Below are 56,367 nucleotides of genomic sequence, written 5' to 3'. Positions count from 1 at the left end.
AGTTTTTAAAAACATGGTGTTATATATAAAAACTGAACGTTCATGACAAACGTTATCAGCGGTAGGCGCTATGTCAGTGCGGCTCGGAGAGAAAGCTGATAGTTAAGCTGAGCTTATCAGAAGGAAATGCCCGGCGTCGCGATGCTCGGCCGGGCGGGGGATTAACTGTTGAGGGACAAATCGTTAAGCAAATGCTGCATCAGCAGCGGAATTGGCCTGCCCGATGCCATGCTTTTGCCGCCTTCACGCCACAGCGCCGTCCCGCTGACGTCAAGATGTGCCCACGGAATATCCGCAGGACAGAAATGATGCAGCAGCCAGGCGGCAGAAGCGCTGATCGCCGCGTTGTTGGTCGGCGTGTTGCACAGATCGGCAATCGCGCTCTCGGTTTGCTTTTTCAACCGCGCATCGAGCGGCAGCGACCACACTTCATCACCGCTCTGTTCACCGGCCAGGGTTAACGCTGAGCGCAGTGCCTTATCCTGGGTCATCAGCCCGCTCAGCTCATAGCCCAGCGCTTTGACTACTGCGCCGGTAAGGGTGGCTAAGTCGATGATATAACGCGTTTGTGCATGGCGCTGGCTGGTCCAGGCAATGGCGTCCGAGAGCACCAGACGGCCTTCGGCATCGGTGTTGTTGATCTCCACCGTCATGCCGTTGCAGGCGTGCGCCACGCTACCCGGCTGCATGGCGTCCGGGCCGATAGCGTTTTCCGCCAGCGCCAGCACGCCCATAACCCGCACCGGTAACGCCAGCTCGGCGATGCTTAGCATCAAGCCCAGGACGTTGGCTGCGCCGCACATGTCGTATTTCATCGTATACATGCCCGCGCCGTCTTTCAGCCACAGACCGCCGGTGTCGAAGGTGATGCCTTTGCCGACGTAGCTGCGTACCGGGCCATGACTCGCTCCCTCATAGTGAATCGCCAGCAGGCGCGGCGGACGACTGGCCCCTTTGCCTACCGCGTGCAGTAGACCCAGACCTTGCTCGATAATCGCTTGCTCATCCAAAACCTCACAGCGCAGCGCAGGGAAGGCCGCGCACAGGCGCTGCGCTTCTTCCACCACAAACTGCGGTGTGCATTGCTCGGAGGGAATATCCGCCAGGCGGCGGGCGGCAACCATCCCGTTGGCGATGGCCTGCTGTTGCTTAAACAGCGGCTCAAGGCGCGCCAGTTCGTTATCTGAGCAGTAGGCATGAATATGGGTCAGACGCGTATCGTTTTGCGCCGTGGTTTTCAGCCCGAGATCCGTCAGCCGGTGCTGCTGGTTAAACAGGAAGCGCAGGGTTTTCGCCAGTACCGTGTCGTGAATTTGCGTACAATCCAGCAGTACCTCGCGGCACATCGGTGAAGCAAACAGCGGGCGCAGAAAAGTGAGCAGTGAATCGGTCAGATTGTCCTGCCAGGCGCTTTGCGGCACCAGCGTGATACGGGCGAACGGCCCGCAACCGAAACAGGTATCCGCCAGTTTTCCCTGAGCGGCGCGCGCCGTCATCTCGGCAATCAGCGGGTTATTACGTAGCGCATCCTGCTGGAGCAAGGGGCTATCGGGTCTGGTGATAAGATGACACTGTTCCTGTTCGCTGGGCAGCGCCGTGACTAAGCGGTAGTGAATCATCGTTTACTCCTCAATGGGCGCGCGAATGCGATCGGCATAGGCCTGCATCCAGGCGTCGCCCACCGGCTGATAATGGGTTTTCTCTTTGACGCGTTCGGCGCGGAACACCGTGAGCGGCTGGGTAGCGGTCGCGACCACGAAAGAGAAGGTTTTGATGTTGGTCGCGGCACCGAACTCGCCTTTGCGGTTCATACAGACCACGGAGAGATCCCCCGCGCGGCCAAAGCGCGACATCAGCTTATCTTCCAGTTCGTAAACCACGGAATCAGCCGCCTGCTGCGGCGTCATTCCCTGTTCCATACGGCGGACGATTTCATAGCTGGTGCAGCCTTTCATGAGATCTTCGCCCACGCCGGTGGCGGTAGCCGCGCCAATCTGACTGTCGCAGTAGAAGCCAGAGCCGATAATTGGCGAGTCGCCAATCCGCCCGCGTTTTTTCATAAACAGGCCGCTGGTCGAGGTGGCGACGCTCATTGACCCTTTTTTATCGAGAGCAATCACGCCGACGGTGTCGTGACCATCGTAGGGGCTTAACCCTTTATCCAGCGTTTCGCGACAGCGCTTGCGGTAGTGTTGCATCGCGCGTTCGGTGAGCATCTTTTTCTCGGCGAAACCCTGGCTCAGCGCCCATTCTCGCGCCCCCTGGCCGACCAGCAGCGAGTTATAGCGCTGGCGGCCCAGGGCTTGGGCGACTTTAACCGGGTTGGCGATGTCGACCAGATTGCCTACGGCACCAAAGGCCAGGGTGTCGCCATCCATCCAGGCCGCGTCCAGCTCAACCTCGCCGTTCTCGGTGGGCAGGCCGCCATAGCCCACCGATTTATAGAACGGAAAATCCTCTACCGCGACCACGGCATCCACGACGGACGTTGTTGCTGCGCTTCCAGCCGCCAGCGCAGAAGCTGACTCGCCTACGCCTTCCAGCGCCATGCGCCAGGTTGCAATAATTCCCCACATCCTTTGCTACTCCTGTTTTGCTAGCGTGCCGGATTCCTCAACGGCACTGATTTCCGCATTGCGGTACTGCTTGTCGACGATGCGCATAAACGGCAGGTACAGCATCGCGCCAATCAGCAGGTTAATAATTTGCATCACGCTGCCGGAAATATGCCCGGTGACGATAAATCCGCTGATGACCGGCGGCAGCGTCCACGGGATAAACACCCCGGTAGTGACCGCAACCGCACCGATTTTCATCGCCAGATACTGGATGGTCACCAGCACCAGCGGTACCAGGTTGAACGGAATCAGCATGATTGGGTTCATGATCACCGGCAGGCCAAACAGCACCGGTTCATTGATATTAAAGATGGAAGCCCCCGCGCCCAGACGCGCCACTTCGCGCATGTTTTTACTGCGGGCGAAAATCAGCATTGCGATGACCAGCGACAGCGTGGCTCCGGCGCCACCCATCCAGATCATGTCGAAGAACTGTTCGGTAATAATATGCGGCGGCGTGACGCCTGCCTGAATGGCGGCGATGTTGTCGGTCTGGTTTTCCATCCACAGCGGACGGATGATGCCGTTGACCATGGAGCCGGAGTTAATCCCCACCGACCACAGAATCGTGATGCTGAATACCGTCATCAGCGCGCCAAAGTAGGAGGTGCCGAAATGACGAACCGGGGTGGCGACGACGTCGTAAATAAATTGGTGAATGGTGTTGTAGTGGGTGTTTTCAAAGCCGATGCGGATAGCCAGCACCAGAATCATCACCACCAGCGCGGGGATCAGCGCGGCAAATGATTCCTGTACCGCGGGCGGTACCCCTTCGGGCATTTTGATCACCAGTTTTTTGCGCTTCAGCCAGCAGAACAGCTCTGTCCATAGCAGCGAGCCAATCATGGCGACGAACAGCCCTTTGGTGCCAATCCATTCTACCGGCATCACGGTAATGCCGCCGTTCTCGGCGACCTTAATAAACGGTGTCAGGATCAGGAAGCACACCAGCGCGAGGATGCCGCTGGAGATTTTGTCATCGCCGTAGTGCTCCGCCAGACGGTAGGCAACGAGGAAGCTAATAAACAGCGACATGGTGGAGAAGACCGCGTTAAACGGAATCTCGATAATGGCGCTCCAGCTGGCGCCAAAAGTGCTGGACATAAACTGCTGATAGCTCTGATTCGGGAACGACGAGATAACCAGCAGGATAGAGCCGACGATAATGAACGGCATAAAGGAAACATATGCGCCGCGGATGGCGCCGAGATGACGTTGCTGTGCGGTTTTCGCCGCAATCGGCATCAATTTCTCTTCTAAAAATCCCAGAACATTGTTCATTGTGAACTCCGTATAAGATTAACGGACATTGTGTGTGTTATGTAATAGAAAACGACGAGGGGATTATCGGAGAAAGGTGGAGGCAGAAAGGTGAATCGGGTCACAATGCATCGACTTAACCCATATAAATCTCATGTGATTGGTTACTTATTTTTTAAGGAATGCCATGGAAATTAAGCTGCACGCTAATGCGACGACGACGCCTCGTATCCGCAAATATCTCCAGGAATCGAATAAAAGTGACCGTGAACTGGCAGTTGAGCTAGGTATTTCCGTGACGACGGTTCGCCGTTGGCGTAATCGCGAGCAGACGGCAGATCGAAGTACGACGCCAAAGGTTGTGCACAAAGCGATGAGACAAGAGCAGATTGTATTGATTAACGCCCTGCGTGAAATTCTTAGCGCGCCGTTGGACGATCTGCTGTTTATCGTGGTGGAAGGTTTAGGCATTCCGCTATCACGGGCGACGCTTAGTCGTTATCTGGCGCCATCTTATTCGAAAACGGCTGAACAGGCGCTACAGGGTAAGAAGGCGCTCAAGGCGGGAATGCGGCCGCAGACGCTAACGCTGCACTACCGCGCGTTGTCGCTGCATATGGATGATGATGGCGATCATCACCTGCTGTGGGCGCAGGAGCCGGTGAGCGGTTGGTGCACGGCGCGGATCTATTCGGGGATGTCGTCGCCACTGGTGATTCACTGGCTGGATGAGGTGCTGGCGCAGTTCCCGGGTGATATCCAATCTGTTGAGATTAAAAGTGACGAGTGGCTGAATGATGCATATATCGCCACGCTGCGCCAGCATCTGGCTGAGCGAGGAATAAACGCCAGCGTCATGCCCTCGGGCGAAAAACGGCAGGCGGTCACGGTAACCTCACCACTGGCAGAGATTATTCCAGCGGCAAGCATCTACACGCCGGATGAGCTGGCGTGCAGGCTGTGTGGGTTATTTAACGGCGGGAAACAACAGAAAAAGCTGGGGAATATGACGCCGCAGGCTTTTCTGGAAGCGCTGCGGCCTTAAGGCGAATTAGCCCACAATCTCCAGCACCTGCTCCGGCGGGCGGCCAATGCGCGCCTGGCCGTTTTTGACGACGATAGGGCGCTCAATCAGCTTCGGGTTCTCAACCATCGCCTGGATAAGCTGCTCTTCGCTAAGCTGGCTATCGGCGAGGTTCAGCGTTTTATAGAGATCTTCTTTCTGCCGCATCAGCTCGCGGGCGCTGCTGAGGCCAAGCATCTTAATCAGCTTAGCCAGGGTTGCGGCGTCTGGCGGCGTGTCGAGGTAAAGCACGACGTTAGGATCAATGCCGTTATCTTTCAGCAGGCTCAAGGTCTCGCGGCTCTTTGAGCAGCGCGGGTTGTGGTAAATCGTGACCGAATCCGTCATTGTCTCTCCTGTTACATTTTCTGATAAGGGCGGAAGCGTTCCTGCAGCTCTCGCAGCTGGTCGATGCGCGCATCGTAGCGCGCCTGCTGCAGGCTGCGTAATTTCACCTGCGCGCTGGCGGCGCTCAACAGGGAAATTGCCTGGTCGAGCCGACCGACCAGCGCCATATTTTCGGCGCGTGCGGCCAGCTCCTGGTCGCGGTTGCCGAGCTTCGCTTCCGCCTGGGCCAGCAGATCCCAGCCGTTGGTATCATCTTTGTTATTAAAGGTGTAGCGGTTAAGAATGGTGGCCGCTTCGCCAGCTTGCCCGCCTTCTAACAGGGCGTTAGCCAGGTTAAGCTGGAGGACCGGGTTAGTGCGCAGTTCGCGGGCATTTTTTAGCCGGCTAATTGCCTCGTTGGTTTTGTTCTGGCCAAGGTCGATATCGGTGGCCAGATCCAGGAACCAGGCGTTTTGGCCGTCGGCGCTCAGCAGCGGCTGGAGCAGCTTGCTGGCTTCGGCGTAATTTTTGGCTTCCATGGCCAGCAGCGCGCGGCCGTACTGGGCGGCGTGCTGTTCGCGCACGTTGCCTTTCGACCAGCTGTCGAGCAGGTCGCTGCCGAGCTGGTTTTGCCCGTTGTTGTACATGCCAAGCGTACGCGCTTTAGCAAAGTAGAAGTCGGCGGAAGACTGCACCACCACCGGACGCATCTGGTTGGCGCGGTTACGCGCATCGGACAGACGGCTCTCGGGTAAGGGGTGGGTTAACAGCATTTCCGGCGGACGTGAGGAGTAGCGTGACTGATCGAGCAGCTTCTCCATAAATGCAGGCATGGCCTGCGGGTCGAAGCCGGCGCGCTGAAGTACCTGAATACCGATGCGGTCAGCTTCTTCTTCGTTCTGGCGGGTAAAGCTGATCATGCCCTGTTGGGTGCCGGCTAAGGTACCGCTCAGCGCCGCCATCCCGGCCTGCGGGCTGGCCATCGCCAACAGAATAGAACCGAGTGCGCCGACCCACGTCAGCGGAGCATTGCGTTTTTGATCTTCCATCGCGCGCGCCAGGTGGCGTTGGGTGACGTGGGAGATTTCGTGCGCCATGACCGACGCCAGTTGGCTTTCGTTATCTGAGTAGCGGAACAGCGCCGAGTGCAGCACCACATTGCCGCCGAAGAAGGCGAAGGCGTTAATGTCGTCGTTATTGATCAGATAAAAATGGAACGGGGTGCGCACGGAAAAAGCGTGCGAGACCAGCCGCATACCCAGTGAGTTAATGTACTGCACCAGCAGCGGATCGTTAATCAGCGGCGCGCTTCCGCGCAGTTGTCGAACATAGTAATCCCCCATCTGCATCTCCTGACCAATGGAGAGCGTGCTTCCTGCGGATGTACCCATATCCGGCAGATTATCCGTTGTGTCCGCGAAGGCGGGGGCAATCTGGCCGAAAGCGAGCGTCGCAATAAGGGATGCCAACAGCGTTTTTTTCAACTGCCTGAACATAACCTCTGTCCTGTAATGTGGGATGTGCCTGTTTTGACCAACAGCATAATGTTACGTTCCATTATGGGCTACTTTGGCAGTGTATCTATCTGATCACGGGTTGAAAACGATAATCACCAGATTGCAGGGATAAAAATAAAAAGCGGAGTCTTTTTTGTGACACTTAGATACAATTCATGTTCTGTATGAACGCGATAGGCTTCAGGGAATAGATTTATGCTCGAGATGTTGATGCAATGGTACCGCCGCCGGTTCAGCGACCCGGAGGCCATCGCGCTGCTGGTCATCCTGGTGGCCGGGTTTTGCATTCTGTTTTTCTTCAGTGGCCTGCTGGCGCCGCTGCTGGTTGCACTAGTGCTGGCTTACCTGCTGGAATGGCCGACGGTTCGTCTGGAGCGCCTGGGCTGGTCGCGCACCTGGGCGACCAGCGTGGTGCTGGTGCTGTTTGTCGGCATCCTGCTGCTGATGTCCTTCGTGGTGATGCCGATTGCCTGGCAGCAGGGGATATACCTCATTCGCGATATGCCAGGCATGCTCAACAAACTCTCTGATTTTGCCGCCACCCTGCCGCGTCGCTATCCGGCATTGATGGATGCCGGGATTATCGACGCCATGGCCGAAAACATGCGCACCCGCATGCTGACCATGGGCGACTCGGTGGTGAAATACTCGGTTGCCTCACTGGTGGGGCTGCTGACGCTGGCGGTCTATCTGGTGCTGGTGCCGCTGATGGTCTTCTTCCTGGTCAAAGACAAAGAGCAGATGCTCAACGCTGTGCGTCGCGTGCTGCCGCGCAACCGCGGGCTGGCGGGGCAGGTGTGGAAAGAGATGAACCAGCAGATCACCAACTACATTCGCGGCAAGGTGCTGGAGATGATCGTCGTCGGCGTCGCCACGTGGCTCGGGTTCCTGATGTTTGGCCTTAATTACTCGCTGCTGCTGGCGGTGCTGGTAGGCGTGTCGGTACTGATTCCGTATATCGGCGCATTTGTGGTGACCATTCCGGTGGTCTGCGTGGCGCTGTTCCAGTTTGGCCTCGGCACCGAGTTCTGGAGCCTGTTTGCGGTCTACCTGATTATTCAGGGGCTGGACGGTAATCTGCTGGTGCCGGTGCTGTTCTCTGAGGCGGTGAACCTGCATCCGCTGGTGATCATTCTCTCGGTGGTGATTTTTGGCGGCCTGTGGGGATTCTGGGGTGTGTTTTTCGCCATTCCGCTGGCCACGTTGATTAAAGCGGTCGTGCACGCCTGGCCGGATGGGCTGGTGGCGGATGACGACGCCGACGGTCTGAGTAACAACAAAGCCGACGAGCAGCGCTGATACGGTTACGCATGATGCCGCTGCAGGCGAACCAGCGCCAGCAGCAGCAACCCGCCGCCGATCAGATTACCCAACACCAGCGGGAAGAGATTCCCGGCCAGTAAATAGCCTGCGCTGAGCGCGTTATCGCTGCCGCTCAGCAACCCGAAACGGGCGGGAGCAGAAGACTGAACGGCGATGGCCAGCGGTAGCAGAAACAGGCTAACCATACCGTGTGCCGCGCCGCTGGCGGAAAACAGGCTCAGCGGCAGCAGCATCGCGAGAATTTTATCCGTCAACGAATGGAAAGCGTGGCTGATTGCCACGGCAAAGCATAAGAGTAAATTGCCGACCATCCCGAGCCCAAGGTTGGTGATAAACGTGTCGCCCGGATGATGCGCCGATATTTGCAGTACCCGCAACCCCCAGCGGCCGTCGCCGCCCGTGCACAGACCGGAAAACCACATGAGCGCGGCCAAAAAGAGTACGCCTCCCGTATTTCCGGCGCAGACAATCAGGCCGCTGCAGAGCGCTTCGCGTGGGCTAATATAGCCACCCGCGGCTGCGGCGGTCGTGGCGAGCATGGATGGAAACAGTTCAGCGCCGCCCAGTACGACCGGAATCAAACTCAGCGTGAAGCACAGGCCGCTGGCCAGTACGCTGACCAGCGTGTTGGGCTGCTGGCTGAGGGAAACGTAGAACGCGGCGGCGATGGCGATAAAAATACCGGCGCTGGCGGCCAGCACAAAGCGCTGCGCTGGGCTCTGTTCCACCCGTGCCATTCCGGCGCGGCTGGCGACGGTCAGTAGCGAGTGCGGGAGGTCATGACGGCGACTTTTCATGGTGGGCTTCCTGCCTGTCTATAAGACATCGCGTGGTGAGATACCTAAACGCTGCATGCGCGAGAGCAGCGTGGTGCGCTTCATCCCCAGCCTGTTCGCCGCTCCTCGCGGCCCGGCGACAATGCCGTTGCTTTCCCGTAGCGCCTGCACAATAACGCGTCGCTCTTCGTCGTCGTTTTCCGGCGGCCCGGGATGCAGCATTTGCTGTACCGGGTTGACCGCGGGCGGTTCGACGTTCTTAAACGTTGGCAACAGACGCGTTGATTGCTGAGTCAGGTGCAGGTTCAGGGTGGTGTCGCGCGTCAGTAAGACGGCGCGCTCAATCACGTTCTCCAGCTCCCGCACGTTGCCGGGCCAGTCATAGGAGACCAGCTGTTCGAGCGTCTGTGGCGAAATATTGTCGATGGTGCGGTTCATGCGCAGGGCGAGCTTGCGGGTAAAATATTTTGCCAGCAGCGGAATATCTTCCGGGCGCTCGCGCAGCGGCGGAAGCTCAAGAGGAAAGACGTTCAGACGATAGAAGAGGTCGTCGCGGAACTCGCGGTTATCGACCATCTGGCGGAGGTCGCGGTTGGTGGCGGCAATCACTCTGACGTTAACGTTGATGGTGCGGCTGCCGCCCAACCGCTCAATCTCTCGTTCCTGCAGCACCCGCAGTAGCTTAGGCTGTAGCTCCAGCGGCAAATCGCCGATTTCATCCAGAAACAGCGTCCCGCCGTCGGCGATTTCAAACCGCCCCTTGTGGGTGTTGATGGCGCCGGTAAACGCCCCTTTATCGTAGCCGAAAAGCTCGCTCTCCAGCAGGCTGGCGGGAATTGCCGCGCAGTTGATTTTGATCAGCGGTTTATCGTGACGGTTGCTGAGCTGATGTACCGCTCTGGCGATAATCTCTTTTCCCGTCCCGGTTTCGCCGCAAATCAGCACCGTACTGTCGCTTTGCGCGACGATATCGACCTGCTGCAACAGGTCGTGCATCGCCTGGCTCTGGTAAATAATATCGCCTACGCCCATGCTCGACAGCAGCTGCGCGCTCAGCTGGCTGTTCTCTTGCTTGAGGCTCTCTTTCAGCGCGGTCATGCTGCTCCAGGCATCGGCGTTATCGACTGCGATAGCGATGCGATCGGCAATCTGCTGTAGCAACGCGCCATTTTCGCGTTCAAACGGCGTCGTCGAGGCATGGGCGAGCAGCAGCACGCCCGGCGTGTGGTTGCCGAAGGTGAGTGGCAGCACCAGAATGTTGCTCAGGCCGCGGTGAGCCGCTTCGTAAAGTAACGGGTCGTTTTGCCAGCACTTGCTGTCATCCTGCTGATACAGCTGCGGTTGGTTCTGCGTCATTGCCTGAGTGAGGACCGGGCTCATCTCCTGCAAAATATAGTGCTGGCTTCTCGGCCCCTCTTCGCAGAACTCGGTATAGTGAACGCTGTGCTTTCCGGGCCTGCCGTTGTCACGCAGAATGATCCCGATGGCGCTGATGCCAAAATAGTGGTGAATCTCTCGCGCCACATCGCTCACCAGCTCCTCCATCTCCAGATGTGAGAGCACCGAGTTGGTGATATCGACCAGAATCTGGTGGTGGTCGCGCTCCTGGGCCAGCGTTTGCAGGCTGGCGCGCAGTATCTCCTGCTGCAGAAAATTTTCCAGCACCGGCCTTGCCAGCCGCGCCAGCCATGAAAAGAGTTGTGTATCCTGCGGCGTATACCGGCCGCCGTCGCTGCGAATAAAGCGCAGCTCCGCCATCAGCGCGTTGCTGAGTAAAATCATATGAATCGAGCTGTCGCTACACTCTCCCTGCCAGCCGTGGCTGCTGCAGGCCACGCTGCCATCATCAAAGCAGCGGTAATAAAAGCCGCTATCAATAAAATGCAGCTCGATAAGCTGAACCCGATTGAACGGCGGGGGCAAAGGAATAAACGCCCGCAGCAGCGAGGCTTTGTCGCTCTGCTGGCGGAGATGTTGTAGTACCGTATTCACTGATTCTTTTAATGACATACCCGGAAGCGGGGCGATATTAGCCTCGTCGAACTGAGTCATCCGCAATCCTTTTTACTGGTAGCGTGTGGCGCAAGGGGCGCGTCGCGGCTAAAAAATGAGCTTATAATAACCATGCTAACTATATTGTTATCTGTTTCACGTCTATGGCCTCGTGTCAGGCAATATGTCTGGCCAGCAGATAAATAGCGGGCTCATGGGCAATGTCGTCGAGCAGTGAAAGCATGTCTTTGCTGAATGCCTGCTGCGCGGACGAGGTATCGTCAGCCAGCGGGGCCAGCGCGTGCCGCAGCAGCGAGAGGTGGCTGGCGTCGATAATGATTTCACCGAACGTCAATACGCCCAGCATTTTGCGCTGTGCCTGTTCGTCTGCCAGCTGCTGCGCCCATTTGCGGTATTCGACCAGCGGGCAGCGTAGTGCCACCCGCAGGCAGTCAATGATGCCGACGTGATGGCCGATCGCCAGCGAGTAGTACATCACCTGACAATGCTGCTCCGGTAGCGTGGTGCTGCTGTCGATAAACTTTTGCCGTAGCGTCCAGAAGACGATTTCGCCATTTTCTTCAACCACGCTGGGCCTCCAGAATGCGTAAAAGCTGATGGACGATATCATTTAAGCGCGGATCGTCAGCCTGCTGCAGCCAGATGTCGACCAGCTCGCCGGAGGGATCTTCGCGTAGCGTATTAAACAGTCCGTTGCAGATTTCCGTTCCCTGACGATAGCCCGCCAGCCGCCGGGCTTCACGTTCGATGGCAATGCGCAGGGCGCTGGCTATCGACGGCTGGCGTAGCTGCGCGGGTTCAGCCGCGTTAACGCACTCCTCGGCGTGGATCTTCTGCTGCAACAGCCCCAGCGCGACGGCGAAACCGTGGATAGTGGCCGCCGGCGTTGGCGGGCAGCCGGGGATCCAGACATCTATGGGTACGATGGTGTCGCTGCCGCCCCACACGCAGTAGAGATCGTGAAAGATACCGCCGCTGATCCCGCACGCGCCGTAGGAAATACAGATTTTGCGATCGGGCGCAGCATGATAGGCGCGTAATGCCGGCATCCGCATCGCACGGGTCACGGCGCCGGTGAACAGCAGGATATCCGCATGACGCGGAGAGGCGACGACCTTAATCCCGAAGCGTTCAGCGTCGAACAGCGGTGTAATGGCGGAAAAAATCTCAATTTCACAGCCGTTGCAGCCGCCGCAGTCCACCCGGTAAACGTAGGCGGAGCGACGGATATCCTTGAGCAGCAGGCGCTTCATCGCCTGCGTCTGCTCGTCAATAATCAGGGGCTGGCTGGTATGATGCGGGTGTACAACCGGTGGCGTATTCATCGTTGCTCCTTATTCGAAAAGGAGAGTGTGAGCCCATCGCAGCCGGCGAGGGCCGCACGTTGCTTGCACTGGGGGCAAACCGCCGCCTGCTGACGCAGCAGCGACAGGTTGGCGGCATCTTTTTGCTGCTGTACCAGCAGCGCAACCGCCAGCGCGATGGATTTTTCCACCGTGAAAGGCCGTTGGCATACGCGACAGCGCTGTAGCGTAAAGCGTGCGCGGGTGTAGAGATCGTCTTTACGCAGCACCGTGAGTTCGAAGTTTTCCGACAGTCGGATGGCGTGCGTCGGGCAGACTTCCTCGCAGCGTCCGCAGTAAATGCAGCGTCCCAGATACAGCTGCCAGGTGCGGGTATCGCTTTGGGTGTCGGTTTCCATCGTCAGTGCATTGGCCGGGCAGGCGGTGACGCAGGCGGCGCAGGCGATACACTGCTGCGCATTCAGCTCTGGTTTCCCGCGAAAGCCGGGGCACACCTCCAGCGGGGCAAAGGGATATTTCACCGTTGCTTCGCCGGCGCCTACGATGGTTTTGAGTAATTTCAGCATCGATTCGGTCCTTACTTCAGCGGTGAGTGGCGACGTTCCCGCCCGTAGCGCTCAAGATCTTTGTACGGCACGGTTGTCTGCCTGCGCTTGTGCACATCGACCAGCGTGACGCGATCGGTGCAGGAGTAGCAGGGGTCGAGGCTGCCGATAATCAGCGGTGCGTCGGAGACCGTGTTGCCGCGCAGCATGTAACGCAGTACCGGCCAGTTGGCGTAAGTGGCGGCACGGCAGCGCCAGCGGAAGAGCTTCTGGTTATCGCCAAGCATGCTCCAGTGCACGTCTTCGCCGCGCGGCGCCTCAACGTAGCCGAGGGCAAAGGCGTGCGGTCGATAGCTGAATCCTTCGGTTAATAGCGGCGTATTGGGAAGGTTGTCGAGGGCAAACTCCAGCATCATCAGCGAATCGAAGGTCTCTTTTACCCTGACCATGACGCGGGCAAAAACATCGCCACTGTCCATGCTGAACAGGGTTTTCGGCAGGTTGCCGTAGTTGGCGTAAGGGTGATCGAAGCGCAAATCCCGCGCGAAGCCACTGCCGCGGATCAACGGCCCGACCGGGCTGTAATCGCGCGCTATCTGGCGGTCGAGGATACCGACGCCCTGGGTACGCTGCGCCATATTGGGCGTCGCCAGCAGGATCTCGACCAGATCGGACACTTCAGCACGCATTTCCCGCACCAGCTTCAGCGTTTGCAGACGCTGCTCTTTGAGAATATCCCGGCGTACGCCGCCAATCAGGTTCAGGCCGTAGGTTTTACGCGAGCCGGTGAGCAGTTCGGCCATGGTCATCGACTTTTCTCGTACGCGGAAAAACTGCATAAAGCCGGTATCAAAGCCGACAAAGTGGCAGGAGAGGCCAAGATTCAATAGATGGCTGTGCAGGCGTTCAACCTCCAGCAGCACTGAGCGGATAGCGTGCGCCCGAGGCGGCACGATAATCCCCAGCGCGTTTTCCACCGAACTGGCGTAAGCGACGCTGTGGGCGAAACCGCAGATGCCGCAGACGCGATCGGATAAAAACGTCACTTCGTTGTAGCCCATGCGCGTTTCCGCCAGCTTCTCCATGCCGCGATGGACGTAGAACAGGCGATAGTCGGCATCGACAATCCGCTCGCCGTCGACGAACAGACGGAAGTGTCCTGGTTCATCGGAGGTTATGTGCAGCGGGCCAATGGGAATAATACGCGCGTCGCGGTCGCCCTCGTTCACAAAGGGATAGCTTTCCGCATCGTCAGTGGTCTGCGGGCGCAGACGGTAGTCCATGGCGTCTTTCCGCAGCGGATGCATATCTTCCGGCCAGTCGTCCGGCAGCACCAGACGGCGTTGGTCCGGCAAGCCGACCGGGATCAGCCCGTACATATCGCGGATCTCGCGCTCGCCCCAGACGGCGGCGGGAACGCGCGGCGTGACCGAGGGAAACTCGCGGCTGGTCGCGTCCACCAGCGCTTTCACTACCACCCAGCACTTCTCTTCCCCCTCCATCGACAGGGCGTAATAGACCGCATAGTGACCGTTCAGCTCACGCTCATCGTTGCCGAACAGCACCGGCAGCCAGCCGTCGTGCTGATAGTAGAGAAAGTGGACGACCTCTGGCAGCAGGTGGGTTTTTACCGTGATGGTCAGCTGGCTGTGGGTCTGTCGCGCCGTCTCCAGCACCGCGCCGGGAAACTGCTGCTTGACTGCTGCAAGGTAAGCCTCGCCTCGCGGCGCCGAGTCATTAACGCTGTCCAGATAGATCACTTTTACTCTCCGATGCAGATGCGGTAGTTGCGGGAAAAAGGGATTGCCAGTGGCTAAGAGAAATGGGTTTGTCTGCCGACCCCGACAGGACGATGGCCGAGGCGTTCTCCAGCATGCGAGCAACCGGCTGTGGGATGCAGGTGCCCATGAGCAGCATCATGAAAAGCAGCAGCACCATTGGCGCGGTGGTCTGCCAGCCTAATTCGCCCCGGCTCACCGCCTCGGGCGGGCGAGCAAACAGCAGGCGGGCGATCATGCGAATCAGCCCGGCCAGCACCAGCGTCAGCAACAGGAGCAGCACAATGGTCAGCGCCACGTGGCCGCGAGCCAGCCCGGCGGTAACGGTCATAAATTCGCTGAGGAAAATGTTGAACGGCGGCATCCCGCCCAGCCCGAGCGCGCCGCCGGCCAGCAAGACGGCGCTGAGCGGCATAATTCTCAGCATCCCGCACACCACGTCGAGGTTGCGGGTGCCATACTTCAGCAGCACGTTACCCGAGCCGCAGAACAGCAGCGTTTTCGCCAGGCTGTGGTTGAGGGTGTGCAGCAGTGCCGCCAGCACGCCGAGCGGCCCGCCGATCCCCAGCGCCACCACGATAAGCCCCATGTTTTCCACGCTGGAATAGGCCAGCAGTCGCTTCATATCCTGCTGGACGAGGATAAACAGCGCGGCAACCGCCACCGACAGCAGGCCGAAGATCAGCAGCAGCCTGGCGGGAAGGCCGCTGTCGACCGCGTGGCTAATCAGGATGTAGTAGCGAATCAGCACCAGCAGCGCGCAGTTCAGCAGCACCGCCGACAGCAGGGCGCTGACCGGGCTTGGCGCCTCGCTGTGGGCATCCGGCAGCCAGGCGTGCATCGGGAAGAGGCCGGTTTTGGTGCCAAAACCGATCAGGATAAAGACAAAGGCCAGCAGCATCAGCGTGGGGTCGAGGCTGGCGGCATGTTTCAGCACTTCCGTCCACAGAATCGACTGTTCCGGGTCAGGCATGATGCTGACGGCGTTGGCATATACCAGCACGGTACCGAACAGGCCAAAGGCGACGCCGACGGTACAAATAATGATGTATTTCCACGCCGCCTCCAGCGATGAACGCTGGCCGTAAATGCCCACCAGAAACGCTGAACTCAGGGTGGTCGCCTCAATGGCCGCCCACATCACGATCAGGTTATTGCTGGTGACGACCAGCAGCATGGTAAACAGGAACAGGTGAAAAAAGCCGTAGTAGTGGCAGAGCGTGGCTGGCGAAATCTCGCCGTGTTCCACTTCATGACGCATATAGCCGATGGAGTACAGGCCGGTCAGAAAGCCGATAATGCCGAGGATGGCGAGAAACAGGCCGCTCAGACTATCAATATGCAGCCAGCGCAAAGGGGAGAATATCTCTCCCTCGTCGAGCGTGGTGGCGACCGTTAGCAGCGACACCGCCAGCAGCAGCGTGATGCCTGAGGTATGCAGCAGGGTGACGGCCCGATGTTGCCCGTCGCCGAGCCAGCGGCAGGCGAAGCAGAGCAGTGAAATAACCAGCGGCGCCAACAGCAGCGAGGTGAGCATGACAGAGTGACTCATTTGTTATCCCTTCAGCGCAGTCAGGTCGTTGGCGTCCAGCGTGCCGTGAGTGCGCCCTATTTTTCTTGCCAGCACCACCATCACCACGACGGCGAAAATGGCATCGGTCGCAATACCGATTTCCACCAGCTCAGGTGCGCGCCAGGCGAGCAGCGCCAGCACCAGATGCGAGCCGTTTTCCATCAGGCAGTAGCCAAAAATCTGCCGCAGGATGTTGCGCTGGCTGATGATGCACAGCAGCCCCAGCAGAAAATGCCCCAGCGCCACCGCCAGCGCCGGTTTTAGCGCGGCGGCCATTGGCAGGCGAACAGGCTGCACGACAAAAGCGCACAGTAAGACGATCAGCGCCGCCAGCAGCGCCATCGTCACCGGGCTGAAAAGCGTCTGTTCAGCGCGTACGGGTGCCATTTTTCGCAATGCATAGCCCATAATCAGCGGCACCAGCACCACCTTGGTAAGCAGGGCGCTGAAGGCCCACATCATCAACTGCTCGGCAGCGAAGGCCTGCGACAGGGTGAAAAAGAGGGTTACCAGCACCAGCGATTGCACGGCGTATAGCGCGCAGGAGAGGCGATAGGGTTTCGCGCAGATCACCAGCAGCGAGGTCAACATCATTAGTCCGGCCAGATTGTTGGTTAGCCATATTCCGGTCATTTTTAACCTCCTTATTGAAGCCAGCTGGCGGCGATGACGCTGGAAACCAGCGACATCACGATTAAGACAAGCAGCACCAGGCGCATCGACAGCGGCAGGGGCGCGGCGTGAACGACCTCTTCGCTCGCTTTGCCCGGCACCACCCGACCAAACCAGTAGATCAGCCAGCCGAAGCTGGCCACGGATTCGATCAGCACCAGCACCATGATGGGCAGCAGCAGCCAGTGCTGGCTGGAGAGGGCAAAACCGGCGGCGAAGAGCGGATATTTGCTAAAGAAACCGTTGAACGGCGGCACGCCGGTTATCGCCAGCGCCGCCACGCAGAAGCCGACGCCAACCAACGGCAGAGTGGTGAGCACCCCGTGCAGCCGAGGCAGCAGCCGTGTGCCGCAGCTATAGCTCAGCGCGCCAGCGACGAGGAAAAACAGACTCTTGGCGAAGGCGTGGTTGACGATGTAGGCGATGCCGCCGCTGAACGCGAGGGGGGAGCCGAAAACGGAGAGCGATAGCGCCAGAAAAATGTAGGCCAGCTGGGTGATCGTTGACCAGGCCAGCAGCCGCTTCATATCCTGCTGTAGTAGATACATCAGGAAGCCGTAAATCAGCGTGACCAGCGCCATAATGACGCCAACCCAGCCGATCGCCGTCGGCACGTTACCGCCGTCGAGAATGGCGCGGGCGAAAATGTAGACGCCCACTTTAACCATCGACGCGGCATGCAGATAGGCGCTGACCGGCGTCGGCGCTTCCATTGCATCCGGCAGCCACGCCTGGAGCGGCAGTTGGGCTGATTTTCCCCACGCGGCGAACAAAATACCGCCATAGACCAGATAGCGAGCATCGCCCTGTAGCTGGCTCATGGCGCTGAGCGCAAAGGTACCGGTTTGTAAAAACAGCGTGGCGGCGGCAAGGTACAGCCCCAGAGAAGCAAGATGGGTAATCAGCAGCGCCTTTAGCGCCGAACGTTGCGCCTTCTCACTTTGGTAGTAGCTAATCAACGCCCATGAGCAGCCGCCGGTGATTTCAAAAAACAGCAGCTGGCCGAGGATTGTGGCCGAGAGCACCAGCCCGGACATCGCGCCGATAAAGATCAGCAGAAAGGCGTAATAGCGATTGCCGCCATCGTGCGGATGCTCGCGGTTTTGCGCGGTGAGGTAGCCGGTGGAGTACAGCGCGACCAGCAGACCGAGGAACACGACGACGAACAGAATCAGCGTGCTGACGCGATCGATAACGAAACCGAACAGCGCGGTATCGCCAATGCTGGCGAGGGGAATTAGCGTGGCCGTTTTGCCGCTGCAATAAAACGTGGCGTTGAGCGCCAGCATCGCGAGGGTCGCTAACCCGGCAAACAGCGTGCCCAGCCTGGCTGCCTGCTTCTGCGGGGCCAACGACACGACCAGCGCGCCGATAAACGGCAGTAGCAGCGTCGTTAAAGCAAGATTTTCCATAGTGTAACGGTGCTCCTTACAGACCGGTTAGCCAGAAAACATACGACAGGGCGGCCAGGCTAAAACCGAGCCAGGTCAGATGGTGGGTCAGCAAAAAGCGGCCGCGGGCAAGGGCGTTTTCCACCACCGAGGCCAGCGCAAACAGCACCAGCACCTTCAGCAGCGTCACGACCAGCGACAGCAACAGGCTACCGACGCTGAGCGTGACGGCGCTGCCGAAGGGGAAAAAGAGGGCGATAAATAACGAGGCCATCACCACCTGTTTGAGCCCCAGCCCCCACTTCACCAGCGCCAGCCCGGCGCCGGAGTATTCTGTCAGCGGCCCTTCCTGTAGCTCCTGCTCCGCTTCCGCGACGTCAAAGGGGATTTTGCCCATTTCGATAAAGCAGGCGAACCCACAGGCCAGTAGCGCCAGCAGCGTTGCGACAGGCGAAACCCAGCCGTTTGCCAGCGCGTTGCTGATGATGGCGATATGGGTTGAGCCCGCGATCAGCGCCAGCACCAGAAGGGCAAGGATGAGCACCGGTTCGACCAGCACGCCCAGCGTTAACTCGCGGCTGGCGCCGAGCCCGGCAAACGGGCTGCCGGTGTCCAGCCCTGAGAGGGCGAAGAAAAAGCGAAATAGCGCCAGCAGGTAAATCAGGGTGATCAGGTCGCCGCTGCCGGTGAAAAGCGAGGCGCGGACAAAAAGCGGCAACGTCGTCGCCACTACCAGCATGCTGCTGAGCAGCACCCAGGGCATCAGGCGGAACATCAGCCCGGAAGAGGCGGGGGCAACCTCCTGACGTTTCAGCAGCTTGCTGATATCCCGGTAGTCCTGCCAGATGCCGGGCCCCTGGCGGGAGTGCATTCGGGCGCGAATCTGGCGCGAGACGCCGGTGAAAAAAGGCGTGAGCGCCAACAGTATCACCGCCTGAATCAGCGCCATAAGCAGCAGGCATCCGGTGGAAAGAGTGTGGGTCATCGTCATATCCTCAGACGCCAATGGTCAGTAGCAGGATCAGCAGCGCGGCGATCACATACAGGCAATAGAGTCGGAAATCGCCGCTTTGAAGATGCTGAACGATCAGCGCCAGCCGCTGCGTCAGACCAACGGTCGGGCGAATAATGCGCTCGTCCCAGAACGGCTCGGCGCGTCGTGCCGCTGACGTTGCGTGCGCCAGTCCGCGGGACATCGTCGGGGCTGGATCGCAGCGTTGACGCAGTTGATAAAGCGTGGAGAACATCACCCGCAACGGCTGGGTAACGCTGCTGGCTGAGGGCGCCATCGCGCTCTCCCAGCCGTAACCGCAGGCCCACGCATCGCCGCCGCGACGAAACGCGCCCCGGCTCGGGCGGTTTATCAGCCAGAACACGCCGGGAATGAGGGGCAGTGCGATAAGCAGCAGCAGAATGAGCGAAGGCGTCAGCAGGGTATCGTGCAAGCCGCCGGGTATCAGCGCGGCGCCCTGCGCGGCGGGCGGCGTGGCTGTCGTAATAAGTGAGGCGACAATCTGCATTATCTGGGGGGCAATCCAGACCGCGCCGACGCCGCTGAGGACGCAAAGCGCGGCCAATATCAACATGGCGGCGAGCATCGGCCACGGAACTTCGCGCGCCCGTTCCGCCGCTTCGCTACGCGCTGCGCCGCAGAAGCTGATGCCATAGACGTTGACGAAGCACATGGCCGCCAGCGCGCCGGCCAGCGCCAGCGTGACGATAGCGACAGGTCCGGCAAGGCGCAGCGCCACATCGCTGAAATGGGTCATGGCGAACAGCGATTGATAGATGTACCACTCGCTGACAAAACCGTTCAGCGGCGGCATCGCGGAGATCGCCAGGCAGCCGATGGCGAATGCTCCCGCGGTCCACGGCATGCGCTTCGCCAGTGCGCCCATCTGGTCCATATCGCGAGTGTGCATCCGCCAGATAATCGCTCCGGCGCCGAGGAACAGCAGTCCTTTAAACAGCGCGTGGTTGAGCACATGAAAGAGCGCGCTCAGCAGGCCAACGGCGGCAAGTACCGGCTGATGCAGCGCCAGGCCGATCAGACCGACGCCGACGCCGAGCAGGATAATGCCGACATTTTCCACCGTACTCCACGCCAGCAGGCGTTTTATGTCGCGCTCGGCCAGCGCGTACAGTACGCCAATAACCGCCGATATGGCGCCGACAGCCAGCACCAGTACCCCCCACCACAGCAAAATACCGCTATGGGACAGCAGGTCGATCGCCACTTTCAGCATGCCGAAAATACCGATTTTCACCATCACGCCGGACATCAATGCCGATGCGTGCGAGGGCGCTGCCGGGTGTGCGCGCGGCAGCCAGCTGTGCAGCGGCAGCATTCCTGCCTTGGCGCCGAAGCCGAGAAAGGCCAGCAAGAACACCGCGGAAGAGAGCGCCGGGGAGAGCGTCAGCGGGCGGAAGCTACTGAAATCGAGACTGCCGCTTTCTCGCCAGAGCAGGAAAAAGGCGATCATGATCAGGACGGAACCGGCGTGGGCGATAAAAAAGTAGAGCATCCCGGCGTGCAGCGATTCGTCGTTTTGCTCGGCGATGACTAAAAACCACGAGGCCAGGGACATCATTTCGAACAGCACGATAAACCAGAACGCGTTGTCCATGACCAGCAGGCCGACCATTGAAGCGATAAACAGGTTCATAAAGAACCCCATCGCCGCCGCCCCCTTTCCGAGGTATTCACGCATATAGGCCAGAGAATAGAGTGCGCAGACGCTGACCAGCAGCGAGATAACCAGCACCATAAACGCGCTGAGGCTGTCCATCCGCACGCTCAGGTCGGCGAATTCAAACGGGGTTGATACACGCCAGAAAAGGGTGGCGCCGTCATTGAGCTGACTAACGGCGCTGGCGATGCCCGCCAGGCCGCCCAGCAGGGCCGGGATGCCCGCGGCCTTGATGGCCAGCGCTTCTCGGCTGGAAAGCAGCAATGAAGCCAGGCCGCCCGCCACGTACAGCGTCAGGGAACATAACAGGAGTTGTAGGGCATCCATTAACGTTGATCCTGGAGAGGGGAAAGGGAGGGGAGCGACTCTGCCGCGAGCCGCTGCTGTTGTTTCGCCCGCTGCTGTAACGACGCTTCGGTGACGAGGTGCAGCGCCTGAGTGGCGCAGGCCTGTACGCAGGCCGGACCGGCGGGCAGGAAATAGCAAAGATCGCACTTCACGGCGACGGCTTTGATACCGACATCCCAGCGCAGCAGGGGATGAAGCTCGGGCGCGCTTTCTACCGTATTGTGCAGCGGCGTAGCAGGCTGATGCTGAAAGTGGGCTGGGGTACTTACCGGCTGGCTGCCGGAGGGCGTAATCGCGCCAAACGGGCAGACCAGCGCGCAAAGTTTGCAGCCGATGCACAGGCTCTCGTTGAGCTGCACGGCGCTATCAACGACGCTGATAGCACTCACCGGGCAGACATGCAGGCAGGGCGCGTCTTCGCAGTGGCGACAGAGAATGGGCGCGGTCTGCGTGGCGGTACGCGCCAGGGCAAGCCGCGGATGCTGTTGTAGCCCCTGCGTTTTATGCGCGTCCGCGCAGGCGGCAAGACAGGTATTGCACCCGATGCACCATTGCGGGTCGGCAATCACAAAGCGATTCATGACATTTCCTTGAGACAAAAGCGGAATCTGCATCGCCTAATGCATAAGTAATGCCAATTTTTAAAGTTGTTTTAAATCAATGTGATATGTGTTTTTCTCGCCTGAGGCCGAACAAAAGTGATGATGTCGGGAGAAAGGGGGCGGCGAAGGTTCGGCACTAGTGTCGGAAGGGAAAATGCGATGTGAGCTTGCTCACAAAAAGAAGGCGCCGGAGAACCGGCGCCGTGAGGCGGTGGCGATCAGGCGTTAGCCTGTAGCCAGCCCAGTACCACGTCATGGTGGTTGCTGGTCTTGAAATCATCGAAGACGTGTTCAATTTTACCGTCGGCGTCAATCAGGAAACTGATGCGGTGAATGCCGTCATAGGTTTTCCCCATGAAGGTTTTCTCACCCCAGATGCCAAATTGTTCACAGACCTGGTGATCTTCATCGGAAAGCAGGGTGAAGTTCAGCAGCTCTTTTTCAGAGAAGCGGGAGAGTTTTTCCGGTTTATCGGTGCTGATACCCAGAACCTCAACGCCGGCTTTTTTCAGCTCGTCCATATTATCGCGAAGGCCGCATGCCTGCACGGTGCAGCCAGGGGTCATCGCTTTCGGGTAAAAATAGACCAGAACACGTTGTCCCTGGAAGTCGGTCAAATTTACTTGCTCGCCGTCTTGATCGGGCAAACTAAATTTCGGTGCGATATCACCGGCTTTCAGTGGGTTCATTACTCAGCTCCATCCTGTTCATCATGCTGTGAATAATTAATCACGTTTATACTGCCTTGCGCTTTCAATTCTGTACATAGGGCTTTGAACGCTTGCTCAATATTTGATGCATTTTGCGTAGCCGGGCTGTGGGCGGTAATTTGAATAAACAACTGCGCCGCCCCTTCATCGGAGCCCGGTTGGGTACGCGACACCAGCTCGGCAATATTCATCTCCCAGCTGTCGAACAGGGCAGTAAAACGCTCGATAATATGCGGTGAATCAGGAACTTCCACCTGTACCCACACGGTAGCCGGCATTGCCGGACGCGGGCTGGCGGTGGTACGTTTCATGACGATCAGCAGGTCCAGCTCCGCACCTTTCAGCGGCAAGGTGGACTCAATCAGCGTAATCGCATTCCATGTTCCGGACAGCAGCATAATAAAAGTGAATTCATCTCCCAGCATCGCCAACCGACTGTCTTCGATATTACAGCCGCAGCTGCTCACGTGACGAGTGATCGTATTGACAATGCCAGGGCGATCCGCGCCCAGGGCTGTTATGACCAGATAGTGTTGTAATGAGGCTGTCAAACCTGTTCTTCCTTTAAAAAGGTGCGGTATACCCTAGGAAAGCATAAAAAAAACCGGCATACAACATTCTGAAGGGCCTCAGTCTCTTGCTTTTATTACAGTACCAAACGTACCATTGAGTTTCATGTCCGCACGTCAGCACAGAGGATGGCCCATGTTCACGGGAAGTATTGTAGCGCTTGTCACGCCGATGGATGAAAAAGGTAATGTCGACCGTTCAAGCCTGAAAAAACTGATTGATTACCATGTCGCCAACGGAACCTCGGCGATTGTGTCGGTAGGGACTACCGGCGAGTCAGCAACGCTTAGCCACGAAGAGCATGGCGATGTGGTCTTAACCACCCTGGAACTGGCCGATGGCCGTATTCCGGTTATCGCAGGAACGGGGGCAAATGCAACCGCAGAGGCGATTAGCCTGACCCAGCGTTTCAACGACAGCGGCGTCGTTGGCTGCCTGACCGTTACCCCATACTACAACCGTCCGACTCAGGAAGGTCTGTTCCAGCACTTTAAAGCGATTGCCGAGCATACTGACCTGCCGCAAATCCTGTATAATGTGCCGTCCCGTACCGGCTGCGATATGCTGCCGGAAACCGTAGGTCGCCTGGCGAAAATTAAAAATATTATCGCGATTAAGGAAGCCACGGGGAACTTAAGCCGTGTTCATCAGATCAAAGAGCTGGTTTCAGACGATTTCATCCTGCTCAGCGGTGATGATGCAACCGGTCTGGACTTCATGCAGCTCGGCGGTCAGGGCGTTATTTCGGTAACGGCGAACGTCGCGGCGCGTGATATGGCGGAAATGTGCAGACTGTCCGCAGCTGGAGAGTTCGCGCAGGCGCGCATCATCAACCAGCGTTTGATGCCGCTGCACAATAAATTATTTGTCGAACCCAATCCTATCCCGGTGAAATGGGCATGTAAGGAATTGGGGCTTGTGGCGACCGACACCATGCGCTTGCCGATGACACCGATTACCGACCACGGTCGTGACGTGGTGGCATCCGCACTGAAGCATGCCGGTTTGCTGTAAAGTTTAGGGAGATTTGATGGCTTACTCAGTACAGAAGTCGCGCCTGGCCAAGGTTGCGGGTGTATCGCTGGTTTTACTGCTTGCGGCCTGTAGTTCCGACTCGCGTTATAAGCGCCAGGTGAGCGGCGATGAGTCCTATCTGGACGCTACGCCGTTAAGTGAACTTCACGCCCCTGCGGGCATGATCCTGCCGATCGAAAATGGCGACTACAACATTCCTGTCGCCAATGGCAGCGGTGCCGTCGGTAAAGCGCTGGATATCCGTCCGCCGGCTCAGCCGTTGGCGCTGGTCGCTGGTGCGCGTACCCAGTTTACGGGCGACACCGCCACGCTGTTGGTGGAAAATAGCCGTAGCGGCTCTCTGTGGCCGCAGGTGGTCAGCATAATTCAGGGGAAAAACTACACCATCACCAAACGTGATGATGCTAGCCAAACGCTGACGACGGACTGGGTCGAGTGGAATCGCCTTGATGAAGACCAGCAGTATCGTGGTCGCTATCAAATCTCCGTGCAGCCTCAGGGCTACCAGCAGGCGGTGATGGTGAAGCTGGTTAACCTGGAACAGGCGGGCAAACCGGTGGCCGATCGCGCTTCGTTACAGCGCTATAGCGCTGAAATGTTGAACGTGATTTCCGCTGGTCTGGATAAGAACGCCAGCGACGCACAGGCTTCTCGCGGTTCCGCGGGCGCGACCTTTGATGTACAGAGCGCTTCTGATGATACCGGTCTGCCAATGCTGGTGGTGCGCGCACCGTTCAACCAGGTCTGGCAGCGTCTGCCGGGCGCGCTGGAAAAAGCGGGCATGAAAGTGACCGACAGCACCCGTTCTCAGGGCAGCATCGCCGTGACCTACAAGCCGCTGTCTGACAGCAGCTGGCAGGCGTTGGGCGCGAGCGATCCGGGTCTGGTCTCCGGTGACTACAAGCTTCAGGTCGGCGACCTCGACAACCGTAGTAGCCTGCAGTTCATCGATCCGAAAGGTCATACGTTGACGCAGTCGCAAAATGACGCCTTGGTTGCAGTATTCCAGGCGGCATTGAGTAAGTAATTTATCAGGGCTGGAGCAATCCGGCCCTTTTTTCTGTATAGTGACGCAAACGTGTGCGTCAGCAGAAAAGCACAAATTTTTATGGTTAATCATCACTGGAGTGACAAAGATGCAAAAGCTAGCTGAGTTGTATCGTGGTAAAGCGAAAACCGTATACAGCACCGAAAATCCGGATCTGTTGGTACTCGAATTCCGTAACGATACGTCAGCAGGGGATGGCGCTCGCATTGAGCAGTTCGATCGTAAAGGTATGGTGAATAACAAATTCAACCATTTCATTATGAGCAAACTGGCGGAAGCGGGTATCCCGACCCAAATGGAAGCGCTGTTGTCCGATACCGAATGTCTGGTGAAAAAGCTGGATATGGTGCCGGTGGAGTGCGTTGTCCGTAACCGCGCCGCCGGTTCGCTGGTGAAACGTTTAGGGATCGAAGAAGGTATTGAGCTGAACCCGCCGCTGTTCGACCTGTTCCTGAAAAACGATGCCATGCATGACCCGATGGTTAACGAATCCTACTGCGAAACCTTCGGCTGGGTGAGCAAAGAGAACCTGGCGCGCATGCAGGAACTGACCTTCAAAGCGAACGACGTGCTGAAAAAGCTGTTCGACGACGCGGGCCTGATCCTCGTGGACTTCAAGCTGGAGTTCGGTCTGTTCAAAGGCGAAGTGGTGCTGGGCGATGAGTTCTCGCCGGACGGCAGCCGTCTGTGGGACAAAAAGACCATGGATAAAATGGACAAAGACCGTTTCCGTCAGAGCCTTGGCGGCCTGATCGAAGCCTACGAAGAAGTGGCGCATCGTTTAGGCGTGAAGCTGGACTAAGTTATGACGTCCCCGGCCTCGCCTGCGCGTAGGCCGGATAAGGCGTTGACGCCGCCATCCGGCAATGTGTTCGTCGCTTGCCCGATGGCGCTGCGTTGACCCGCTCATCTCCCTTCCTGATGTATTTCCAGTGGTAATCCTGCCCGTAACCGCCTACGATCGTATCAGTAACAATAAAAGAAGATCGAGGTAGTTATGCGTTGGCAAGGCCGTCGTGAAAGCGACAATGTAGAAGACCGGCGGAACAGTTCTGAATCCCCACTCTCCGGGCGCGGCCCTGGTTTCCGTATTCCCAGCGGTAAGGGCGGTATCATTCTGCTGATTGTCGTGCTGGTTGCGGGCTATTACGGCGTCGACTTAACCGGCCTGATGACCGGCGAGCCCATTGGTCAGAGCCAGCAACAAAGCTCGCAGCGCGTCAGCAACCCGAACGATGATGAAGCGGCAAAGTTTACCTCGGTTATCCTTGCCACCACTGAAGACACCTGGGCGCAGCAGTTTAAAGAAATGGGGAAAACCTATCAGCCGCCGCGTCTGGTGATGTACCGTGGCGCGACCCGCACCGGGTGCGGTACCGGCCAGTCGGTGATGGGGCCATTCTACTGCCCGGCCGATAGCACGGTTTATATCGACCTCTCTTTCTATGACGATATGAAAAGCAAACTCGGCGCAGGCGGCGATTTCGCGCAGGGCTACGTGATTGCGCATGAAGTGGGGCACCACATCCAGAAACTGCTCGGCATCGAGCCGAAAGTCCGTCAGATGCAGCAGGGCGCATCGCAGGCTGAAGTGAACCGCCTGTCGGTCCGCATGGAGCTTCAGGCCGACTGTTTTGCGGGTGTCTGGGGTCATAACATGCAAAAACAGGGGATTCTGGAGGCTGGCGATCTTGAAGAAGCGCTGAACGCTGCCGAAGCGATTGGCGATGACCGCTTACAGCAGCAGAGCCAGGGCCGCGTGGTACCCGATAGCTTTACTCACGGCACATCACAGCAGCGCTACACCTGGCTGAAACGCGGCTTCGATAGCGGTGACCCGTCCCAGTGCAACACCTTCAGTAAATCGCTTTAACGGGATGTCGAAGGTCATGGATGAGCTGCTCGCGCAGGCCGCGCGAATGGCGCAGGAGGGGATTCGCCGTCTGCTGGTGGTTAGCGGCGACCCTGACTGGTGCGCAGAGCAGGCAGTAGCGTTTCGCAACGCTATCGGACACGACGTGCTGTGGGTGGGCCCGCAGACCGTCGCCCCTCCTTTTTGCCAGACTGGCAAACTTGTCACGCTGCTCGGGCGCGAGTTCCAGCACGCCATCTTTGACGCTCGCGCCGGTTTTGACGTGTCGGCGTTTGCCGCGCTGGCGGGGACCTTGCGTGCCGGTAGCTGGCTGGTGCTGCTGGTGCCGGACTTCTCACGCTGGCCTCAGCAACCCGATGCGGACTCGCTGCGCTGGAGCGATACGCCGGAGCCCATCGCCACCCCCCATTTTGTTCACCATTTTTGCCGTACTCTGGCCGCCAACCCGCAGGCGAGAATCTGGCGTCAAGGTGAGCCACTGACGCCGCTCAATGGCCCTCCGCGACCATCATGGCAGCAGGCTAACGGCCAGCCCGACATTGAACAGCAATCGATTCTGTCAGCGCTTGCCAACGCCACCGCGCAGGTTTGTGTGGTGACGGCGGAACGCGGGCGTGGTAAGTCGGCGCTGGCCGGAATGCACATCCGACAGCTTTCCGGCACGGCGCTGGTCACGGCACCTTCCCGTGCTTCGGCGGAGGTAATTGCTGCCTTTGCCGGCGAGCGCTTTCGCTTTATCGCGCCGGATGCGCTGCTGGCCTCTGATGAAACCGCCGATTGGCTGGTGGTCGATGAGGCCGCAGCCATTCCCGCCCCGCTGTTGCAAAAGCTGATGACCCGCTTTTCGCGGGTGCTGCTAACCACCACCGTTCAGGGTTATGAAGGCACCGGACGTGGCTTTGCGCTGAAATTTTGCGCCGCGTTCCCGCAGCGGCAGGCGTTTATCCTGAACCAGCCCATTCGCTGGGCTGCCGGCTGCCCGCTGGAGGCGGTTGTGAACGAGGCGCTGATTTTCGATGATCATGCCTTTACCACCCCGCCGCAGGGCGCGATAACGTTGAAACTCGTGACGCAGTCAGCCTGGCAAACGACCCCAGCGCTGCCCCGCGCGCTCTATCAGCTGCTTTCCGGCGCCCATTATCGCACCTCGCCGCTGGATCTGCGGCGTATGATGGACGCGCCGGGCCAGCATTTTCTGAGCGCTCAAAGCAGCGACGGTCCGGCAGGCGCGTTGTGGCTGGTCGACGAAGGCGGGCTTTCGGCGGAACTGAGCCGGGCAGTGTGGGCCGGTTTTCGCCGCCCGCGCGGTAACCTGGTGGCGCAATCGCTGGCGGCTCACGGCGGCAGTCCGCTGGCAGCGACGCTTATCGGGCGACGCATCAGCCGCATTGCGGTACATCCGCTACGTCAGCGCGAAGGTCTCGGTCAACGGCTGGTCGAACGGGCGTGGCAGGACGCTGAGGGGTGTGATTATCTCTCAGTGAGCTTTGGTTATACCGATGCGCTATGGCGCTTCTGGCAGCGTTGTGGCTTTACGCTGGTGCGTATTGGCACCCAGCGGGAGGCCAGCAGCGGCTGCTACGCGGCGATGGCTATTCGCCCGCTGACGGCGGCAGGGGAAGCGTTGATGTTACATGAGCATCAGCGATTGTGCCGCGAATGGCGCTGGCTACGCCGGTGGGTAGTTGAAAAAGTGCCTCTGGCGGAAGTGACAGAGACTATCCTTACTGAGGATGACTGGTGGGATTTGGCCGGTTTTGCCTTTGCTCATCGCCCGATGCTGGCGGTGCTGGCGAACCTGCACCGGTTGAGCGAGCTGACTGAGCTGGCGATACCCGCGCTGCGCGGGCGTTTGTGCGGCGAGGCTGAGTCTGAACTGTGTGCTCGTCTGGGCGTGCAGGGGCGTAAAGCGCTGCTGGCCCGGCTTCGTGCAGAAGCGGCGCAGGCGATGCGCAACGTTGACGCTGAACGCACAAACCGGCTGGCGGAACAGATCCCACAACTGCAATTTTTTTAACTGACTCATTCAGTTAAATGGCATGGTCATTATTCTGGTGCGGCGTAAACTGACCGTCAAAACCAAGGAGACAGCCATGACGCACGATCATTTTGTTGTTCAAAGCCCCGCGAAGCCCGCTCAACAGCTGCTGCTGTTGTTTCATGGCGTGGGCGATAATCCGGTCTCAATGGGGCAGATCGGCAGCTGGTTTGCGCCGCTGTTTCCGGATGCCTTGATTGTCAGCATTGGCGGCGCAGAGCCGTGCGGCCCGGCGCCGGGTCGTCAGTGGTTTTCGGTGCAGAGCGTGACCGAAGAGAACCGCCAGGCGCGTGTTGATGCCATTATGCCGACCTTTATTGAAACGGTACGCTACTGGCAAAAACAGAGCGGCGTAGGCCCGCAGGCCACCGCGCTGATCGGCTTTTCACAAGGGGCGATTATGTCGCTGGAAAGCATCAAAGCCGAGCCAGGTCTGGCTTCACGCGTGATCGCTTTTAATGGTCGTTACGCCACGTTGCCGCAGCAGGCGACCACCAGCACCACGATCCATCTGATCCACGGTGGAGAAGACCGGGTGATTGATTTAGCCTGGGCGGTGAAAGGTCAGGAAGCGCTCCTGGCCGCGGGCGGCGATGTGACGCTGGATATTGTCGACGATCTGGGGCACGCGATTGACGATCGCAGCATGCAGTTCGCGCTCGATCACCTGCGTTATACCGTGCCGAAGCACTATTTCGATGAGGCATTAAGCGGCGGAACGCCGAAAGATGACGATATTATTGAAATGCTGTAAGTCTCGCGCGTTCCCGGTTACCCGGGAACGTGTAAGCCATCAGGAAGCCTGATGTGGCGATTTATTGCTTCGGCGGGTTCTTCTTCGGCCAGTCGTCGTCATCGTCCCACTTATCATTGCAGTCACGATGCGGCGGAAGCTCAGGTTTATCGGCAAGGAATTTTTTATGATCGACGCGACTAAGATCCTTAATCACGTTGATAATCACCCCCACCAGGAAAACCAGCACCAGAATCCACCAGTATTTTGTCAGCCAATCCATGCGCATTACCTCTTTTGTTGTGCCGTCAGGCGACAAGTTGTTCCATGATACGCTGATACATCCGCGCCAGCATCTGCAGGTCTGCGGCATTTACGCATTCGTTTATCTTGTGAATGGTCGCGTTCACCGGACCCAGCTCAACAACCTGCGCGCCCATCTGGGCGATAAAGCGACCATCTGACGTCCCGCCGGTGGTCAGTAACTGCGGTTCTATTTCATTATAGTGCGCAATCGCGTTAACCACCGCGTCAACCAGCTTGCCGCGTGCGGTCAGGAACGGCTGCCCGGAGATCCACCAGTCTACCGAGTAGCGCAGTTGGTATTTTTCCAGTAGGGCGATCACACGTTCTTTGATCATCGCGTCGGTCAGCTCGGTGCTGAAGCGGAAGTTGAACTGCACGAACAGATCGCCAGGGATGACGTTGTTGCTGCCGGTACCCGCCTGGATGTTGGCAATTTGCATGCTGGTTGGCGGGAAGAATTCGTTGCCCTGGTCCCACTCGATAGACACCAGTTCGTTCATCCACGGCGCGGCGCGGTGAACCGGATTATCGGCAAGGTGCGGGTAGGCCACGTGGCCCTGCACGCCGTGAATGGTCAGGTTACAGGTCATGGATCCACGACGGCCATTTTTCACCACGTCACCCACCACTTCGGTGCTCGACGGTTCGCCCACCAGGCAGTAATCCAGACGTTCGTTGCGCGCCATCAGCGCTTCCACCACCTTCACGGTACCGTGGGTGGCGCTGGCCTCTTCATCGGAGGTGATCAGGAACGCCAGGCGGCCTTTATGGTTCGGGTGCTGGGCGACAAAACGTTCTGCAGCAACAACCATCGCAGCCAGCGAGCCTTTCATGTCCGCCGCGCCGCGGCCAAACAGCATGCCATCACGAATGGTTGGTTCAAATGGCGGGTTAATCCAGCGATCGGCATCACCAGCCGGCACCACATCGGTGTGGCCTGCAAATGCCAGGGTTTCCCCTTTACCGCGCCAGGCCCAGAAATTCTGGGTATCACCAAAATCCATGGGCTCAACGGTAAAACCGATAGCGCGCAGGCGTTCAATCATTAATGCCTGACAGCCCGCGTCATCGGGGCTGAGAGACGGGCGGCGAATAAGCTGCTGAGCCAGCTCAATGACTGGGCAAGACATAAACTAAACCTCGTTATTTTTCGTTATCTGCAAAAAGTCAAAAACGGGGCGGCGGCATTAGCGCATCTGGGCGAGCCACTGACCGTAACTGGCATCACTAAAACCCAGCAGCATAGGCTGTGCAGGCGCACAGAGCAATGGGCGTTTAATGATCGCCGGCATTTCCAACATTAGCGCAGCGGCGGCGTCGGCATTGTTGATGCCCATACGCACGCTTTCGTCCAGCTTACGCCAGGTGGTACCGCGGGTATTCAATAAGGCTTCCCAACCCAACTCGGCAATAAAGGATGCCAGTAACTCGGGGGGCAGGCCGTCAACGCGATAATCATGAAAGCGATATTCAACCTGATGGTCGTCCAGCCAGCGACGGGCTTTTTTAATTGTGTCGCAATTTTTTATTCCATAGAGGATGGTCATGTTCCACCTTTATATCAGCAGGTTTTTTAGGGTCTCGAATATACACGGAATTCCCGTGGCTGCCTGTTTTAATTTTATCCTGATAAACAGGCTGAAATTCGTACAGTTTATCATGCTGTCTACGACGAAAGTCGCAGTTTGTTCATTTTGTTGTAGGGTAAATTCTTATCATATGATTCACATTCTGATAACTATTTCAGAATGTTGCTGTTCGTCACATTAAATGTCAACATTCCAGCCCATAGTGGCCTCAAGCAGTAAACAATCGTTGGCAGCGGCAATCAAAGTAATCGGATTAACCGTATTCACAGGTCATACATTTGTACGTAATATACGCATAATAATAAGAGAGGTAGTTATGATCGAACGTGAACTGGGGAACTGGAAAGATTTTATCGAAGTGATGCTTCGTAAATAATTTTCAGACAGGTGAGTGATTAAGCGCTGTGTTCTTTCAATTACCATGATGGTGTTGTTTGCAGTACAGAGTCAATGCTCAACATAAAGATAAAAAGGCGACAGTGACTGTCGCCTTTTCTGTTTTTATTCAGGCTTTTCTTTTAACGGGAATCGACGTCGTACCAGCACAAAGAACAGCGGTACGAAGAAGATAGCCAGCACCGTCGCCGAGATCATCCCGCCAACCACGCCGGTACCCACCGCATGCTGGCCGCCGGAACCCGCGCCGGTGGTTAATGCCATGGGCAGAACCCCGAAGATAAACGCCAGCGAGGTCATCAGGATGGGACGCAGGCGCTGGCGGCAGGCTTCGAGGGTCGCCGACATCAGGTCTTCGCCTTTCTCATTCATTTCATTGGCAAATTCAACAATCAGAATGGCGTTCTTTGCCGATAGCCCGATAACCGTCAGCAGCCCCACCTGGAAGTAAACGTCGTTTTCCAGCCCGCGCATCCAGGTGGCCAGCAGCGCGCCAATCACCCCCAGCGGTACCACCAGCATCACCGAGAACGGCACCGACCAGCTTTCATACAGCGCCGCCAGGCACAGGAACACCACCAGCAGTGAAATGGCGTATAGCGCAGGAGCCTGTGCGCCGGAGAGCCGTTCCTGGTAGGACATTGCTGTCCACTCCAGACCAAAACCGGTCGGCAGCTGTTTGACCAGATTCTGCATCACGTCCATTGCGGTACCAGTACTGACGCCCGGCGCGGCTTCACCGATAATTTCGACGGCTGAATAACCGTTATAGCGCTCCAGGCGCGGCGAGCCGGTTTCCCAGCGTGAGGTGGCGAAGGCTGAGAACGGCACCATCTGACCCGCGTTGTTACGCACATACCACTGATTAATGTCATCCGGCAGCATGCGGTACTTCGCGGCGGCCTGCACGTACACTTTCTTCACGCGCCCACGGTCCATAAAGTCGTTCACATAGCTCGAACCCCACGCGGTTTGCAGCGTGTCGTTGATATCGTCGATAGAGACGCCCAGCGCCTGCGCTTTACGCTGATCGATATCGATCTGCAGCTGCGGGCTGTCATCAAGGCCGTTGTGGCGCACGCGGGTGAGCTGCGGACTCTGTCCTGCCAGCTCCAGCAGCTTATCGCGTGCGGCCATCAGCGCATCGTGCCCGGCGCCGCCGTGATCCTGCAGTTCCATATCAAAACCGGCAGAGCTGCCCAGGCCGCTGATGGCTGGCGGGCTGCTGGCGTAGACGCGCGCCTCTTTAATCTTGTTCAGCGCTTTGGTTGCGCGCTCGATAATGGCAAACGAGGTGCCAGTGGTGCTATCGCGCTCGTCCCAGTCTTTCAGGCGCACAAACATGCGCGCGACGTTCTGCCCATTACCACCCGGGCCGGAACCGATGGTGGCAAAAATGGAGGTGATATTGTCCTTCTCGTTTTTGAAGAAATAGTCTTCAACCTGTTCCACCACTTTCAGCGTTTGCTGCTGAGTGGAGCCGCTCGGAAGCTGGACCGAGGTGGTAAACATACCGCGGTCTTCCAGCGGCAGGAACGAGGAGGGCAGGCGCAGGAACAGGAACACCATGCCGCCCAGCAGCACCACATAAATCAGCATCCAGCGTACGCTGCGGTGGAGGATTTTCGCCACGCCGGACTCATAGCGGCGCGCGCTGGCATCGAAGTTACGGTTGAACCAGCCAAAGAAGCCTTTGGTGCCGTGCACTTCGCCTTTATGAATGGGTTTGAGAATGGTGGCGCACAGCGCGGGCGTCAGAATCATCGCCACCAGTACCGACAGCACCATCGCCGAAACAATGGTAATCGAGAACTGACGATAGATAGCCCCGGTGGTGCCGCCAAAGAAGGCCATCGGGATAAATACCGCCGACAGCACCATCGCGATACCCACCAGCGCGCCCTGAATCTGGCCCATCGATTTACGCGTTGCCTGCCTTGGCGTTAGCCCCTCGGTACTCATAATACGCTCGACGTTCTCGACAACCACGATGGCGTCATCCACCAGAAGCCCGATGGCGAGCACCATGGCGAACATCGTCAGGGTGTTAATACTGTATCCGCAGGCGTAGAGAATGGCGAAGGTGCCCATCAGCACCACCGGTACGGCGATGGTGGGAATCAGCGTGGCGCGGAAGTTTTGCAGGAACAGGTACATCACCAGGAACACCAGCAGGATGGCTTCCAGCAGCGTTTTCACCACGTCTTTGATCGATGCTTTGACGAAGGAAGTGGTTTCGTAGGCGACTTTATACTCCAGGCCATGCGGGAAATAGGCTTTTAGCTCGTCCAGGCGCTGAATAACGCGCTCGGCGGTCGCCATTTCGTTGGCCCCTGAGGCGAGTTTGATGCCAAGGCCAGACGCCGGGTTGCGATTATACCGGCTGAGATAGTCATATTTTTCCGCGCCCATTTCGACGGTGGCAACGTCTCCGAGCGTCACTTCTGAGCCGTCCTGGTTAACGCGCAAGGTGATGTCGCGGAACTGCTGTGGCGTTTGCAGCAGCGATTGCGCATTAATGGTGGCGTTCAGCGCCTGCTTATCAACCGACGGCGTTCCGCCAAGCTGCCCGACGGCAATCTGCGCGTTCTGCGATTTAATGGCGCTGGTGACGTCGGAAGCGGTTAACTGATAGCTGTTGAGCTTGGCCGGATCCAGCCAGATGCGCATGGAATATTGCGAACCGTAGGCGTCAATGTCGCCGACGCCGTCAACGCGACTGAGCGGGTCCTGAATGTTACTGGCGACATAGTCGGAAATATCTTGCTTATCCATGCTGCCGTCGGTGGAGACGAAGGCGATGGTCAGAATGTTGGTATCGCCTGTTTTACGTACCGTGACGCCTTGCGTCTGCACCGCCTGTGGCAGCTTGTTCATTGCCGTTTGCAGCTGGTTTTGTACCTGCTGTACCGCTTCGTCCGGGTCGGTGCCGGCGACGAAGCTCAGCGTGATTGACGCCTGGCCGGTGGCGCTGCTTTGAGAGGACATATACATCAGGTTATCGATGCCGGTCATGTTCTGTTCGATAACCTGGGTGACGGTGTTTTCCAGCGTTTGCGCGGACGCGCCCGGATAGTTGGCGGTCACGCGGACGTTCGGCGGCGCGAGGTCTGGGTACTGCTCTACCGGTAATGAAAATATCGCCAGGGTTCCGGTAAGGCACAAAAGGATTGCTAGCACCCAGGCAAAAATGGGGCGATCGATGAAGAAATTCGCCATCAGGATCCGAACCTCGTGTTGGTCATTTTTTTTACGTACTGAATTGCGTCAAACACTGTAGCCGTAAGGCTCCCGGCAATCGTGGAGAAAATAAGAAGATAATGTAAATAATCATACCGCTTTGGCGAAACGGTTTGCATATCCTTACGCAAGCCGATTTCTGCCCCCTGAAACGTAATTTCATTTAAGCTGAAATTTTTTGATCTGCCACAGCTTACTGACAAATAGTCGCCGATTCTGGGCAAATGGACATTGCCTGTACGGGGATTCCTCGGCTAATAAATAGGACTTATAAATATAAGGTTTTTTAACCATAGGCTGAGCGAGTATGAACCGTTTTATTAGGGTAGATAGCCAACAATGCATTGGATGCAGGGCGTGTGAAGTTGCCTGTGTGATGTCGCATAACGGAGAGCAACATGTGCTCGACGCGTCGCAGTTTATGCCGCGCATCACGGTCGTCAAAATGAACCATCAACGAGGGGCCGCTACCTGCCATCATTGTGAAGATGCCCCCTGTGCACGCAGCTGCCCGAACGGCGCGATTCGCCAGGTCGATGACGCCATCCAGGTCGACCAGGCGAAGTGCATCGGCTGTAAATCCTGTGCGGTTGCCTGTCCGTTTGGCACCATGCAAATTGTCCTCGCGCCGACTCAGGATGGGCGTGTAAAAGCCACGGCCCACAAATGCGATCTCTGCCACGAGCGCCCGGCAGGCCCGGCTTGTGTGGAAAACTGTCCGGCGGACGCCCTACAGCTGATGACCAGCCAGCAACTTAGCGATATTGCGCGCACCCGACGCCTGCAAACGGCCTGCCGCGAAGCGCAGCCGTGGCACAGCGAGAGTCGTGCGCCGGCTGCGAAGATTCAGCGTAGCAAGGTGCAGCAGATGGCGCAGACACCCGCTCGCGGTGAAGCGGATAAACTCAATCTTGCCGCCCGTAAAACCGGCTTCGGCGAAATTTATCTGCCGCTACGTCACGAACAGGCGCAACAGGCTTCCGCACGCTGCCTGAGCTGTGGCGAGCATAGCGTTTGCGAATGGACCTGTCCGCTGCACAACCATATTCCGCAGTGGATCGAACGGGTCAACGCCGGGGATATTGACGCGGCGGTCGAGCTGTCGCATCAGACCAACCCGCTGCCGGAAATCACGGGCCGCGTCTGCCCGCAGGATCGCCTGTGTGAAGGGGCCTGTACCCTGCGCGATGAGCACGACGCGGTCACGATTGGCAATATTGAACGCTATATCTCTGACCGTGCGCTAGCCAAAGGCTGGCGTCCGAATATTGGCAATGTCGCCAGCAGCGGTAAGCGAGTGGCGATTATCGGCGCCGGGCCTGCCGGGCTGGCATGCGCCGACATTCTGGTGCGTCAGGGCGTGCAGCCGGTCGTGTTTGACCGCCATCCGGAAATCGGCGGACTGCTGACCTTCGGCATCCCGGCATTCAAGCTGGATAAATCGCTGATGGCCCGCCGCCGTGAAATCTTTAGCGACATGGGGATTCGCTTTGAGCTGAACTGTGAAATTGGCAAAGACATCCCCCTGGACAGGTTACTGGAAGAGTATGACGCCGTGTTTGTCGGAGTGGGCACCTACCGTTCCATGAAGGCGAATTTGCCGAATGAAGATGCGCCGGGGGTGTATGACGCGCTGCCGTTCCTGATCGCGAACACGAAAAACGTGATGGGGCTAGAGGCGTTGCCTGAGGAACCGTATATCAATACCAAAGGGCTTAACGTGGTGGTGCTTGGCGGCGGCGATACGGCGATGGACTGCGTGCGTACCGCACTGCGTCACGGTGCGGAAAAGGTCACCTGTGCCTATCGTCGCGATGAAGCCAACATGCCTGGGTCGAAAAAAGAGGTCAAAAACGCGAAGGAAGAGGGAGCGGAGTTTGAGTTCAACGTTCAGCCCGTCACGCTGGAGCTGGATGCTGAGGGCCGCGTGTGCGGCGTCCGTTTCCTGCGTACTGAGCTTGGTGAGCCGGATGCTCAGGGTCGCCGCCGTCCGACGCCAATTCCCGGCAGCGAGTTTGTGATGCCTGCTGATGCGGTCATCATGGCCTTTGGTTTCCATCCGCACGGTATGCCGTGGCTGAACGCGCTGGGTGTGGAGGTTGACGACTGGGGACGCATTCGCGCCAACGTGCATTCGCGCTACCGTTATCAAACCTCGAATCCCAAAATTTTCGCCGGTGGCGATGCGGTGCGTGGTGCCGATCTGGTGGTCACCGCAATGGCCGAAGGCCGTCATGCGGCGCAGGGGATCCTCGACTGGTTAGGCGTGAAAATCACCCGCGCGCATTGACGATACCCGGGCTTCACGGCGTAATATGACGCGAAAGCGTTATCGCCGTGGAGCCTGTATGTCCCTTAATATCAACGTTATTAAAGATAAAATCCTGTCCGAAAACTACTTCGTCCTGCGCAATATTACCTACGATTTGACCCAAAAAAATGGCGAAGTGGTGCAACACAAACGCGAAGTTTACGACCGTGGCAACGGCGCGACGGTGCTGCTCTACAACCGCCAGAAGCAGAGCGTGGTGCTGGTGCGTCAGTTCCGTGTCGCCACCTGGGTGAACGGTAATGCCAACGGCATGCTGATTGAAACCTGCGCCGGGTTGCTCGACGACGACGAGCCGGAAGCGTGCATTCGCAAAGAGGCTATCGAAGAGACCGGCTATCAGGTCAACAACGTGCGTAAAGTGTTTCAGCTGTATATGTCGCCGGGCGGCGTGACCGAAATCGTCCACTTCTTTATTGCCGAATACGACGATCGTCTGCGCGATAACGCGGGCGGCGGCGTGGATGATGAAGATATTGATGTGATGGAGCTGCCGTTCACCCGTGCAATTGAGATGATTCGCACTGGTGAAATTTGCGATGGTAAGACGGTGATTTTACTCCAGTATCTGCAAGGTTCAGGCCTGATGGCGTAATTTTCTGGCCAGCTCAATCCGATAAATCCGATTGAGCGCTACCGCTTCGTCCTCCAGGATAGCCCCGGTAAGTTGATGCTTTTTTCTTCTGGGGTTGTACCGTCCATGCGTTACCGCATTCTCCTTTTTTTCTTCTGCATCGGGTGGCTCCCGACGTCGTTGACGTGGGCGGCGCCGACGCAGCAGCTTTTTTCCGACTGGTTGGTGACCTGTAATAACCAGAATTTCTGTGTGACCCGTAACGTTGGCCTGCACTATGGTCTGGTGATGACCCTCAGCCGCAGCGCCGGGGCGCACACCGATGCCCAACTGCGTATTGAGTTGGGCGGGCTGGTTAACCCGGTGGCGGCGGTCCCGGCGATCGAGCCTCGGCTGCTGCTTGATGGGAAGCCGCTAAAGCTCAGCGGCGAGCACTGGAAAATACAGCCGAAATGGCTGTCGACCGGCGATAGCGTCACCATAGACGCCTTCCTGCAACAAATTCAGGATGCTCAGGCCATTACGCTGTCGAAGGGTTTGCAGGTGATGTCGTTACAGGGGCTGAAGGCGGCGTTGCTGTTTATCGATGCCCAACAGAAACGCGTGGGTAATGAAACCGCGTGGATCCGTAAAGGCGACGAGCCGCCGCTGAGCGTGCCGCCCGCTCCGCCGCTTAAGACCGTCGCAAAAGTTAGCCCTGCGCCGACGCCGCTCGGTCGCGATGAATACAACGACCTGCTCGATTTCGCCACCTGGCGGATGAACAACGTGCAGTGTTCGCTGGATCCGCTGCGGCGTGAAGTGTGGGTGACCGCATTAAGTGACGATAAAGCGCTGATCATGACCAGCTGTGAATCCGGGGCCTACAACACTATCTATCGTGCCTGGCTGGCGTCGCGCAAAAAGCCGTTTGCCACCACGCCGATTCGCCTGCGTTTGCCGTTCCTGCCTTCCGGTAAGGAGGGGCGTGATATTGAACTGGTGAATTTGACGTTTAACGAACATACGCGTGAACTGATCACGCTTGAGAAGGGACGCGCCCTCGGCGACTGCGGTACACAGACGCGCTGGCGCTTCGATGGACAACGCTTTCGCCTGGCGCGTTACGCCACTCAACCGCAGTGTGACAACTGGCAGGGAGCAGACGCCTGGGCTACACAGTGGGTTTCCGGTTAACGTTTTCACTATTCCATTCCAGGGGCAGCCGCCCCTCCGCGTCTTTTCAATGTTGATAAAAATGTATCAACAACATGATTAATATAACGATTTTAGATGATGGCTTAACGAGGGCGGTTTCCCCAGGATGGTAGACTTGCCCCTGCATCGCCCGGATGGCGGAAGGCGATAGCCGTTTGGTTATGGCTGGCATAACAAAAAAGCATATCCGGAAATCATGATCTTACTATCGATAGTTGATAACATAAGCGACATAAATAAATAACAAAGCAAGGCGTGTTCGCAAGAGTATGGCGGCCTTCAAAGTTTACCGGGCGGTCACAGGCGATACTAGGCGCTTCCTTCGGGAGTGCATCAGGACGTAATTGCGCTTCACCCTTTTAGTTTGATACGTGAAAGGAACCCTAAATGGACGACCAATTAAGACAAAGTGCCCTCGATTTCCATGAATTCCCCGTTCCAGGCAAAATTCAGGTAGCGCCGACCAAGCCGCTCGCCACCCAACGCGATCTCGCGCTGGCCTACTCGCCGGGCGTTGCCGCGCCGTGTCTGGAGATCGAAAAAGATCCGCTGGCGGCCTACAAATATACCGCGCGCGGTAACCTGGTAGCGGTGGTGTCCAACGGTACCGCCGTACTGGGTTTAGGCAATATCGGCGCATTGGCCGGTAAACCGGTGATGGAAGGTAAGGGCGTTTTGTTCAAGAAATTCGCCGGTATCGACGTTTTCGATATCGAAGTGGATGAAACCAACCCGGACAAATTTATCGATGTCGTGGCGGCGCTGGAGCCGACCTTTGGCGGCATCAACCTCGAAGACATCAAAGCGCCGGAATGTTTCTACATTGAACAGCAGCTGCGCGAGCGCATGAACATTCCTGTGTTCCACGACGATCAGCATGGCACCGCGATTATCAGTACCGCGGCCATCCTCAACGGCCTGCGCGTGGTGGAGAAAAACATCTCTGACGTTCGCATGGTGGTCTCCGGCGCGGGCGCGGCAGCGATTGCCTGTATGAACCTGCTGGTGGCGCTGGGGATGCAGAAACACAATATTGTGGTCTGCGACTCGAAGGGCGTGATCTATGAAGGCCGCGAGCCGAATATGGCGGAAACCAAAGCCGCCTACGCGGTGAAGGATGACGGCAAGCGCACGCTGGACGACGTGATTGCCGACGCCGACATCTTCCTTGGCTGCTCCGGCCCGAAAGTGCTGACCCAGGAGATGGTGAAGAAAATGGCTCGCGCGCCGATGATCCTCGCGCTGGCGAACCCGGAGCCGGAAATTCTGCCGCCTCTGGCTAAAGAAGTACGCCCGGATGCGATTATCTGCACTGGTCGTTCCGACTACCCGAACCAGGTGAACAACGTGCTGTGCTTCCCGTTCATCTTCCGTGGTGCGCTGGACGTTGGCGCGACGGCGATTAACGAAGAGATGAAGCTGGCGGCAGTTCACGCGATCGCCGAACTGGCCCACGCCGAGCAGAGTGAAGTGGTGGCTTCCGCTTACGGTGACCAGGATCTGAGCTTTGGCCCGGACTACATTATTCCAAAACCGTTCGATCCGCGCCTGATCGTTAAGATCGCCCCGGCCGTGGCGAAAGCGGCGATGGACTCCGGCGTCGCAAAACGCCCGATTGCCGATTTTGACGCCTACATCGAGAAACTGAGCGAGTTTGTCTACAAGACGAACCTGTTTATGAAACCTATCTTCTCGCAGGCACGTAAAGAGCCGAAGCGCATCGTGCTGGCGGAAGGGGAAGACAACCGCGTTCTGCACGCCACCCAGGAGCTGATCACCCTGGGGCTGGCGAAGCCGATTCTGATTGGCCGTCCGAGCGTTATCGAGATGCGCCTGCAGAAGTTGGGCTTGCAGATTAAGCCGGGCGTCGACTTTGAAATCGTCAATAACGAATCAGACCCGCGCTTTAAAGAGTACTGGCAGGAATACTACAGCCTGATGAAGCGTCGCGGTATCACGCAGGAACAGGCGCAGCGCGAGATGCGCAGTAATACCACCGCGATTGGTTCAATCATGGTGCAGCGCGGCGAAGCGGACGGCATGATTTGCGGTACGATCGGTGATTACCATGAGCATTTCAGCGTGATCAATCCGTTATTCGGCTACCGTGACGGCGTGCATACCGCGGGCGCGATGAACGCGCTGCTGCTGCCGAGCGGTAACACCTTTATTGCCGATACCTACGTCAACAACGATCCGACGCCGGAGCAGATTGCTGAAATCACCCTGATGGCGGCGGAAAGCGTGCGTCGTTTCGGTATCGAGCCGCGCGTGGCGTTGCTGTCGCACTCTAACTTTGGCTCTTCCGACTGCCCGTCGGCCAGCAAAATGCGCGATGCGCTGGAGCTGGTGAAGGCGCGCGCGCCGGAGCTGATGATTGATGGCGAAATGCACGGCGACGCCGCATTGGTTGAAAGCATCCGTAACGACCGCATGCCGGATAGCCCGCTGAAAGGTTCGGCGAATATTCTGGTGATGCCGAATATGGAAGCTGCGCGTATCAGCTATAACCTGCTGCGCGTTTCCAGTTCCGAAGGGGTGACCGTTGGGCCGGTGCTGATGGGGGTATCGAAACCGGTACATATCCTGACGCCGATCGCCTCCGTTCGCCGCATCGTCAACATGGTGGCGCTGGCGGTGGTTGAAGCCCAGACCCAGCCGCTGTAAAACAAAAAAAGCCCCATTTTGGGGCTTTTTCGTGAGGCCTGATAGCGCTTCGTTTATCAGGCTTACGAAAGCCAGTCTTTCACTTTGATAAATTCGCTCAGCGCCGCTTCCGGGCTGTTTTCATCCGGCTGGTAGTTATACTCCCAGCGCACCAGCGGCGGCATCGACATCAGAATCGACTCAGTGCGCCCGCCGGTTTGCAGGCCAAACAGCGTGCCTCTGTCCCACACCAGATTAAATTCAACGTAGCGCCCGCGACGGTAGAGCTGGAAATCACGCTCGCGTTCGCCGTAGGCGATATCTTTACGACGCTCGACGATCGGCAGATAGGCGTCGGTAAAACCTTTCCCCACCGCCTGCATAAAGCCAAAGCAGTGATCGAAGTCTGGCGTATTCAGGTCGTCAAAGAACAGGCCGCCAATGCCGCGCTGCTCGTTACGGTGCTTAAGATAGAAGTAGTCGTCGCACCACTTTTTGTAGCGCGGGTAGACGTCGTCACCAAACGGCTGACACAGGTCGCGTGCGACGGTGTGCCAGTGCACAGCGTCTTCGTTAAAGCCGTAGTAGGGGGTTAAATCGAAACCGCCGCCGAACCACCACACCGGCTCTGCACCGGGCTTTTCAGCAATAAAAAAGCGCACATTGGCGTGGCTGGTTGGCACATACGGATTGCGCGGATGGATAACCAGCGAGACGCCCATCGCTTCGAAGCTACGTCCTGCCAGCTCCGGACGGTGCGCCGTGGCGGAAGCGGGCATGGCGTCGCCGTGTACGTGGGAGAAATTCACGCCCGCTTGCTCAAACAGTGCGCCATCGCGTAGCACCCGGCTGCGGCCACCGCCGCCGGCTGCACGCTGCCAGCTATCTTCAATAAATGCGCTGCCATCGAGCTGCTCAAGCTGCCGACAAATATCGTCCTGTAGCCCGAGCAGAAAGGCTTTGACCTGCTCTACGTTAATCTTCATCAGCGGCGCTTCGCGTGGGCTTTCTGGTTATCGAACCAGTGGAAGTAGCTGATGATGCCAGAAGCAATCGCATCGGCTATTTTCTGGCGAAACGCGGCGGTACCCAACAGTTTTTCTTCCGCCGGGTTGGTGATAAACGAGGTTTCCACCAGCACCGACGGGATCGACGGCGACTTCAGCACCACGAACGCGGCTTGTTCAGTGCTGCGGCTATGCAGCTTATGCACGGGCTTGATTTTCTTCAGCACGTGCGAGCCGAGCGTGAGGCTGTTTTTGATGGTATCGGTTTGCACCAGATCGAACAGCACCTGCTGGAGCAGATGGTCTTTATCCTTGGCCTTTTTACCCGCCAGTTCATCGGCGGCGTTTTCACGGTCTGACAGATATTTTGCCATGGCGCTACTGGCCCCGCGGTTGGAGAGGGCAAACACCGACGCGCCCGCAGCGGACGGATTGGTAAAACCATCGGCGTGGATCGACATAAACAGGTCCGCGCCGTGCTTGTGGGCAATCTCAACCCGATCGTACAGCGGAATAAAGGTGTCGCCTGAACGGGTCAGTTTGGCGTCGATACCGTTTTTCTGCAAAATGGCGCGCACGTTTTTAGCAATCGCCAGTACGACGTGCTTTTCTTTGGAACCGTTGTGGCCAATTGCGCCGGTATCAATACCGCCGTGGCCTGGGTCCAGCATGACCAGTCGGCGATTCGATGATTTTTTCGCTGGTTTGCTGTGACCATTGCTGGTTTTTAATGTTGTGTCTTTCGCGGCTGCCTGAGACGCGATTCCCGACAGCGTGAGCGCAGCCAATCCGGCTTTTAGCACCTGACGGCGCGAAGTCAGTATTTTTAAAGGTTTAAACGTGCTCATTCCGGCCTGAGTTGTAAAAACAAGAATCTGTATGTTATATCGTATCGCGATTTTGGTTACGACTGTTCGCGATGAGAATTGTTTTACTTTTCATTTCAATACGTGTCTGTACCTTATTATGCCATTTTTTTCACTGTGCCGCGTCAGATATTGGCTAAATTGGCCGTTCACGCCATAATCACTGTTTTTAAACCTGAAAAGGTGGGCAATACCATGGAGATACGCGTTTTTCGCCAGTCGGACTTTGAAGAGGTCATCACCCTGTGGGAGCGATGCGATCTGCTGCGACCATGGAACGATCCTGAGATGGACATCGAACGGAAGGTGAATCATGACGTCAGCCTGTTTCTGGTGGCGGAAGTGAACGGCGAAGTGGTTGGCACCATCATGGGCGGCTATGACGGCCATCGCGGGTCGGCCTACTATCTCGGCGTGCACCCGGAGTATCGCGGGCGCGGCATTGCCAACGCGTTGCTCAACCGTCTTGAGAAAAAACTCATTGCTCGCGGCTGTCCGAAAATCCAGATTATGGTGCGCGAAGAAAACGACGTGGTGCTGGGCATGTACGAGCGACTGGGCTATGAACACGCCGATGCCCAAAGCTTAGGAAAGCGCCTGATCGAAGATGAAGAGTACTGATTTCTCGCCCGCTGATTACGATGCGCAAGGTCGCCTGCGCTTGCCGTTTCTGTTCTGGTGCCTGCTGTTGTTGCAAGCGCGGACGTGGGTATTGTTCCTGATGGCGGGGGCCTCCCGCGATCAGGGCGATGCCTTACTGAATTTGTTCTACCCCGACCACAGTCTCTTCTGGATTGGCCTGCTGCCCGGCGTACCGGCGGTGCTGACGTTTTTGCTTAGCGGACGGCGGCATGTCTACCCGCGTTTATGGCGTTTCCTTCATCCGTCGTTAGTTGTGGCCCAGTTGATTCTCCTGTTTTGGCAGCCGTGGTCGTGGCTCAGCGGCGAAGCCGTCTCCGGCGTTGGAGTAAGCCTGCTGGTTCTCGATATTTATGCTCTGTGGTGGCTGCTGAGCAATCAACGTTTACGCGCCTGTTTTCGTGATGTCACAGATTGAACGGCACTTTTTGTGTTTACTGGACTCCAATAGGCCTGACTTGAATTTATAGGAAGTAGGAATGAAATCGCTGCGTTTACTCTTGTGTGCACTGCCGCTGGCGCTGACCGGCTGTTCAACATTGTCTTCGGTTAACTGGTCGGCGGCCTATCCGTGGAACTGGTTTGGATCTTCTGCTGGCGTGACCGAGCAGGGCGTTGGCGGCATTACCGGCACCACGGCGCTGAGCGAGCAGGCGATTAGCGACGCACTCGGCAGCGATTACCGCCTACGTAGCGGCATGAAGGCGCATGACGGCAACATCGTCCGCTATTTTGAAGCGCTGCGTGGCGACAAGGTGGCAATGGTCATCAACGGTGACAGCGGTACCGTCAGTCGTGTTGATGTGCTGGATGACGGCATTGTCGCCGCCGACGGGGCGAAGGTCGGCACGGCCTTCAATACGCTCTACGACAAAGCGTATGGTCACTGCCAGGCCGCAAGCGGAGACGAAAGTAACGTCGTGGAATGTAAAGCGAAAGACAGCCAGCACATTAGCTATCAGTTCTCCGGCACCTGGCAGGGGCCGCAGGGCCTCATGCCACCTGACGACGCGCTGAAAAACTGGACGCTGTCGAAAATCATCTGGCGACGCTAAATTTGATGTTGAATTGACCCGCTGCGGTGAAAAGCGGGTACAATATGTGAGGTTTTTCTATGCCACGACGTCGTGGCATTTTATTTTCAGGAGGAGCGATGTCTCAGGTTCAGAGCGGCATTTTGCCGGAACATTGCCGCGCGGCGATTTGGATTGAAGCCAATGTGAAAGGGGACGTTAACGCCCTGCGTGCCGGCAGCAAAATTTTTGCCGAAAAGCTGGCGGCGTTCCAGGATAAATTCCCGGAAGCGCATTTAGGCGCGGTAGTTGCGTTTGGCCACGACACCTGGCGCGAGCTGAGTGGCGGCGTGGGCGCTGAGGAACTGAAAGATTTTCCTCAGTATGGCAAGGGGCTGGCGCCTTCCACGCAGTTTGACGTACTGATCCACATCCTCTCTCTGCGTCATGACGTGAACTTCTCCGTGGCCCAGGCCGCGCTGGCCGCTTTTGGCGACTCGCTGGACGTGCAGGAAGAAGTACACGGCTTCCGTTGGGTTGAAGAACGCGACCTGAGCGGCTTTGTTGACGGCACTGAAAACCCGGCCGGTGAAGAAACCCGTCGTGAAGTGGCGGTGATCAAAGACGGCGTCGACGCGGGCGGCAGCTATGTTTTCGTGCAGCGCTGGGAGCACAACCTCAAGCAGCTTAACCGCATGAGCGTGCCGGATCAGGAAATGATGATTGGCCGTACCAAAGAAGCCAACGAAGAGATCGACGGCGACGATCGTCCGGAAACCTCGCACCTGACTCGCGTAGACCTGAAAGAAGATGGTAAAGGACTGAAGATTGTGCGTCAGAGCCTGCCGTACGGCACGGCCAGCGGTACGCACGGCCTGTACTTCTGCGCTTACTGCGCGCGTTTGCACAATATTGAACAGCAGTTGCTGAGCATGTTTGGCGATACCGACGGTAAGCGTGACGCAATGCTGCGCTTTACTAAGCCGGTGACCGGTGGGTATTACTTTGCGCCTTCGCTGGATAAGCTGGTGGCGTTGTAATTCAGAGCCGCCCCTCACCCTAACCCTCTCCCCAGGGGGAGAGGGGACCGTTTGATGCGGTTTGATGTAACGAAACTGATGGTCAGGCTCGTTTTTCACCCTCTCCCTCTCAGGGAGAGGGCCGGGGTGAGGGTAATTGCGACACCAGAGCCTCCAGAATCTGCGCCAACACAGCTTCCTCATTGTCTATTAGTTCGTTATTCCAGAATCTCAGCACTCTCCATCCTTGTCGCTCAAGCCACGCTGTTCTCCGCGCATCGTACCCGCTTCTTTCATCATGCTGCCCCCCATCCAACTCGACGGCAAGATGTGCCGCACAGCAGGCAAAATCAAGAATAAACGGCCCAACCGGATGCTGGCGGCGAAACTTAAACCGCGCAAATCGGCGATCCCGCAATTGATACCATAACCGGCGTTCCTCTGGTGTCAGCCTTTGTCTGAGCTGACGAGCAAAACCAAACGTATTCTCCATATCTGGCACTTTGCCCGCATGTTTGCGCTTTGTCAGAATGCAGTTACGATTCTGGAATTGTGCTCCAGAAAGTCGCATTCGCCGCTTATTCCCTTTTCAACTTCCAAATCACTAAACGGTATATAAAACCGTTACTCCTTTAGTACCCGTTATAAATACACTGATGCTCAGAAAGTCCTCACACTATAGGGTGCGCAATGGCGATTAAGTTACTGAAAAAAGGATACCTGACTCTGGCGGCATCTGTGCTGCTGATGGCTCAGGCGCAGGCGACGGAACTGTTGAACAGCTCCTATGACGTTTCCCGCGAGCTGTTTGCCGCCCTGAATACGCCGTTTGAGCAGCAGTGGGCGCAGGAGAATGGGGGGGACAAACTGACAATCAAGCAGTCCCATGCCGGTTCTTCCAAACAGGCGCTGGCAATTCTGCAGGGCTTAAAAGCAGACGTTGTAACTTATAACCAGGTAACCGACGTGCAGATTCTGCATGACAAGGGCAACCTGATTCCGGCGGACTGGCAGGCGCGTTTGCCGAATAACAGCTCGCCGTTCTATTCGACCATGGCGTTCCTGGTACGTAAGGGCAACCCGAAGAATATCCACAGCTGGAATGATCTGGTGCGCCCGGACGTGAAGCTGATTTTCCCGAACCCAAAAACCTCCGGTAACGCGCGCTATACCTACCTGGCGGCGTGGGGCGCGGCGGATCAAGCTGACGGTGGCGATAAAGCGAAAACCGAGCAGTTTATGACCCAGTTCCTGAAAAACGTCGAAGTGTTTGATACCGGCGGCCGTGGCGCAACCACCACTTTCGTGGAGCGTGGTCTGGGCGATGTGCTGATCACTTTCGAATCCGAAGTGAACAACATCCGCAAACAGTATGAAGCACAGGGCTTTGAAGTGGTGGTGCCAAAGGTCAATATTCTTGCGGAGTTCCCGGTGGCATGGGTGGATAAAAACGTGAAGGCCAACGGTACCGAGAAGGCGGCGAAGGCTTACCTGAACTATCTGTACAGCCCGCAGGCGCAGACCATCATCACCGATTACTACTACCGCGTGAATAACCCGCAGGTGATGGATAAGCTGAAAGATAAATTCCCGCAGACCGATCTGTTCCGCGTGGAGGACAAGTTTGGTGCCTGGCCGGAAGTGATGAAGACGCACTTCGCCAGCGGTGGCGAGTTAGACAAGCTGTTAGCGGCGGGGCGTAAGTAATGTTTGCTGTTTCCTCCAGGCGTGTGCTGCCGGGCTTTACCTTAAGCCTCGGCACCAGTCTGCTGTTTGTCTGTTTGATTCTGTTACTGCCGCTCAGCGCGCTGGTGATGCAGCTCGCTGAGATGAGCTGGTCGCAGTATTGGGAGGTGATCAGCAACCCGCAGGTGGTCGCCGCCTATAAGGTGACGCTGTTGTCGGCATTTGTCGCCTCTATCTTTAACGGCGTATTTGGTTTGCTGATGGCGTGGATTTTAACGCGCTACCGTTTTCCTGGCCGCACGTTGCTGGATGCCTTGATGGATCTGCCGTTCGCGCTGCCGACGGCTGTGGCTGGCCTGACGTTAGCATCGCTGTTCTCGGTAAACGGTTTGTACGGCGAATGGCTGGCGAAGTTTGATATCAAGGTGACCTATACCTGGATCGGCATCGCGGTGGCAATGGCGTTTACCAGTATCCCATTCGTGGTGCGTACCGTGCAGCCCGTGCTGGAGGAATTAGGCCCGGAGTATGAAGAAGCGGCAGAAACCCTGGGCGCAACGCGTTGGCAGAGCTTCCGTAAAGTGGTGCTGCCGGAGCTGTCTCCGGCGCTGTTGGCGGGTGTGGCGCTGTCCTTTACGCGTAGCCTCGGCGAGTTTGGCGCGGTGATATTCATCGCTGGCAACATCGCATGGAAGACGGAAGTGACCTCGCTGATGATCTTTATTCGCCTGCAGGAGTTTGATTATCCGGCGGCGAGTGCGATTGCTTCGGTGATCCTTGCAGCCTCTCTGCTGCTGCTGTTCACCATCAATACTTTGCAAAGTCGCTTTGGTCGGCGTGTGGTAGGTCATTAATGGCGGAAGTGACTCAATTGAAGCGTTATGACGCGCCCCGCTTTAACTGGGGCAAATGGTTTCTGATAGGTACCGGGGTACTGGTTTCGGCCCTTATCCTGTTGGTGCCGATGATTTATATCTTCATCCAGGCGTTCAGCAAAGGATTAATGCCGGTATTACAAAACCTGGCCGATCCGGACATGCTGCACGCCATCTGGCTGACGGTGATGATTGCGCTGATTACCGTGCCGGTAAACCTGGTATTCGGCGTGCTGCTCGCCTGGCTGGTGACGCGTTTTGACTTCCCGGGCCGTCAGTTGCTGCTGACGCTGCTGGACATCCCGTTTGCGGTCTCGCCGGTCGTGGCGGGTCTGGTGTATCTGCTGTTTTACGGCTCCAACGGTCCGCTTGGCGGCTGGCTGGAAGCACACAACCTGCAAATTATGTTTGCCTGGCCGGGCATGGTGCTGGTGACCATCTTTGTCACCTGTCCGTTTGTGGTTCGCGAGCTGGTCCCGGTGATGCTCAGCCAGGGTAGTCAGGAAGATGAAGCGGCGATTCTGCTTGGCGCGTCCGGCTGGCAAATGTTCAGACGCGTAACGTTACCGAATATTCGCTGGGCGCTGCTGTACGGCGTGGTGTTGACCAACGCTCGCGCTATCGGCGAGTTCGGCGCGGTATCGGTGGTTTCCGGCTCAATTCGCGGCGAGACGCTGTCGTTACCGTTACAGATTGAACTGCTTGAACAGGATTACAACGCCGTCGGTTCCTTTACCGCGGCGGCGCTGCTGACCCTGATGGCGATTCTGACGTTGTTTTTAAAGAGTGCGTTGCAGTGGCGTTTGCATAATCAAGAAAAACGCGCGCAACAGGAGGGAAATCATGAGCATTGAGATTGCCAATATTAAGAAATCTTTTGGTCGCACCCAGGTGCTGAATGATATCTCTCTGGATATCCCTTCCGGCCAGATGGTCGCGCTGTTGGGGCCCTCTGGCTCCGGGAAAACCACGCTGCTGCGTATTATCGCCGGGCTGGAGCACCAGACCAGTGGGCACATCCGTTTCCACGGCACTGACGTCAGTCGCTTGCATGCGCGCGATCGTAAGGTGGGTTTCGTGTTCCAGCACTATGCGCTGTTCCGCCATATGACGGTGTTTGACAACATTGCTTTCGGTTTGACGGTGCTGCCGCGTCGTGAACGACCCAATGCCGCCACCATTAAAGCGAAAGTGACCAAACTGCTGGAGATGGTGCAACTGGCGCACCTTGCCGATCGCTATCCGGCGCAGCTTTCCGGCGGGCAAAAGCAGCGTGTGGCGCTGGCTCGCGCGTTGGCGGTGGAGCCACAAATTTTACTGCTCGATGAACCGTTCGGCGCGCTGGATGCGCAGGTGCGTAAAGAGCTGCGTCGCTGGCTGCGTCAGCTGCATGAAGAGCTGAAATTCACCAGCGTGTTCGTCACCCACGACCAGGAAGAGGCGATGGAAGTTGCCAACCGCGTGGTGGTGATGAGCCAGGGCAATATTGAACAGGCCGACGAGCCGGATCAGGTATGGCGCGAGCCAGCTACGCGCTTCGTGCTGGAGTTTATGGGTGAAGTGAACCGTCTGCAGGGTATTGTGCGCGGCGGGCAGTTCCACGTCGGCGCACACCGCTGGCCGTTAGGCTACACGCCATCCTATCAGGGGCCCGTGGATCTGTTCCTGCGTCCGTGGGAAGTGGATGTCAGCCGCCGTACCAGCCTCGATTCGCCGCTGCCTGTGCAGGTGCTGGAAGCCAGCCCGAAAGGGCACTACACCCAATTAGTCGTGCAGCCGCTGGGGTGGTATCACGATCCGCTAACCGTGGTGATGCGCGGTGACGACGCGCCGCTGCGCGGCGAGCGTCTGTTTGTCGGCTTACAGAACGCGCGTTTGTATCATGGTGACGAGCGGATCGAATCCCATGAGACGCTTGCTCTGGCCGAAACGGCCTGATAGCTTAATCGCACGTGGTTTTGCCGGGGGGCGCTACGCTTGCCCGGCCGACGGCCCGGTACGCAAAACGCTGCCGGGTTTTTTATTGGACAGCAGAAGTGAATACATTAGAACAAACGATCGGCAACACGCCGCTGGTCAAATTGCAGCGTCTGGGGCCGGAAAACGGCAGCGAAATCTGGATCAAACTGGAAGGTAACAACCCGGCAGGGTCGGTAAAAGACCGCGCGGCGCTGTCGATGATCGTCGAGGCGGAAAAGCGTGGTGAAATCAAACCGGGTGACGTACTGATTGAAGCCACCAGCGGAAATACCGGTATTGCACTGGCGATGATTGCCGCGCTGAAAGGCTACCGCATGAAGCTGCTGATGCCGGATAACATGAGCCAGGAACGCCGTGCGGCGATGCGTGCCTACGGCGCCGAATTGATTCTGGTGACCAAAGAACAGGGGATGGAAGGCGCCCGCGATTTAGCGCTGGAGATGGCCCAACGCGGTGAAGGCAAGCTGTTGGATCAGTTCAACAATCCTGACAACCCGTACGCACACTACACCACCACCGGCCCGGAAATCTGGCAGCAAACAGAAGGGCGTATCACCCATTTTGTTTCCAGCATGGGCACCACTGGCACCATTACCGGCGTGTCGCGTTTTCTGCGCGAACAGGAGAAAGCAGTCACCATCGTTGGCCTACAGCCGGAAGAGGGCAGCAGCATTCCGGGCATTCGCCGCTGGCCTGCCGAGTATATGCCAGGGATTTTCAACGCCAGCCTGGTGGACCAGGTGCTGGATATTCACCAGAACGACGCGGAAAATACCATGCGCGCGCTGGCGGTAAAAGAAGGGGTGTTCTGCGGCGTCAGTTCCGGTGGCGCGGTTGCCGGCGCGATTCGCGTAGCGGAACAGAATCCGGGAGCTGTGGTGGTAGCGATCATCTGCGATCGCGGCGATCGCTACCTGTCTACCGGCGTGTTTGGCGAAGAGCACTTCAGCCAGGGGGCGGGGATCTAAACCGCAGGACTATCCAGCAGGTCGGTGCCGTAGGAGTTGTCTACCGTGCACAGCCAACGCCCTTCCTGCTGGCGAAACACGTAGGTCGCACGGCGCGTGACCTGTGTCGTGCCCCCTTCGGCGAGCGGGATATCTAACCGCGTTTCCATAATCACCAGCGCGTTATCGCCCCCTTCAATAATCTCCATACGACCCTGCGTTACCACCAGTCGATGCTGAAAGTAATCAGCGATGGCGATAAACGCTTTGCGGATGTTTTCCTTGCCGCTGACTACCATCCCCGGCTTGACGACCAGGGTGGCGTCGTCGGCATAGTATTCCATCAACGTGGCGTAGTTTTCCTGCGAGATGGCGCGGTCGCAGGCTTCGATAACGGCTCTTAGCGATGATGCTGGCATGTATTCTCCTTATAACCGTGTGCGATCCCGGTGGCGCTGCGCCGTAGACGAACTGGAGGGCGATTGGGTCAGCTTATCAAGAAATTCCCACAGTTTCTGGTTCATTTCACGATAATCATGGGTACGCATCTCATCTACTGAGCGAATGAATGGCTTGCCTTTGGCCTCAGCCAACTCCTGTTCAGAGTGTTGAATCAGCCCTTCAACCGCCTCGGCGGTAAATTCCATATGGCACTGGAAGCCGTACACCTTATCGCCATATTGTACGATCTGACGTGGACAGCCATCACTTTCGGCCAGAATGACCGTTCCGGCGGCTAAGCCCGGCATGTCGTTGTGCCAGTGGCCGACGGTGAGCGGTGAGCCAAAGTGGCTGAACAGCGGGTGCTGTTGGCCTGCTGCGGTGAGGATAATCGGGTAGTGACCAATCTCTTTTTCCGGGCTCTGACAAACGGCTGCGCCTAGCGCTTCACCAATCAGCTGCGAACCCAGGCAGATGCCGACGACGGTGCGCCCGGCGTCTATCGCCTGACGAATCAACCGCTGCTCGGCTTGTGAATCAAAGTAGGGGCACTCGGCAAGCGTAGTACGTGGCGACTGAGGTCCGCCGAACACCACCAGCATATCAAAGCCGTCAGCGTTGTCGGGGACACTTTCATACCGATAGACGTGAGTCCAGCTAACGTCGTGGCCGCGAGACTCGGCCCAGGGGAGGTAAGCGCCTGCGGATTCAAACGATTCGTGAAGCACAAAATGGACGCGCATGGATGTTCTCCTGTCAGAGGCTAAGCGCATGATAAATATCGGACGCCAGACGATTGATGTCGTTGTCGTTAAGGGTTGAAAGGGTGATACGCAGGCCGTGCGCGGGCGCGTTGACGCCAAACGCTTCACCTTCGCGGACCAGCCAGCCAGCTTTTGCCAGCGCAAACGCTGTACGCTGACTGGGAGTTGCAAGCGGTAGCCATAGGTTCAGGCCGTCCCCCTGAAGCACGCCGTCTACACCGTGGCGGCCCAGTGCCTCAGCCAGTTTCTGCTGTTGGCCAGCATAAAACAGGCGGGATTCGGTGAGAGTACGTTGGTAGGCTTCGTCCGCCAGGCAAGCGTAAACCAGATCCTGTAACAGATGGCTGACCCATTGGCTACCGGCGTTAAGCCGTAGTCTTAGCCTGGCTGACGTGGCCGGGTCGCTGGCGACAAAAGCCAGCCGCAGGTCCGGGCCTAACGTTTTAGACATTGATCGAACCACGGCCCAGTGCTGGGTTTGCGGCGTGAGTACCGGATGCCAGGCCGCGGACGACAGCAGCGCAAAGTGGTCATCGACAATAACCAGTACCTGCGGGTAGCGACTCAGCACCTGCTGGATAGCGGCGGCGCGAGCGGCGCTCAGGCTGTAGCCTGTGGGGTTGTGGGCGCGTGGCGTTAAAATCACCGCGCGCGCGCCTTTGGCGAGCGCCAGTTCAAGCTTTTCCGCCACCAGTCCTTCGCCATCAATCTCTACCGGGCTGGCATTAAAACCGCTGTAGCGCAGCATGCTAATGCTGCTGAGAAAGCAGGGGTCTTCCACAACCACGCTGTCGCCGGGGAGCAAGTGCGCGCAGAGCAGGCGCTCAATGGCATCCACCGCGCCGTTGGTCAGGTCGATATCGCCGGCGGCGGGCATGGCATCCTGCATCCATGCCAGCGCCCAGTCATACAGCGCTGGAGACACCGGCGCATCACCGTAAAGGCGTGGCGTGCGGCTGATGTGCGAAAGATAACGCGCCAGGTCAGGTAATCTGGTCGTCGCCGGGTTTCCGCTGGAAAGGTCGGTGAGCGGCGTATGCGGATTCCCACCTTCCAGTGCCGTTGGCGCAGGTGTCTCTTTCACAACGGTGCCGTTGCGTCCCAGGCTTAGCGCCAGTCCTGAGGTCACCAGCCGTTTGTAGGCAGACGCCACCGTATTACGGTTTACCCCCAGTCTTGCAGCCAGTTCCCTGACCGGCGGCAGCGTTTCACCCTTCGCCAGTTGGCCGCTGGTGATATGCTGACGAATACTGTCAAAGATTTCGTTGGCGCTTTTTCCGTCGATCATTATTGACCTATGACAAAATGAAATTTAGCATATGACGATAATAGTGAGGCGCTCGCCCGCTGTCCAGAGTCATGAGGAGAAGGAGATGGGGCAGGATAGTGAAATACAGTCGGTGCTCTTCAACGATACGCACCGCGCGCTGCAAACGGATATCGTTGCGGTGCAGTCTCTGGTGGTTTACGGCAGCGTCGGCAACAGCATTGCCGTTCCGGCCATAAAAGCGCATGGCCTACGGGTCACCGCGGTGCCAACGGTGCTGTTCAGCAACACGCCGCATTACGAGACGTTCTACGGTGGAATTATTCCCGGCGAATGGTTTGGCGGTTATCTCACCGCACTGAATGAACGTGACGCGTTGCGCGAGCTGAAGGCCGTGACCACCGGCTATATGGGCAGCGCTGAGCAGATTGCGCTGCTGGCGCAGTGGCTGAAAATGGTGAAGATCACGCATCCGGATATCTGCATTCTGGTCGACCCGGTGATTGGCGATGTCGACAGCGGGATGTATGTGAAGGCAGAAATTCCAGAGGCCTATCGTACGCACCTGTTGCCGCTGGCGCAGGGGCTAACGCCGAACGTATTCGAGCTGGAAATGCTGAGTGGTAAGCCCTGTGGCACGTTGAATGAGGCGATTTCGGCGGCGCAATCGCTGTTATCTGAGACGCTAAAATGGGTGGTGATCACCAGCGCGCCGGGCCAGACGACAGAAAATATTACGGTGGCGGTAGTGACCGCGGAATCTACGGCCATCATTGACCATCCACGTCTGGAAACGGACTTAAAAGGCACTGGCGATCTGTTCTGCGCCGAGCTGATTAGCGGCATTGTGCAGAAAAAAACGCTGTCCGATGCCGCCCATGATGCGGCACAGCGGGTGCTTGAGGTGATGAGCTGGACACAGAAATGCGGCTGCGATGAATTAATTCTGCCGCCGGCAGAGGAGGTGCGATGAAGAGCTACCGTCTGGTTATTCGCCATAACGGGCGTCTGGTGGGCCATTTTGATACCAGTGGGCAAAATGCGCTGGAGGATGCCTGCGTCGCGCGTGCGATGTTCGGCGTCACCGGTGGTTATCAATGTGAGCTGCAGGTGTCCGATTCCGAACGTCGGATAGTGGAAAGTGGCCCGGAGGGGATGAAAATCCTGATGCGCGAGCCATGCTTTCGCCCGGTGACCTCGCAGCTGTAATTGGTAGGCCGGATAAGGCGCTTGCGCCGCCATCCGGCAATCGTATGGCATATTGCCTGATGGCGCTGCGCTTATCAGGCCTACAGGCAAAAAAAATGGCGCCAATCGGCGCCATTTTTATATGCGGTTAAGAATTACTTCTTAATGCGAATCACCGGAGTTTCACCCACGGTAACGCTACCGGAAAGCTTAGTCAGCTCTTTGATCTCGTCCATGTTGGAGATAACAACCGGCGTCAGGGTAGACTTGGCTTTCTCTTCCAGCAGCGGCAGATCGAACTCGATAACGGTGTCGCCAACTTTCACGCGCTGGCCTTCTTCCGCGATACGTTTGAAACCTTCGCCTTTCAGTTCAACGGTGTCGATACCGAAGTGAACGAACAGCTCGATGCCGCTATCGGATTCGATAGAGAAAGCGTGGTTGGTTTCAAAGATTTTACCGATGGTGCCGTCAACCGGCGCAACCATTTTGTTGCCGGTCGGTTTGATAGCAATGCCATCACCAACGATTTTCTCAGCAAACACTACATCCGGTACGTCTTCGATGTTGACGATTTCACCAGAGAGCGGT

Annotated in this window: 54 protein-coding genes (1 of these 54 running past the window's edge); 24 read left to right on the top strand and 30 right to left on the bottom strand. The window is 57.5% G+C overall.

What is annotated here, in order from left to right; translation table 11 throughout:
• Positions 1–161 precede the first annotated feature (161 nt).
• Genes K7B04_RS23110 through celB form a run of 3 tightly spaced genes read right to left on the bottom strand, consistent with a single transcriptional unit; the run spans position 162 to position 3,899 of the window.
• A complete protein-coding gene (locus K7B04_RS23110) occupies positions 162–1,619 on the bottom strand; it encodes a leucyl aminopeptidase family protein (protein ID WP_223803110.1) in 1,458 nt (485 codons plus the stop codon).
• Positions 1,620–1,622: 3 nt separating this feature from the next.
• On the bottom strand, positions 1,623–2,576 hold the full coding sequence (locus K7B04_RS23105) for a N(4)-(beta-N-acetylglucosaminyl)-L-asparaginase (protein ID WP_223803109.1): 954 nt from the start codon (positions 2,574–2,576) through the stop codon (positions 1,623–1,625).
• A gap of 6 nt (positions 2,577–2,582) precedes the next feature.
• A complete protein-coding gene (celB, locus tag K7B04_RS23100) occupies positions 2,583–3,899 on the bottom strand; it encodes a PTS cellobiose transporter subunit IIC (protein WP_163446574.1) in 1,317 nt (438 codons plus the stop codon).
• A gap of 166 nt (positions 3,900–4,065) precedes the next feature.
• Between celB and K7B04_RS23095 the strand changes: the two genes are divergently transcribed.
• Positions 4,066–4,923, top strand: a complete 858-nt coding sequence (locus tag K7B04_RS23095) for a helix-turn-helix transcriptional regulator (RefSeq protein ID WP_223803108.1) — start codon at positions 4,066–4,068, stop codon at positions 4,921–4,923.
• Between the two features lie 6 nt (positions 4,924–4,929).
• Here the strand turns inward: K7B04_RS23095 and arsC are convergent, their stop codons facing one another.
• Both arsC and bepA read right to left on the bottom strand, forming a co-directional pair.
• Positions 4,930–5,289 (bottom strand): arsenate reductase (glutaredoxin), encoded by a 360-nt coding sequence (gene arsC / locus K7B04_RS23090; RefSeq protein WP_163446576.1) that lies wholly within the window; start codon positions 5,287–5,289, stop codon positions 4,930–4,932.
• A gap of 11 nt (positions 5,290–5,300) precedes the next feature.
• Complete coding sequence (bepA, locus tag K7B04_RS23085) at positions 5,301–6,764, bottom strand: beta-barrel assembly-enhancing protease (RefSeq protein ID WP_163446577.1); 1,464 nt, start codon at positions 6,762–6,764, stop codon at positions 5,301–5,303.
• A gap of 216 nt (positions 6,765–6,980) precedes the next feature.
• Between bepA and K7B04_RS23080 the strand changes: the two genes are divergently transcribed.
• A complete protein-coding gene (locus K7B04_RS23080; RefSeq protein ID WP_223803107.1) occupies positions 6,981–8,084 on the top strand; it encodes an AI-2E family transporter in 1,104 nt (367 codons plus the stop codon).
• A gap of 5 nt (positions 8,085–8,089) precedes the next feature.
• Here K7B04_RS23080 and K7B04_RS23075 read toward each other — a convergent pair whose 3' ends face one another.
• From K7B04_RS23075 to K7B04_RS23010, 14 genes are all read right to left on the bottom strand, one after another.
• Positions 8,090–8,905 carry a formate/nitrite transporter family protein gene (locus tag K7B04_RS23075; RefSeq protein WP_223803106.1) on the bottom strand — a complete coding sequence of 272 codons (816 nt, stop codon included), beginning with the start codon at positions 8,903–8,905 and terminating at the stop codon, positions 8,090–8,092.
• A gap of 18 nt (positions 8,906–8,923) precedes the next feature.
• Complete coding sequence (locus tag K7B04_RS23070; RefSeq protein ID WP_223803105.1) at positions 8,924–10,936, bottom strand: sigma-54-dependent Fis family transcriptional regulator; 2,013 nt, start codon at positions 10,934–10,936, stop codon at positions 8,924–8,926.
• A 115-nt stretch (positions 10,937–11,051) separates the two neighbouring features.
• Entirely contained in the window at positions 11,052–11,465 is a 414-nt protein-coding gene (locus tag K7B04_RS23065) for a formate hydrogenlyase maturation HycH family protein (protein ID WP_223803104.1), read from the bottom strand.
• Positions 11,458–12,222: an NADH-quinone oxidoreductase subunit B family protein gene (locus K7B04_RS23060; RefSeq protein WP_163446582.1), complete on the bottom strand. Its 765-nt coding sequence runs from the start codon at positions 12,220–12,222 to the stop codon at positions 11,458–11,460. Before K7B04_RS23060 ends, K7B04_RS23065 begins: the two co-directional genes overlap by 8 nt.
• Positions 12,219–12,767, bottom strand: coding sequence for a hydrogenase 4 subunit H (gene hyfH / locus K7B04_RS23055; RefSeq protein WP_163446583.1), 549 nt, complete (start codon positions 12,765–12,767; stop codon positions 12,219–12,221). Before hyfH ends, K7B04_RS23060 begins: the two co-directional genes overlap by 4 nt.
• Before the next feature lie 11 nt (positions 12,768–12,778).
• Positions 12,779–14,497 (bottom strand): hydrogenase large subunit, encoded by a 1,719-nt coding sequence (locus tag K7B04_RS23050; RefSeq protein WP_163446600.1) that lies wholly within the window; start codon positions 14,495–14,497, stop codon positions 12,779–12,781.
• Positions 14,484–16,076 (bottom strand): hydrogenase 4 subunit F, encoded by a 1,593-nt coding sequence (locus K7B04_RS23045; RefSeq protein ID WP_163446584.1) that lies wholly within the window; start codon positions 16,074–16,076, stop codon positions 14,484–14,486. The genes K7B04_RS23050 and K7B04_RS23045 overlap by 14 nt, the downstream gene beginning before the upstream one ends.
• Positions 16,077–16,079: 3 nt before the next feature.
• A complete protein-coding gene (hyfE, locus tag K7B04_RS23040; RefSeq protein ID WP_163446585.1) occupies positions 16,080–16,730 on the bottom strand; it encodes a hydrogenase 4 membrane subunit in 651 nt (216 codons plus the stop codon).
• Positions 16,731–16,741: 11 nt separating this feature from the next.
• On the bottom strand, positions 16,742–18,181 hold the full coding sequence (locus K7B04_RS23035; RefSeq protein ID WP_223803103.1) for a hydrogenase 4 subunit D: 1,440 nt from the start codon (positions 18,179–18,181) through the stop codon (positions 16,742–16,744).
• A 16-nt stretch (positions 18,182–18,197) separates the two neighbouring features.
• Positions 18,198–19,145 (bottom strand): respiratory chain complex I subunit 1 family protein, encoded by a 948-nt coding sequence (locus K7B04_RS23030; protein ID WP_223803102.1) that lies wholly within the window; start codon positions 19,143–19,145, stop codon positions 18,198–18,200.
• A 10-nt stretch (positions 19,146–19,155) separates the two neighbouring features.
• The gene (gene hyfB / locus K7B04_RS23025; RefSeq protein ID WP_223803101.1) at positions 19,156–21,177 is read right to left on the bottom strand and encodes a hydrogenase 4 subunit B; all 2,022 of its coding nucleotides are present in this window, start codon (positions 21,175–21,177) and stop codon (positions 19,156–19,158) included.
• Entirely contained in the window at positions 21,177–21,779 is a 603-nt protein-coding gene (locus K7B04_RS23020; RefSeq protein ID WP_167575269.1) for a 4Fe-4S dicluster domain-containing protein, read from the bottom strand. The genes hyfB and K7B04_RS23020 overlap by 1 nt, the downstream gene beginning before the upstream one ends.
• Before the next feature lie 239 nt (positions 21,780–22,018).
• On the bottom strand, positions 22,019–22,489 hold the full coding sequence (gene bcp / locus K7B04_RS23015) for a thioredoxin-dependent thiol peroxidase (protein WP_064543632.1): 471 nt from the start codon (positions 22,487–22,489) through the stop codon (positions 22,019–22,021).
• Positions 22,489–23,061, bottom strand: coding sequence for a glycine cleavage system transcriptional repressor (locus tag K7B04_RS23010; RefSeq protein WP_065355889.1), 573 nt, complete (start codon positions 23,059–23,061; stop codon positions 22,489–22,491). The genes bcp and K7B04_RS23010 overlap by 1 nt, the downstream gene beginning before the upstream one ends.
• Before the next feature lie 154 nt (positions 23,062–23,215).
• On the opposite strand from K7B04_RS23010, the gene dapA reads away from it, so the two are divergent.
• The 6 genes from dapA (at position 23,216) to ypfH (ending at position 29,828) form a co-directional block, all read left to right on the top strand.
• A complete protein-coding gene (dapA, locus tag K7B04_RS23005) occupies positions 23,216–24,094 on the top strand; it encodes a 4-hydroxy-tetrahydrodipicolinate synthase (protein ID WP_163446591.1) in 879 nt (292 codons plus the stop codon).
• A 16-nt stretch (positions 24,095–24,110) separates the two neighbouring features.
• Positions 24,111–25,142: an outer membrane protein assembly factor BamC gene (gene bamC, locus K7B04_RS23000; RefSeq protein ID WP_064543637.1), complete on the top strand. Its 1,032-nt coding sequence runs from the start codon at positions 24,111–24,113 to the stop codon at positions 25,140–25,142.
• 109 nt (positions 25,143–25,251) lie between these two features.
• Positions 25,252–25,965: a phosphoribosylaminoimidazolesuccinocarboxamide synthase gene (gene purC / locus K7B04_RS22995; protein ID WP_035891480.1), complete on the top strand. Its 714-nt coding sequence runs from the start codon at positions 25,252–25,254 to the stop codon at positions 25,963–25,965.
• A 195-nt stretch (positions 25,966–26,160) separates the two neighbouring features.
• On the top strand, positions 26,161–27,036 hold the full coding sequence (locus K7B04_RS22990; RefSeq protein ID WP_064543639.1) for a neutral zinc metallopeptidase: 876 nt from the start codon (positions 26,161–26,163) through the stop codon (positions 27,034–27,036).
• 16 nt (positions 27,037–27,052) lie between these two features.
• Positions 27,053–29,053 (top strand): GNAT family N-acetyltransferase, encoded by a 2,001-nt coding sequence (locus tag K7B04_RS22985; protein WP_275957281.1) that lies wholly within the window; start codon positions 27,053–27,055, stop codon positions 29,051–29,053.
• A gap of 76 nt (positions 29,054–29,129) precedes the next feature.
• A complete protein-coding gene (gene ypfH, locus K7B04_RS22980) occupies positions 29,130–29,828 on the top strand; it encodes an esterase (protein ID WP_223803099.1) in 699 nt (232 codons plus the stop codon).
• A 61-nt stretch (positions 29,829–29,889) separates the two neighbouring features.
• On the opposite strand, the gene K7B04_RS22975 is transcribed toward ypfH, so the two are convergent.
• Genes K7B04_RS22975 through K7B04_RS22965 form a run of 3 tightly spaced genes read right to left on the bottom strand, consistent with a single transcriptional unit; the run spans position 29,890 to position 31,660 of the window.
• Positions 29,890–30,090 carry a YpfN family protein gene (locus tag K7B04_RS22975; protein ID WP_163446594.1) on the bottom strand — a complete coding sequence of 67 codons (201 nt, stop codon included), beginning with the start codon at positions 30,088–30,090 and terminating at the stop codon, positions 29,890–29,892.
• Between the two features lie 25 nt (positions 30,091–30,115).
• Positions 30,116–31,243, bottom strand: coding sequence for a succinyl-diaminopimelate desuccinylase (gene dapE / locus K7B04_RS22970; protein ID WP_064543643.1), 1,128 nt, complete (start codon positions 31,241–31,243; stop codon positions 30,116–30,118).
• A gap of 57 nt (positions 31,244–31,300) precedes the next feature.
• Positions 31,301–31,660, bottom strand: a complete 360-nt coding sequence (locus tag K7B04_RS22965; protein ID WP_167575272.1) for an ArsC family reductase — start codon at positions 31,658–31,660, stop codon at positions 31,301–31,303.
• A 358-nt stretch (positions 31,661–32,018) separates the two neighbouring features.
• On the opposite strand from K7B04_RS22965, the gene ypfM reads away from it, so the two are divergent.
• On the top strand, positions 32,019–32,078 hold the full coding sequence (ypfM, locus tag K7B04_RS22960) for a protein YpfM (protein ID WP_001386977.1): 60 nt from the start codon (positions 32,019–32,021) through the stop codon (positions 32,076–32,078).
• 125 nt (positions 32,079–32,203) lie between these two features.
• Here ypfM and acrD read toward each other — a convergent pair whose 3' ends face one another.
• Positions 32,204–35,317, bottom strand: a complete 3,114-nt coding sequence (acrD, locus tag K7B04_RS22955; protein ID WP_163446126.1) for a multidrug efflux RND transporter permease AcrD — start codon at positions 35,315–35,317, stop codon at positions 32,204–32,206.
• A 328-nt stretch (positions 35,318–35,645) separates the two neighbouring features.
• Here acrD and aegA point away from each other — a divergent pair, with 328 nt between their 5' ends.
• The 4 genes from aegA to maeB all read left to right on the top strand — a co-directional run bounded on the left by aegA (position 35,646) and on the right by maeB (position 42,105).
• Entirely contained in the window at positions 35,646–37,628 is a 1,983-nt protein-coding gene (aegA, locus tag K7B04_RS22950; RefSeq protein WP_223803098.1) for a formate-dependent uric acid utilization protein AegA, read from the top strand.
• A 58-nt stretch (positions 37,629–37,686) separates the two neighbouring features.
• A complete protein-coding gene (nudK, locus tag K7B04_RS22945; RefSeq protein ID WP_223803097.1) occupies positions 37,687–38,262 on the top strand; it encodes a GDP-mannose pyrophosphatase NudK in 576 nt (191 codons plus the stop codon).
• Between the two features lie 105 nt (positions 38,263–38,367).
• Complete coding sequence (locus tag K7B04_RS22940; RefSeq protein WP_223804216.1) at positions 38,368–39,417, top strand: DUF1176 domain-containing protein; 1,050 nt, start codon at positions 38,368–38,370, stop codon at positions 39,415–39,417.
• Positions 39,418–39,825: 408 nt separating this feature from the next.
• A complete protein-coding gene (maeB, locus tag K7B04_RS22935; RefSeq protein WP_163446123.1) occupies positions 39,826–42,105 on the top strand; it encodes an NADP-dependent oxaloacetate-decarboxylating malate dehydrogenase in 2,280 nt (759 codons plus the stop codon).
• A 62-nt stretch (positions 42,106–42,167) separates the two neighbouring features.
• Here maeB and hemF read toward each other — a convergent pair whose 3' ends face one another.
• Both hemF and amiA read right to left on the bottom strand, forming a co-directional pair.
• Complete coding sequence (gene hemF / locus K7B04_RS22930; RefSeq protein ID WP_223803096.1) at positions 42,168–43,070, bottom strand: oxygen-dependent coproporphyrinogen oxidase; 903 nt, start codon at positions 43,068–43,070, stop codon at positions 42,168–42,170.
• Positions 43,070–43,939, bottom strand: coding sequence for an N-acetylmuramoyl-L-alanine amidase AmiA (amiA, locus tag K7B04_RS22925; protein WP_064543656.1), 870 nt, complete (start codon positions 43,937–43,939; stop codon positions 43,070–43,072). The genes hemF and amiA overlap by 1 nt, the downstream gene beginning before the upstream one ends.
• 213 nt (positions 43,940–44,152) lie before the next feature.
• On the opposite strand from amiA, the gene K7B04_RS22920 reads away from it, so the two are divergent.
• From K7B04_RS22920 to K7B04_RS22905, 4 genes are all read left to right on the top strand, one after another.
• Positions 44,153–44,578 carry a GNAT family acetyltransferase gene (locus K7B04_RS22920; RefSeq protein ID WP_035891508.1) on the top strand — a complete coding sequence of 142 codons (426 nt, stop codon included), beginning with the start codon at positions 44,153–44,155 and terminating at the stop codon, positions 44,576–44,578.
• A complete protein-coding gene (locus tag K7B04_RS22915) occupies positions 44,565–45,014 on the top strand; it encodes a DUF2919 domain-containing protein (protein ID WP_223803095.1) in 450 nt (149 codons plus the stop codon). Before K7B04_RS22920 ends, K7B04_RS22915 begins: the two co-directional genes overlap by 14 nt.
• Before the next feature lie 61 nt (positions 45,015–45,075).
• A complete protein-coding gene (locus K7B04_RS22910) occupies positions 45,076–45,651 on the top strand; it encodes an RpoE-regulated lipoprotein (RefSeq protein WP_064543660.1) in 576 nt (191 codons plus the stop codon).
• A 98-nt stretch (positions 45,652–45,749) separates the two neighbouring features.
• Complete coding sequence (locus K7B04_RS22905; protein ID WP_163446120.1) at positions 45,750–46,649, top strand: Dyp-type peroxidase; 900 nt, start codon at positions 45,750–45,752, stop codon at positions 46,647–46,649.
• A gap of 109 nt (positions 46,650–46,758) precedes the next feature.
• Here K7B04_RS22905 and K7B04_RS22900 read toward each other — a convergent pair whose 3' ends face one another.
• Positions 46,759–47,121 (bottom strand): DUF559 domain-containing protein, encoded by a 363-nt coding sequence (locus K7B04_RS22900; RefSeq protein ID WP_163446133.1) that lies wholly within the window; start codon positions 47,119–47,121, stop codon positions 46,759–46,761.
• Between the two features lie 197 nt (positions 47,122–47,318).
• Here K7B04_RS22900 and K7B04_RS22895 point away from each other — a divergent pair, with 197 nt between their 5' ends.
• The 5 genes from K7B04_RS22895 to cysM all read left to right on the top strand — a co-directional run bounded on the left by K7B04_RS22895 (position 47,319) and on the right by cysM (position 52,137).
• On the top strand, positions 47,319–48,335 hold the full coding sequence (locus K7B04_RS22895) for a sulfate ABC transporter substrate-binding protein (RefSeq protein WP_223803094.1): 1,017 nt from the start codon (positions 47,319–47,321) through the stop codon (positions 48,333–48,335).
• Positions 48,335–49,168: a sulfate/thiosulfate ABC transporter permease CysT gene (gene cysT / locus K7B04_RS22890; RefSeq protein WP_065355867.1), complete on the top strand. Its 834-nt coding sequence runs from the start codon at positions 48,335–48,337 to the stop codon at positions 49,166–49,168. The genes K7B04_RS22895 and cysT overlap by 1 nt, the downstream gene beginning before the upstream one ends.
• Positions 49,168–50,043: a sulfate/thiosulfate ABC transporter permease CysW gene (gene cysW / locus K7B04_RS22885; protein ID WP_163446118.1), complete on the top strand. Its 876-nt coding sequence runs from the start codon at positions 49,168–49,170 to the stop codon at positions 50,041–50,043. The genes cysT and cysW overlap by 1 nt, the downstream gene beginning before the upstream one ends.
• A complete protein-coding gene (cysA, locus tag K7B04_RS22880; protein ID WP_163446117.1) occupies positions 50,033–51,127 on the top strand; it encodes a sulfate/thiosulfate ABC transporter ATP-binding protein CysA in 1,095 nt (364 codons plus the stop codon). The genes cysW and cysA overlap by 11 nt, the downstream gene beginning before the upstream one ends.
• Positions 51,128–51,225: 98 nt before the next feature.
• Positions 51,226–52,137, top strand: coding sequence for a cysteine synthase CysM (gene cysM / locus K7B04_RS22875; protein WP_163446116.1), 912 nt, complete (start codon positions 51,226–51,228; stop codon positions 52,135–52,137).
• On the opposite strand, the gene K7B04_RS22870 is transcribed toward cysM, so the two are convergent.
• Genes K7B04_RS22870 through ptsJ form a run of 3 tightly spaced genes read right to left on the bottom strand, consistent with a single transcriptional unit; the run spans position 52,134 to position 54,609 of the window.
• Positions 52,134–52,535: an SgcJ/EcaC family oxidoreductase gene (locus K7B04_RS22870; protein ID WP_223803093.1), complete on the bottom strand. Its 402-nt coding sequence runs from the start codon at positions 52,533–52,535 to the stop codon at positions 52,134–52,136. The genes cysM and K7B04_RS22870 overlap by 4 nt on opposite strands.
• A 9-nt stretch (positions 52,536–52,544) precedes the next feature.
• Positions 52,545–53,300, bottom strand: a complete 756-nt coding sequence (locus tag K7B04_RS22865) for a type 1 glutamine amidotransferase (RefSeq protein WP_163446114.1) — start codon at positions 53,298–53,300, stop codon at positions 52,545–52,547.
• Positions 53,301–53,313: 13 nt separating this feature from the next.
• On the bottom strand, positions 53,314–54,609 hold the full coding sequence (gene ptsJ / locus K7B04_RS22860) for a transcriptional regulator PtsJ (RefSeq protein ID WP_223803092.1): 1,296 nt from the start codon (positions 54,607–54,609) through the stop codon (positions 53,314–53,316).
• A gap of 85 nt (positions 54,610–54,694) precedes the next feature.
• On the opposite strand from ptsJ, the gene pdxK reads away from it, so the two are divergent.
• Both pdxK and K7B04_RS22850 read left to right on the top strand, forming a co-directional pair.
• Positions 54,695–55,561: a pyridoxine/pyridoxal/pyridoxamine kinase gene (pdxK, locus tag K7B04_RS22855; protein ID WP_163446112.1), complete on the top strand. Its 867-nt coding sequence runs from the start codon at positions 54,695–54,697 to the stop codon at positions 55,559–55,561.
• Entirely contained in the window at positions 55,558–55,797 is a 240-nt protein-coding gene (locus tag K7B04_RS22850) for a cytoplasmic protein (RefSeq protein WP_163446111.1), read from the top strand. The genes pdxK and K7B04_RS22850 overlap by 4 nt, the downstream gene beginning before the upstream one ends.
• Positions 55,798–55,931: 134 nt before the next feature.
• Here K7B04_RS22850 and crr read toward each other — a convergent pair whose 3' ends face one another.
• On the bottom strand, positions 55,932–56,367 hold the 3' portion of the coding sequence (crr, locus tag K7B04_RS22845) for a PTS glucose transporter subunit IIA (RefSeq protein ID WP_065355860.1). The gene runs 74 nt beyond the window's last position; only the last 436 of its 510 coding nucleotides appear in the window; its start codon lies off the right edge, out of view; the stop codon is at positions 55,932–55,934.

The sequence above is a fragment of the Kluyvera sp. CRP genome, assembly GCF_019930565.1.
GTDB classification, from domain to species: domain Bacteria; phylum Pseudomonadota; class Gammaproteobacteria; order Enterobacterales; family Enterobacteriaceae; genus Kluyvera; species Kluyvera georgiana_A.
Note: the sequence above shows the minus strand (reverse complement) of the source record. Positions and strands in the feature narration are given on the sequence as shown.

Bases quoted from the DNA above. Each gene is read 5' to 3' on its own strand.
- K7B04_RS23070 (WP_223803105.1), bottom strand. From the start codon at position 10,936: ATGACTCAGTTCGACGAGGCTAATATCGCCCCGCTTCCGGGTATGTCA.
- cysT (WP_065355867.1), top strand. From the start codon at position 48,335: ATGTTTGCTGTTTCCTCCAGGCGTGTGCTGCCGGGCTTTACCTTAAGC.
- K7B04_RS22905 (WP_163446120.1), top strand. From the start codon at position 45,750: ATGTCTCAGGTTCAGAGCGGCATTTTGCCGGAACATTGCCGCGCGGCG.
- K7B04_RS23080 (WP_223803107.1), top strand. From the start codon at position 6,981: ATGCTCGAGATGTTGATGCAATGGTACCGCCGCCGGTTCAGCGACCCG.
- K7B04_RS22865 (WP_163446114.1), bottom strand. From the start codon at position 53,300: ATGCGCGTCCATTTTGTGCTTCACGAATCGTTTGAATCCGCAGGCGCT.
- K7B04_RS22915 (WP_223803095.1), top strand. From the start codon at position 44,565: ATGAAGAGTACTGATTTCTCGCCCGCTGATTACGATGCGCAAGGTCGC.
- purC (WP_035891480.1), top strand. From the start codon at position 25,252: ATGCAAAAGCTAGCTGAGTTGTATCGTGGTAAAGCGAAAACCGTATAC.
- K7B04_RS22900 (WP_163446133.1), bottom strand. From the start codon at position 47,121: ATGGAGAATACGTTTGGTTTTGCTCGTCAGCTCAGACAAAGGCTGACA.
- maeB (WP_163446123.1), top strand. From the start codon at position 39,826: ATGGACGACCAATTAAGACAAAGTGCCCTCGATTTCCATGAATTCCCC.
- hemF (WP_223803096.1), bottom strand. From the start codon at position 43,070: ATGAAGATTAACGTAGAGCAGGTCAAAGCCTTTCTGCTCGGGCTACAG.
- arsC (WP_163446576.1), bottom strand. From the start codon at position 5,289: ATGACGGATTCGGTCACGATTTACCACAACCCGCGCTGCTCAAAGAGC.
- K7B04_RS22940 (WP_223804216.1), top strand. From the start codon at position 38,368: ATGCGTTACCGCATTCTCCTTTTTTTCTTCTGCATCGGGTGGCTCCCG.
- K7B04_RS22985 (WP_275957281.1), top strand. From the start codon at position 27,053: ATGGATGAGCTGCTCGCGCAGGCCGCGCGAATGGCGCAGGAGGGGATT.
- K7B04_RS22975 (WP_163446594.1), bottom strand. From the start codon at position 30,090: ATGGATTGGCTGACAAAATACTGGTGGATTCTGGTGCTGGTTTTCCTG.
- amiA (WP_064543656.1), bottom strand. From the start codon at position 43,939: ATGAGCACGTTTAAACCTTTAAAAATACTGACTTCGCGCCGTCAGGTG.
- K7B04_RS23110 (WP_223803110.1), bottom strand. From the start codon at position 1,619: ATGATTCACTACCGCTTAGTCACGGCGCTGCCCAGCGAACAGGAACAG.
- dapE (WP_064543643.1), bottom strand. From the start codon at position 31,243: ATGTCTTGCCCAGTCATTGAGCTGGCTCAGCAGCTTATTCGCCGCCCG.
- K7B04_RS22910 (WP_064543660.1), top strand. From the start codon at position 45,076: ATGAAATCGCTGCGTTTACTCTTGTGTGCACTGCCGCTGGCGCTGACC.
- bepA (WP_163446577.1), bottom strand. From the start codon at position 6,764: ATGTTCAGGCAGTTGAAAAAAACGCTGTTGGCATCCCTTATTGCGACG.
- K7B04_RS23020 (WP_167575269.1), bottom strand. From the start codon at position 21,779: ATGAATCGCTTTGTGATTGCCGACCCGCAATGGTGCATCGGGTGCAAT.
- K7B04_RS23030 (WP_223803102.1), bottom strand. From the start codon at position 19,145: ATGACCCACACTCTTTCCACCGGATGCCTGCTGCTTATGGCGCTGATT.
- dapA (WP_163446591.1), top strand. From the start codon at position 23,216: ATGTTCACGGGAAGTATTGTAGCGCTTGTCACGCCGATGGATGAAAAA.
- K7B04_RS22920 (WP_035891508.1), top strand. From the start codon at position 44,153: ATGGAGATACGCGTTTTTCGCCAGTCGGACTTTGAAGAGGTCATCACC.
- aegA (WP_223803098.1), top strand. From the start codon at position 35,646: ATGAACCGTTTTATTAGGGTAGATAGCCAACAATGCATTGGATGCAGG.
- acrD (WP_163446126.1), bottom strand. From the start codon at position 35,317: ATGGCGAATTTCTTCATCGATCGCCCCATTTTTGCCTGGGTGCTAGCA.
- K7B04_RS23060 (WP_163446582.1), bottom strand. From the start codon at position 12,222: ATGAATACGCCACCGGTTGTACACCCGCATCATACCAGCCAGCCCCTG.
- hyfH (WP_163446583.1), bottom strand. From the start codon at position 12,767: ATGCTGAAATTACTCAAAACCATCGTAGGCGCCGGCGAAGCAACGGTG.
- pdxK (WP_163446112.1), top strand. From the start codon at position 54,695: ATGGGGCAGGATAGTGAAATACAGTCGGTGCTCTTCAACGATACGCAC.
- K7B04_RS22850 (WP_163446111.1), top strand. From the start codon at position 55,558: ATGAAGAGCTACCGTCTGGTTATTCGCCATAACGGGCGTCTGGTGGGC.
- bamC (WP_064543637.1), top strand. From the start codon at position 24,111: ATGGCTTACTCAGTACAGAAGTCGCGCCTGGCCAAGGTTGCGGGTGTA.
- nudK (WP_223803097.1), top strand. From the start codon at position 37,687: ATGTCCCTTAATATCAACGTTATTAAAGATAAAATCCTGTCCGAAAAC.
- cysW (WP_163446118.1), top strand. From the start codon at position 49,168: ATGGCGGAAGTGACTCAATTGAAGCGTTATGACGCGCCCCGCTTTAAC.
- K7B04_RS23075 (WP_223803106.1), bottom strand. From the start codon at position 8,905: ATGAAAAGTCGCCGTCATGACCTCCCGCACTCGCTACTGACCGTCGCC.
- K7B04_RS22965 (WP_167575272.1), bottom strand. From the start codon at position 31,660: ATGACCATCCTCTATGGAATAAAAAATTGCGACACAATTAAAAAAGCC.
- ypfH (WP_223803099.1), top strand. From the start codon at position 29,130: ATGACGCACGATCATTTTGTTGTTCAAAGCCCCGCGAAGCCCGCTCAA.
- ptsJ (WP_223803092.1), bottom strand. From the start codon at position 54,609: ATGATCGACGGAAAAAGCGCCAACGAAATCTTTGACAGTATTCGTCAG.
- cysA (WP_163446117.1), top strand. From the start codon at position 50,033: ATGAGCATTGAGATTGCCAATATTAAGAAATCTTTTGGTCGCACCCAG.
- K7B04_RS22895 (WP_223803094.1), top strand. From the start codon at position 47,319: ATGGCGATTAAGTTACTGAAAAAAGGATACCTGACTCTGGCGGCATCT.
- K7B04_RS23035 (WP_223803103.1), bottom strand. From the start codon at position 18,181: ATGGAAAATCTTGCTTTAACGACGCTGCTACTGCCGTTTATCGGCGCG.
- K7B04_RS23045 (WP_163446584.1), bottom strand. From the start codon at position 16,076: ATGAGTCACTCTGTCATGCTCACCTCGCTGCTGTTGGCGCCGCTGGTT.
- bcp (WP_064543632.1), bottom strand. From the start codon at position 22,489: ATGAACCCACTGAAAGCCGGTGATATCGCACCGAAATTTAGTTTGCCC.
- hyfB (WP_223803101.1), bottom strand. From the start codon at position 21,177: ATGGATGCCCTACAACTCCTGTTATGTTCCCTGACGCTGTACGTGGCG.
- K7B04_RS22870 (WP_223803093.1), bottom strand. From the start codon at position 52,535: ATGCCAGCATCATCGCTAAGAGCCGTTATCGAAGCCTGCGACCGCGCC.
- K7B04_RS22990 (WP_064543639.1), top strand. From the start codon at position 26,161: ATGCGTTGGCAAGGCCGTCGTGAAAGCGACAATGTAGAAGACCGGCGG.
- celB (WP_163446574.1), bottom strand. From the start codon at position 3,899: ATGAACAATGTTCTGGGATTTTTAGAAGAGAAATTGATGCCGATTGCG.
- hyfE (WP_163446585.1), bottom strand. From the start codon at position 16,730: ATGACCGGAATATGGCTAACCAACAATCTGGCCGGACTAATGATGTTG.
- K7B04_RS23095 (WP_223803108.1), top strand. From the start codon at position 4,066: ATGGAAATTAAGCTGCACGCTAATGCGACGACGACGCCTCGTATCCGC.
- K7B04_RS23105 (WP_223803109.1), bottom strand. From the start codon at position 2,576: ATGTGGGGAATTATTGCAACCTGGCGCATGGCGCTGGAAGGCGTAGGC.